Raw genomic sequence first — 54,808 nt, 5'->3', positions numbered from 1 at the left:
AGGACCGCTCAAGGATGGCGGCTTGCTTGTCCAAGGCAGGGGGAATACCTGGGGTCAACTGATCTTCAAGGATCTCGTCAAGTTCAAATAGCGGCGCCTCACGACGAAGTCACAGCGGCCACGCACATCGCTAAACGCTTGCTGGTGATTTGACCGAGATTCCGTTGGCGCTTCTGAGCGAGTGCATGATGGCCGCTCGCGACCCGTCGGCCGCGAGCGCCCGTACTGCGGACGTGATGCGGACGGATGTCCGTTCGGAATTGGAAAGCGGCCGTTGCCAACACGGTGACCCGAATGACGGCTCGGGGTCGCGTGTTGTCGATCGAGACCGAGGGAGGTCGAGTCGCCGATGCGGTTTGCATGAGGCAGTGAGCGGCCACTATCCGACATTCGATACATCGAGGTAAATTGTCCCCAATCACGACGAAGGGAGCCGGGTGCATGGACAACAGGCTAATACCGCTTGAACCGCTGTCGCAGGTCGCATTCATTCACGACTATTTCCAGCTTGTTTTCCAAGAAGAGCGGTTCACGGTCTACAACCGGGCAGCGGTCGCGGATGGAGAGAATCTGATTTGGCAGGGAACAACAGGGTTTTGCGACAAGCTCGTCGAATTGATCGGTCAGTGCGTGGTCACTGTCACACGGACAGATGCTTACGTACTTTGCCTTTGTTTTTCAGGCGGCGCGGCGTTTCACATAGAGGCAGACCACGAGCCCTCGTGGCCAGACGCATTTGACTTTATTGGTCGAAATCACTATTGGCACCATGAGCTCAATGGCTGACTCGTCGTGTTGAACGTCCGCTCTGGGAAAATGGGAGGGCAGATTGTTTGGGGAAGTGGATTGAACGCGCCGAATTCAAGGATGTGGATGATGCATCCTAGGAACGAAAAAATAGACACCCAACGCGACAATGATCGCGAGCGCAAGAATCACGAGAAGTAAATTCCTCCATCCTTTGCGGGTTGTCGGAATATCGGTAGAACCGTCGACCGATCCGGTGGCCAGGCCGAGAATTGCCAGAATAACAAGAACCAACACGCCAATAACCATCGTCGCTTTCGCAACCAGAACAAAGAACAATTCGCCAGTCGGTAGGGCGACCCGGACCGGTGCGGCCCCACCGTCGGACGACGAAATTCTGGGTTCTTATTTGAAAACATGGCGACCTAGTGAGCAGACTGGATGAGTCTAGTTTGCAATGAAATTGAACGGTTGAGTGAGAACGATAGCTTAAAGGCGCAGGTCCGTGCGTCATTAAGCTGGTGACGCTTTCATTGCTTCATTTGCATGGCGGGCGGCAACGCACCCAACCGCAAACGCTCGACACCCTCCGCGAGCGCAAGCGTCGAATGCTGCCCGTCGCGCATACGAATACTGATCGTCCGATCGCGTTCATCGCGCGAACCGACTGCGACGAAAATCGGCACCTGCTTTTCCCTTGCGTCGACGATCTTCTTCTCCAATCGCTCCGGTCTGCCGTCGAGCAGTGCTCTTATGCCGGCGTCATCAAGCGCTTGCATCACTTCCTGCGCATAAGCCGCGTTCGCATCGCTGATCGTCGCGACCACGACCTGTTCCGGCGCAAGCCACACCGGCAACCACCCTTCGTGATGTTCGAGCAGCATCGCGATGAAACGCTCCATACTGCCAAGCACCGCATGATGAATCATCACCGGCCGCTCGCGTTCGTTGCGCTCGTTGACGAACTCCGCGTCAAGCCGATCGGGCAGCACGAAATCGAGCTGAATCGTGCCGCACTGCCAGCTACGTTCACGGCTGTCCCTCAAATGAAACTCCAGTTTCGGCCCATAAAAAGCGCCCTCTCCTTCGAGTAAGTCGAATTCAAGGCCCGCTGCACGCGCAGCATTGGCCAGCGCCTCTTCCGCCCGATCCCACGTTTGAACGTTGCCCGCGCGCATCGCAGGCCGCGTGGCGAGCGCCACTTTGAAGTCAGGGAAACCGAGGTCCGCATAGACAGCACGCAGCAGCGAACAGAAGCGGCCCACTTCCGCTTCGATATGCGCCTCCGTGCAGAACACATGCGCATCGTCCTGCACGAACGCACGCGTACGCTTCAGCCCTTCAAGCGATCCCGAAGGTTCGTCACGATGACACGCGCCGAACTCGCTATACCGAACCGGCAGCTCGCGATACGACCGCACACGCTGATTAAACACCTGCACGTGACACGGACAACTCATCGGCTTCAAACACAGCGCGCGCCCTTCTTCCGCGTCGGCCAACGAATACATCGCCGCGCCGAACTTCTCCCAGTGACCGCTCTTCTCCCACAACGAGCGCGCCAGCAGTTGCGGCGTACGGATCTCGCGAAAGCCCGCGCGCCGCATGCGGGCACGAATGTAGTCTTCCAGCACGCGGTACAACTCCCAGCCGCGTGGGTGCCAGAAAACCATGCCGGCGCCTTCCTCCTGCTGATGGAAGAGGTCGAGTTTGTTACCCAGTACACGATGGTCGATGTCGTTCACGATGACACTCCGTTTGATTTGATCTTGCAGATACTGAGGATCGATGCCGCAAACGGAGGTCCAGAAACGCCAAAGGCCCCGTCCGTTTCCGGCGGGGCCTTTGGTGGTCTGCCACAGCTTCTTGCTTCTAGCGCGCGCAACCTCCAGACGACCCGCCTGTGAAGGTGGTCGTCGTGGTGGTGACGGCAGCGAAGGGAATCGAGTGGAAGTCCATGGATCGACAGTAAACGATTTTGTGGCGACGCGTCAATCGCAATCTGGATAAGCGATACGATGGATGTTTGATCCGAAGCCGCCGCATCTTCGCTAAACTTCGACACACCACCCAATCGACCGAGCACCTCACCTTGACCATCCACATCCGCCCCGCCCACGCTGCCGACGCCGCCTTGATTCTCCGCTTCATCACCGAACTCGCGGTGTACGAAAAGGCGGAGCACGAAGTTGTCGCCACCGTTAAAGACATCGAAACGAGCCTGTTCTCTACCACGTCAACCGCGAAGGCTTTGATCTGCGAAATGAATGGCCAGCCGATCGGCTTTTGCGTTTACTTCTTCTCCTATTCGACGTGGCTCGGCAAACAGGGGCTTTATCTGGAAGACCTGTACATATCGCCGACATCGCGTGGCAGTGGCGCGGGCAAACAGATGCTTCGCCATCTCGCACAAATTGCGTGCGAAACGGGCTGTGGGCGCTTCGAATGGAGCGTGCTGGACTGGAACGAGCCTGCAATCGGCTTCTATGAATCGATCGGCGCGAGCGCGCAAAGCGAATGGGTTCGCTACCGGCTGGCGGGCGAGGCACTCACTGCGTTTGCCGACGGCAATACGTGAGACACGCTTGCCCCCGAACAGGAACGTAGCCGCTAACCGATTAATCCCCCGCGCCGCTCGCCACCGGCTCGACTTCAAACGCATCGCCTGTGGCGAAGAACGTCCCGCCCGCCACGTAATGGCACGTACGCAGATCCGGATCATCGCCAAAGTGCCAGCGGTTGTTCGAATACACGCGGCTGTCCGCATAGGCGGCGACCACTTCGCCAATGATCAGATCGTGCCGCTGGCTATCGTCCGGAATCACCTTGCATTCCATCCACGTGATGCAGCCCGCCAGCATCGGCACATCGATTTTTTGTGCGGGAAAAGTCTCGAGGTCGAAGGCGGAGAATTTGTCGAGTTCAGCGCCTGCGTTCGTTCCCACCGCCAGCGTCTGCGCAGCAAATCCACGGCTCGGCAGTTGCAGCCCGAACACGCCGCTCGCTTCAATCAGTTGCCGCGTGAGCGTGCGGCTGTCCACCACGACGACCACCTTTGGCGGCGTGAAATCGAGTGGCATCGCCCACGATGCGGCCATCACGTTCGAGCGGCCGCCGTGCGCGCTGGTAATGATCGTGACAGGGCCATGATTCAGCAGCTGCGTGGCCCGCGACAATGCGACGGGTTCCCGGGTGACTTTCATACGTGCTCTTCCGCGTCAAATGGATCTGGCAGATTGTAGCGGGGACACGCAGAACGGGTGCAACGTGTCGCATGGCGCTTGCCGAAGTCATCACTCCCCCAACCCGCGGTCGAGCGCCGCCGCAACGAACTGCACATTCGGTTCGACGATCAGGTCGGCATGGCCACCGGACACCTCCGCCACCACCAGCCCGGCTCGCGCGACACGCCGCCAAAGCAGCATCGGATCGCCATACGCACTCTGCGAGACTGCCGCACGCACATAGACAATCGGTCCCGCATCGTAAGGCTTAGGCCGATAGGTCGTCATCGCAACCCGCATCGTTTCGCGCATATGCTGCATCGCCGGTGGCAGCACTGCGGTGTAGCCCTCGGGCCGCAGCGCCATACGGCCAACACGCATCCGAATTTGATCCGCCACACCGGCGAACCTGTCCTTCACATAACCGGGAAGTCGCGCCGCAGGCAGCTCACGCACCGTTTGCCAATGTGCGCGGACAGAGCCGGCGCGGCGCCGCAACCGCGCCGTCCAGGGCCGGCAATGTTCGTCCACGTAGGTATCGAGCAGGAAGAGCAATTCGATCCGTTCGCCGGCACGGCGCAGTTGTTGCGCGATTTCAAACGCAACCAGACCGCCGAACGAATAGCCGGCTACCGCGTACGGCCCTTTCGGCTGGACGGTACGCATCTGCTCGATGTAGCTGGCCGCCATGTCTTCGACGCGCAACAGTGCCGGCTGCTCGCCGTCGAGACCTCGTGCCAGCAATCCGTAAACCGGGCGAGGACTCTTCAGCGAGCCAATCAACGCCAGGCATTCCATCACCGAGCCGCTTGCGCTATGGATGAGGAATAGCGGCATACCGGTCCCGGCGCGCACTCGCACGAGCGTAGGTGAAGACGGCGGCAGCGCGTCGTCGCAAATCAGCGCGGCGAGTCGCGTGATCGTCGGCGCGATCATCAGCATCGCGAGTGGAATCGTGCGTCCGGTCGACTGGCGTACGTCAGCGAGCAAGCGTGTCGCGAGTAGCGAATGGCCGCCGAGGTCGAAGAAGTTGTCGTCGCGACCGATCGGTGCGACGCCGAACAGCTTCTCCCAATACGCCTGCAAATACCGTTCGAGTTGTTCGCGGCTCTCGCCAACCGGCGGCAACTCGCGTGTAGCCAGATTCAGCGCTGGATGACGCCGGATTGCATCGAGGCACTCGGGATTGCGCAATGCCGCCGCGTTGCCGATCGGCAGTCCGTTGACCGCGCTGCGCGCCGCGGCTTCGGAAAGCTTGCCGTTATGCGTGACCGGCAAAGCATCGACCGCAATGATCCGGTCTGGCACATGCGCAGGCGACGCACGACGCGCGAGGTCACGACGTACCCGGGCAGCAAGTGCGCCGCTCAACGCCGCGCCATCATTCAGCACCAGCAGCAGCACGACACGCGACTCGACATTCTCCGGGTCCGCGTGGCCGGCGGACGCATCCCGCACCTTCTGCTCGGCGACCAACGCCTCGCGGATCTCGGGGATGTCGTTCAGCACGCGGTAAATTTCACCTGGACCGACATTGACGCCGCGCACGTTCAGCACGCCGTCGGAACGACCATGCATTCGTACGGCACCCTCCGGCGACAACGAAATGAGATCGCCATGCGTCCAGACACCTGGATTGCTGGCGAAATAGGCGGCATGAAAGGCATCGCCCTGCGCGTCGCCGAAGAAGCCGAGCGGACGCGAAGGAAACGGATTCACACAGACGAGTTGGCCAACGCCGCCGGTCCGCGATCCCTGGTCCCACGCCTCTACATCCAGCGCAAGGCTCCTGCACTGCGCTTCGCCCGCGTAGACCGGCAGGTTCGGATTGCCAAGCACAAAGCAGCCGATAATGTCGGTGCCGCCCGAGATCGATTGCAGCGGTAGCGGCTTCACGTGATCGCGCACCCACTCGAACTGCGCGTCGTACAGCACCGCACCGGTGGACAGTATCGCGCGCAGTGCACCGAGGTCGAACTGAGCCTTCGGTTCCACGCCTGCATCCTCGGACATCTTCAGATAAGCGGGACTCGTGCCGAACACGGTGACGCGCTCTTCGGCAATAAGACGCCATAGCGTATCGACCGTCGAGATCGGACCATCGTACGTCACGATCTCGACGCCGGAAGCAAGCGCCGACAACTGCCAGTTCCACATCATCCACGCACAACTGGTGTGGAAGTACATTCGATCGCCTGGTCGCAGGTCGCTGTGCAGCCGATGCTCCTTCAAATGCTCGATCAGAGTGCCGCCGGTGCCATGCACGATGCACTTCGGCTTGCCGGTGGTGCCCGACGAAAACATGATGAAAAGCGGATGGTTGAAAGCGAAGCGCCGCCACACAAAACGGTCCGCGTCGCCGGCATCGAGCAACTCGCCGAGCGAATAGATCGACTGCGTGACTGTGCTCGGCAAAGTCCCGTCGTCGAGACACACGACACCTTGCAGAGACGGTAACGCGGCAGCGAGATCGGCGACGTTGCTCGCCACCGACCTGCCGGTGTCGAATGTCCGCGCCGCCGTGTGCGCGAACAGCAGTCGCGGTGCGAGCGGTTCGAAGCGATCGCGGATCGAATCGACGCCCATCTCGGGCGCAGCGGTCGACATCGTTGCACCGAGGGCGGTAACGGCCAATGCAGTCACGACCGCATCCGCGTCGTTGCGCATCACGCCCACCACGCGGTCCCCTTCGCCCAGTCCCAACTCAGACAGCGCGTGTGCGAGACGCGCCACCCGCTCACGCAGTTCGGCGCGGGTCAGACGCACGCGACGCCCGTCGGCATGGCAGGCAGTCAGCGCGGGCGCGTCGGGAGATGCCACCGACAGCCCAAGCAGATTGTCCGCATAGTTCAGTTGCATCTGCGGGAAGAAATTCGCGTGTTCGCAATCGTCGCCGATACAGACTGGCTCAGCGTTGCCTGACCAGTTGAGTCCCAATGACCATTGCACGAAGCATTGCCAGAATGTTCGAAACTCTCGCACGGAAAAATCGTGCAGCGCTTCGTAGTCAGGCAGGGGCTGGCCGGTACAGATCCGCAGGAAGGCGGTGAACGCGGTCAACTGCGACGCGCCGATCCGTTCGGGCGTGCTTGTGTAAACGGGTGTGCGTCCCGTGAGGTCGCTGTGTGCACGCGACACCACTGAGGGGGCGAAGCGATCCATCGAAACTCCACGTATCGCATACGACATGATTCAGGGGCGGCAGCACCTCGATGGCGATACTTTTGCCGACCGCCAGGAGGCAACCGTGGCTCTTACGTCCGGGCGTTGAAATGTCTGCGGCAGGCGACCGTACCAACGTAGCCTAGCTGGTGGGTTTAACACTCTCCGTACGGCATCGAACATTCTTTTGACAGACCGGTAAACTCCGTCGCGCTCTTTCGCGCCGTTCAGTCGGCCCTCACGGCACCACCAAGTCTCGCAATCGGGCCTCGTTGAAGCAGAAGCGACACACATCGACGTGACCAGCGCCACAACAGGCTCACGCTCACGACCTGACATGAAAGTCTGCAATACACGGGCAGATTCCTGAAAGCAAAACGCGCAGATCTATCTGCGCGTTTCAACGTCATTCCCTCAACAGACCAAGGACGTCTAGGCACCACTCAATCAACGACACAAGGCTGCAATCAATCCAGTCAATTTACGCGCCGCCGAAGAACACGGGCTTCATTCCATCATTCGGGTCCGGGCGAACAGAGCCTTGAATTTTATGTCCCAAGTGGGAGACGGCGGTGCCGAACGAACGCAGTTCATGATGGCCCCCCGACGCTGAAGTACCGTCAGCAACACCGCCAAAATCGGTCGCAGCGCCACTTCCTTGATTCACGCTAGTTTGTGCGGCCTGAACATTGGTCGGAGCGACCGCTTCGTTGGATTGAGCAAAAGATGAGGCAGCCGGAATTGCAAGAGCAGCTGCGACGATGAGCGATTGAACGAGTTTCATGATGCTTACCTCTCGACTTCGTTTGTCCGCAAACGCCCGTTTGCGTTTCAGTGCTTGCAGTCTAGGCTGGGGCGTGCTCGCAATTAAGTACTTGCCGAACAAAACAATGTTGTAAAAGTAAGTACAAACCCTTATAACCAAACGTCACGCACGCAGCAGCTTGCGTTCGCCCCGCCATCTACACCACGATGACCCCAGCTCGCGTCCCAATCGAACATGCGCTGATTGAAAATCATCTAGCGGGCCAGGTCGAGCGTTACGAACGGTGGTGAAACCTGCTACGGCAATGGCACGCTGGGGCGAGTAGTAGACAACCGTTCCCCAAAAGCCGGCGTGTGAATAACATACGGAGCCGCCGACTTTGCCGACGGAAACCCCGAACCTGTATGCATCAGCGCCCTCATGCGGCCCCTCCAGAAGCATCTCGGGCGTCTACGGACTATCGTCTAGCGGGTGTCCTCGTATGCGTCAAATCGTTCTGCATCAACTCAATTACGCGGCTCCTGGCACAAGCTTGCGACACGCCCTTGCAGTTGGAAACCCATTGCCTCGTATAGCGCCCCGGCATGGTAACTTTCATCTGCAACCATGACGAGCCGGTCCGATTGTCCGGCCGTCAGTTTGATAACCTCGCTCACCAAGGTCTTACAAATATTTCGGTTTCGATGCTGTTCCGCGGTAAGAACCGATTGGAAACGCCCAATGCCGCCGAAGAAGAATAAGCCCAGACTTCCCACCTGTTCATCATTGATAAACGCTCCCCACCAGTTTCCAAGACCGCGGGCAATTAGGGTCCTGTAGGCGGTCTGTAGATGTGCCAAGTATCGCTGTGAGGTAATGTTCGACGGATTTGGCATGTCGGCGAACTGCATTCGAGACCAATCGTCCCAATCCCTCTGCGTGCCAAACTTGCGGACTTCGACCAATGAGTTTGTCGCAACTGGTCGTATGTCATTTGGATGCGCAGCCAGCACACGACAAACCGTTGCGTCGTAACCTTGCTCAACGAATGCGTCGAGGTTCACAACACTGTCCGCTCTTTCCGGCCAGGCAAACGTGCGGTGTGCGATCAGCGGTGGGATCCCGACAAATTCGGCAAAGTCAGACTCCAGCCGTTTTAGATCGATTTCTGAAGGTCGTTGCTCCAGGACGAGCATATTGCCAAAAAAATATTCTGGTGCGTCCGGTGTCCGGACGACGACGTAGTCATCCTGCGACTCGACCATACCGGTTTCTGCGTGCAGCAATAGGTCAGTGGCTAGACCCAGGTTATCGGAAAAATTGAGCATTTCAGTATCGTTATCTACAAGGTGCAACGGTTTGAGCCTGCAGGGACGATTGTCAATGGTCCAGACGCCGATCGAATGCCGGCATCCGGCACGACAGGCAGCCATTTCCAGGCGAGAATGCAAAACCACCGCAACCCGTTGGAGAGACCGTGCGCATCGTCTGCTTGCACACCGCTGACAGCAACATCGCCTTGTTCGATGCAGCCACCCGCGCCGCCGGATTCGAGGCACTCGAGTTGACGCACGTGGTCCGCGCCGACTTGCTCGCAGCCGCTGAGCAAGCCGGTGGCTTGACCGACGCAATCGCGTCGCAAACCCGAGAGGTGCTCCTTACGCTGAAGGACAACGCCGACGCCGTTTTGCTCAACTGCTCGACGCTCGGCCCATCAGTGAATGAAGCCCTAGCCGCGCAAGCCGCACCGGTACCCATTTTACGGGCCGATGCCGCGTTGGCTCAACGCGCGGTGGAAGATGGCGGCAAGGTTGTCGTGCTATGCACCGTATCCACCACACTCGACCCGACCACCCGCGTGTTCGCTCAAGCCGCCACGCATACCGGCGCGGATGTCGATGTCCAGTTGGTAAGTGGCGCATGGGACCATTTCAGAGCAGACGACACGGCAGGCTACCTGTCCATGATCGCCATCGCTGCCGATGCGGCCTACGAAAACGGCGCGGACGTCGTGGCATTTGCGCAAACATCGATGGCTGGCGCGGCCTTGTTGGTCACAGGTGGGGCGAAACCTCTAACCACACCGGCCATCGCCCTCGCCGCCGCAGTCCACGCCGCCACACTCGCAGCCTGAAGCGCGATGTTCGCCGAGTACCTCGTCAAATGGGACTTGCTACCGGACGGCGAGCCGATTCGCACGCATAGCAGCCGTCTGCTGCCGGTGCGCCAGCATGGCGTCGCCGCGATGCTGAAGGTTGCTCAGGAACCCGAAGAGAAATTCGGCGTGCAACTGATGGTGTGGTGGGACGGCGACGGCGCGGCCCGCGTGCTCGCGCATGATGCCGACGCCCTGCTGTTGGAGCGCGCCCAAAGCAATCACACGCTAGCGGACCAGGCCCGCACGGGCGACGATGAAGCAGACGACCACGCCATCGACATCCTCTGCGCCGCCGCGGCACGACTCCACGCACCGCGAAACAAACCGTTGCCCGAACTGATCGGCTTGCCACGCTGGTTCCAGAGTCTCTGGCCCGCCGCGCAGCAATATGGCGGCTGGCTCTCCGACAGCGCCGCGACAGCACAAGCCCTACTCGCCGCGCCGCAAGACCCGGTCGTGCTGCACGGCGATATTCATCACGGCAACGTCCTCGATTTCGGCGCGCGTGGCTGGCTGGCGATCGACCCGAAAGGTCTCTACGGCGAACGCGGCTTTGACTACGCGAACATCTTCTGCAATCCGGACGAGGCGTCCGCGCTGGCACCCGGACGGTTCGAGCGACGCGTCGAGCGCGTGGCGCACGTCGCCGGGCTCGACCGACACCGTCTGCTGCAATGGATCCTCGCGTGGTCGGGTTTGTCCGCGGCGTGGATTCTCGAAACGGGAGAGACGCCGGACATCGATATAGACATCGGCAGAATGGCGGCCGAAGCGCTGAAGCGGAAGTGACGGCAGGGAAATGACTGCCGGGAAGTGGCTACTGGGAGCTGCAGAGGAGACGATCGTAGCCGGACGCAACCGCTAAACCGCAGTTGAATACAGCCGCCTTGCATGCGCGTCTCGATCCCTATCCCTGTCGGCGAATGCACAGGCCATCAGGCGGCAGCGGGTGAGCCGCCGCCCAGGCAATCCGTCAGTCAATGGGGAGCTTTGCCGTTGGGCAGGGCGTCCAGCGGTTTGTGCTGTTCTTCGCCGAGTCCCGGGAAGAACGCGTTCCATGCGGCGCGCACGCCCTGAGCCGCGGTGGCCTCCGCGCCAATCGATTCTGCCTCGCCGTCCGCAGCTTTCGACGGGTCGGCGGAAAGGCCGCGCCAGTGCGTGAACACCAGCAGCGGTTTCTCGGTCCATACGCCGTCGCCATATTTCGCAAATGCCGTGTCGCCGCTCGTCAACTGCACCTCGTACCAGCCTTCATGGACAGGCGTATGGGCAGCAAGCTCAAACCAAGCGGTCGGTTCGATTTCCTTCATGTCGTCTCCGGTCGGATAAATCGTCAAAGATAACCACAAGCAAGGCATTCTTCATGCCCGAGCCCGGTAGCGGCCCGGCAGGCGCGCGCCGCATGTCACGCGATGCTGCAGGGCGGTGTGCTGGGCATGACCTGCGGGCGATTCGTCGACGTCGCGCACTTCGAATTCGCCGCGCATAAACGACACGATAGCGCGACATGGGCCGCGCGGACAAACGTAAAAAGTTACACGGCGCGTCGGGTTGCATAACCGCTCGCCGGCACGCTTGTCGAACCGCTTGCTGCCCCGTTTTCCGACTCGCCACTCGACTCGCCCGTCATCTTCCGCACCAACTCGGCCAATACGCGGACAGCGGGCGCCAGTTGTTCGGCTGACGTGCTGCCGTAGCCGATCACCAGCCCGTTCGTCTCCTCGCGCTGCTGCAATGCAAAACCCGACAACGCACGCGGATTGAGCCGCCTGACAAGCGCGCGTTCGGCGAGGGTCCGATCGGAAATATGCGGCGGCAAGCGAAGCGTCAGATGCATGCCGCAATTGCCGCCCAGAATCTGCGACGGCGCGAAATGCGCGGTGAGCGCATCGCGTAGCGCCTGCTGGCGCTCCCGATACAACCGCCGCATGCGGCCCAGATGCCGCCCGAATTCGCCGCTATCGATGAAATGCGCCAGCGCCAGTTGCTCCAGACGGTGCCCGCCGCGCAGCATCTCCTGCAACGCGACGGCCGTGTGCGCGGCGATCACGCGCGGCAACACCACGAAGCCGATGCGTAGCGCCGGAAACATCGTTTTGCTGAATGAGCCGACGTACAGAACCGGCGCGTCCTCGACCAGCCCTTGCATGCTGGCAATCGGCTCGCCGGTATGGCGGAATTCGCCGTCGTAGTCGTCTTCGATCAGCCACGCGCCACAGCGGCGCGCATGCGCGATCAGTTCCAGCCGGCGCGCCACGGACAACACCGCACCAGTCGGATACTGATGCGCGGGCGATGTGTAGATCAGCTTGGGAGGATGCGCGCGCCACGCGTCGGGCGGCACTGCGATGCCTTCGGGATCGACCGGCATCGGCAGCATGCTCAGATCGCCGAGGTTGAAAGCGGCTTTGGCACCGCGATAGCCCGGATCTTCCACCCACGCGATGTCGCCCGGATTGGTGAACAGCCGCACGCACAGGTTCAGCGCTTCCTGCGCGCCTTCAGTGATGACCACCTGCGAACCCTCGCAGCGCACAGCGCGCGCCATCCGCAAATGCGCGGCAATCGCGTCGCGCAGCGCCGGCTCGCCAGCCGGGTCGCCGTAGCCGAGCGCGAGCGGCAACGCGCGCTCCATCGAACGTTCGAGCGCGCGCCGCCAGGCGGCCAGGGGAAAACGGTCCAGCGCGGGCGTGCCCGGTGTCAGCGGCAAGGTGTTGTCGGCATGGGTGCGGGTCGCCGCGAATTGCTCGACCCGCGCCGCGTAGGCGACTTCCGGAGCGGCCGGCGGCGTCCGCGTTTCACCGCGTGCCGAAGGGCTGGAGAGCGGACTCACGCGCGTGCCCTTTTTATCGGCCACCACATAGCCGACCGCGGCCAGATGCTCGTACGCGATCACCACCGTGTTGCGCGACACGCCCATCTCCGCCGCCAGCAAGCGCGACGACGGCAGCAGCGACCCAGCCGGCAAACGCCCCGTGAGGATCGCCTGTTGCAAGCGTTCGATCAGTTGCTTTTGCAGCGGCACGGACTTTTCGCCGTTGCCGGCGGTGCTCGCGGCGGCCGGGTTGGCGAGCGGGCCAATGATTTCGATCATCCTGGCTGGACCTATCAAATGCTGTTCTGCTGGATCTTTTTAACATACCACGTTTGCCGTATCGTTCTCCATAAGCAACGATCATCCAACTATCGACAGGAGAGCAGACATGGAACCCAGACGTAACGCGTTCGAGCAACCGATTGGCGTCCCCGTGCCGGATTGGAAAGGCGCCCAGGCGCCCGGCCGCGAGCCGCTTGTGGGCCAATATTGCCGGATTGAACCGGTGGACGTCGAGCGCCATGCGGCAGACCTGTACGAGGCCTACAGTTCGGCGCCCGACGGCCGCGACTGGACCTATCTGGCGGTTGGACCATTCGAAAGCCTTGCCGCGTATCGCGAGCATCTGACGCGCATGGCGGCATCGCCTGATCCGCTGCACTACGCGGTGATCGATCTGGCTACAGGCAAGGCGGTCGGCACGCTCGCGCTGATGCGCATCGACCGCGCGAACGGCGTGATCGAAGTTGGGCACGTCACCTATTCGCCGCGCCTGAAACGCACACGCATCGCCACCGAAGCGATGTTCCTGCTGATGAACCATGTGTTCGACGACCTTGGCTATCGCCGCTTCGAATGGAAGTGCGATTCGCTCAATGAACCGTCGCGCACAGCGGCGTTGCGCTATGGCTTTACGTTCGAAGGGATCTTCCGGCAGGCAATCGTGTATCGCGAACGCAATCGCGATACCGCGTGGTTCTCGATCATCGACAGCGAATGGCCTGCGCTGCGTCCGAGCTATGCACGCTGGCTCGACGCCGGCAATTTCGATGCGCAGGGTAAGCAGGTTGAACGGCTGGTGGACCTGATCGCGCGGCAGCGGGCAGCGGCGGGCGAAAGCGGTGAATGAGGCAGCCCGTTGCGGGCTGGTTGCGAGCCGGCCAGAAGGCCGGCTCGTCGATCCCGAGACTTCAGAGATTCAATAGACTTCAGGCGAGTGCCGCGCGACGGCTCAGGCAACGCCTGCCGTTCGCCGCAGCACGATGGTCGGGTTGCCTTTGTACGTCGTGCGAAGCTGCTCACGGTAACCGCACTTGCGCGCGACGTTCAGCGAAGGCTGGTTTTCCGGCGCGATGATGCAGGCCGTCTCGCCGCCAGGCCAATTTGCATCGGCCCAACCGAGCGCAGCGCGCACGGCTTCGGTCGCGTAGCCGCGGTTGTGGACGGCGGGGTCCAGCGCCCAACCGATTTCCGGTGTGTCCAGCAAGGAAGGCTCGATCTCACGGTGGTAGTCGGCAAAACCGACTTCGCCCAGGAACCGGCCGCTGTTCTTTTCCCGCACCACCCAATAGCCGTATCCCAGCATCGCCCAATGCCCGGCGTAGCGCAGCAGGCGCGCCCAGACTTCTTCGCGCGTAAACGGCTTGCCGCCAATGTAGCGGATCACTTCGGGATCAGACCACATCGCATAGCTCTCGAGGAAATCGTCGCGCGCGTGCGGACGCATGATCAGGCGGTCGGTGGTGAGAAGCGTGGGGCGGTTGGACATAGGCGGGCGGGTGGTTGGCGTAGATGCTATGAGGTTGAGAAGCGTTGAAGAGTGCCTGGGATGATCGCAGATTTTTTGCGCGCCAGGTTCGCCGCCAAAAAGCAGGACGCCATGCGCTATCCAGCCGATCCGGCCGACCCTGCAACCGCCACGGACCGTCTGGCGAATTCATGAAACCGCCCCTCACGCCATCTCGAGAAACCGCGCCAGACACGGATTGCGATTGGCCGGCGACCACGCCAGCACCTGCTCGATCAGCGGCGCATCCACCAGCGGCCGGAACACCACGCCCGCGAGTTGCGCTTTGCGCATCGAGGCCGGCACCAGCGCCACCCCTACACCTTCATCGACGAGACTGAGCACGGTCTGCTGCAACTGCACTTCGAAGCGGATATCCGGCTCGAAGCCGCCTGAGCGGCAATGCTCGAGAATGGTCGTGCGCAAGCTCGGCGCGACTTCCTCGGACGCCAGCACGAATGGCTCGCCCGCCAGTTGCGCGATCTTCAGACGCCGCGCTCGCGCTCGCGGATGGCTGCGCGACAAGGCCACACACAAAGGCTCGCGGAGGATCGTCCGGGTCACGATGCCCTTGTCGGGCACGTTTGGAAACATGATCGCGGCGTCGATCTGGCCGGTCAGCACCTGCGCGGCCAGATCGTTCGATACGACCTCGCGCAGGTTCAATGCGACCTCGGGAAACGCGGCGCCGAACGCGCGCGCATAGCCGGGTACGACGTTGTACGCGGCGCACATCGTGAAGCCGATGGCGAGCTTGCCAGCGTCGCCATGCGCCGCCGCCTGGGCATTGCTAACGGCTTGTTCCACGGACGCCAGAATCGCCTTCGCATCGGCGTAAAAGCGCTCGCCCGCCGCGGTCAGCGTGACACTGCGCGGACTGCGTTCGAGCAGCGTCACACCCAGGTTCGCCTCCAGTGCCGCCAATTGCCGGCTTAACGGCGGCTGCGACAGATTCAGGCGCGCCGCCGCGCGGCCGAAATGGCGCGTCTCGGCGAGTGTCACGAAGTAGCGTAGCGGCTTGATATCGATCACAACGTCCTCACGCTGAATGACGATGCAGAAAAGGTATTGTTGATGGCAGAAAACAGTATTGGATTGTATCAACGCAAGCCACTACGCTGGCGCATCGCTCCCTGCACCCACGCTTTCTTTCTAATCGATGTTAGCTACTCTCGAGATTCTGCTTCCCGTGTTCGGCCTGATTTTCGCGGGCTTTGCATGCCGCCGACGCGGCGTGCTCGGACCGAGCAGCGCGTCCGAACTGAACCGCTTCGTCGTCTGGCTGGCGCTGCCGGCGCTGCTGTTCGACACGATGGCGCATGCCACATGGCAACAGCTTTATCAGCCGGCCTTCGTCGCAGCGTTTTCGATCGGATGCCTCGGCGCGTTTCTGCCGATTCTCGCCATGCGTATGATCGGCGGCCGGCATCTGGCCGACGCAAGCGTCGATGCGATTGCAGCGTCGTATCCGAACACCGGCTACATCGGCTTCCCACTCGGCATGATCGCGTTCGGCTCAGCCAGCCTGACACCGACCACGATCGCCACGATCCTCGTCGCGTGCGTGCTTTTTGCGCTTGCCATCGTGCTGATCGAAGTCGGCCTGCAGACCGAACGCACGCCGCACAAGCTAGGGTTGAAGGTGTTGGGATCGCTGGCGCGTAATCCGTTGATCGTGTCGCCGATTGCGGGTGTGCTGTTGGCGAGCACCCACGTCGCCTTGTCGCAAAGCGCGGAGACGTTTCTGAAGCTGCTGAGCGGCGCCGCCAGTCCTTGTGCGTTGGTCAGCCTTGGCCTGTTCCTCGCGGAAAAGCGCCCGTCAGAGGCGGGTGCGGGCGGCATCTCGCTGCTGCTGACCGGTGTCAAGCTGCTGGGGCAGCCGGCGCTGACCTGGTGGCTCGCGGCGCGCGTGTTCGGGCTCTCAGCCACACTGGTCGAGATGGCCGTCGTGCTGGCCGCGCTGCCCACCGGCACCGGCCCATTCATGCTGGCCGAGTTCTATCGACGCGAAGCGCACATCACGTCGCGCACGATTTTGCTGTCGACGGTGGGGTCGGTGGTGACCTTGTCGTTGCTGCTGCTGGTGATGGGGCATCGCACGTAAGCGGAACCAGAGAATATCCGCCGCTCCACGCCTCGCGCTATGCTTCACACACGGACCACCAAGGTCCGCGCCCCCCATCCGCAAAGAGCAAACAGCGAACCGAACCGCCGTGCCCAAAGCCCGCCCACCTGAACTTCACGACGACGCCGACGCCCGCTCCCTCGCGCGGTGCTATCCGCGTGGGCTGCGCATCGACCCGCATTCGCACACGTGGGCACAGGTGCTCTATGCGGTGTCGGGCGTGATGTGGGTGGAAGTCGGCCGCGAAGCGCTGGTAGTGCCGCCGCAGCGCGCGGTCTGGTTGCCGGCCGGCACGGTGCACTCCATCCACATGATGAGCGAGGTGGAGATGCGCAATCTCTACCTCCACGAGCGCAACGTCGGCCATCTGAGCCGGCGCAGCGACGTGTTCGAGATCAACGGCCTGCTGCGCGAACTCATCACGTCGATTGCGGAGCACGAGAGTTCGCTCGCGCGCGACGAAACCTATCTTGAAGCGGCGTACCGTCTCGCAATGCTGGAGCTGGGGCACGCGCCGCGCTCGTCACTGCGCATCGCGCTGCCCGATGCTTCCGACCGGCGGCTCGACGCGTTGTGCCGCGCGGTGATCGACAACCCTTCGATCGCGATCAGCTTCGAACAGCATGCGGCCTCGGTCGGCGCCAGCGTGCGCACGCTGGCGCGTCTCTTCACGCGTGAGTTGGGAGTGGGGTTTGCCGAATGGCGGCGTCAGGTGCAGTTGGCAGTGGCCGTGTCAGGTCTCGCCGAAGGACGCCCGGTCAGCAGCATTGCGCGCTCGCTGGGCTTCCAGCCGAGCAGCTTCAGCGACATGTTCCGCCGCGAGTTAGGCGCGCCGCCAACTGGCTTCGATCCGAGCGGTACGCTCAGCGAGGCGGCTTCTGAAGCTTCGCCGGAGCAGGCGCGAGACAAACTGTCCACTGACGGGTAAGTTATACGCGCTGACGGTAGCAAGATTCGCCCTTGCAGCTAAGCCAGCGCTCGCTGGCGGCTTAACGAATCGTGCTAACAGCCGCGCCCTCCGCCGTCGGCCAAGCCGTTTGCGCTGCCGGCCTAACGACGCCCAGCGAGGCCAGTAAGCCGCCGCACAGCACGTCTTGTCCGAAATTCGAAAGTCCTTGTCTCAACGCCTCCGTACCGGCCACTTAGACTACGCTCATCGGCTGCACGACGCAGCGCAAGACCCAACAGGAGTGACACGCAATGAAAGCGATTCAGTTCAAGACTTTTGGCAACCCCGAGGTGCTCGACTACGTCGATCTGCCGACGCCCCAAGCCGACGCGGACAGTGCCGTCGTGCAGGTCAAGGCGGCCTCGGTGAATCCAAGCGACGTCAAGAACGTGTCCGGCCATTTCGACCACACCGTCCTGCCGCGCACGCCTGGCCGCGACTTCAGCGGCGTCGTGACCGCCGGCCCCGCCGAATGGCTCGGCGCAGAAGTCTGGGGTACCGGCGGCGATATCGGCTTCACACGCGACGGCACGCACGCCGAGTTCATCAAGATTCCGCTCGCCGCGCTGTCGCGCAAGCCCACCACGCTCAGCCACACTGAGGCCGCCGCGATCGGCGTGAACTTCGTGGTCGCGTGGCTCGGCACGGTCGAGTATGCAGACCTGCAAGCGGGCGAGACGATTGCCGTGATTGGTGCGGGCGGCGGCGTCGGCGGCGCAGTGGTGCAGATCGCGAAAGCGCGGGGCGCGCGCGTGATCGCGGTCGACCGCCATCTGCTCTGCGCCGAAACGCCCGCGGGCCGGCTGGTCGACGACTACATTCCGTTCGACGAAAACGTGGCCGTACGCCTGAAGGCGCTGACCGGCGGCGCCGGCGCGGACGTGGTGTACGACACGGTCGGCGGCGTCGCCTTCGAGACCGCACTGAGTCTCGTGAAGCGCCGCGGCCGGGTGCTGGAAATCAGCGCCACGGGCAAACGCCGCGTGGAATTCGACCTGATCGATTTCTATCACAACGAAACGCAACTGCTCGGCGTGGACAGCGCCAAGCTGGTCGTCGCCGAATCGGCGCCGTTGATGACGGCACTGGTGGAAGGTTTCGAAAGCGGCAAGCTTCAAGGGCCGGCCATCGCGCAGGCATTCCCGCTCGAACGGGCACGCGAGGCCTACGAGGCGGTGGCCGCCGGCACGCGCGGCCGCGTCGTCATCACGATGTAATTGCCGAAACGACCGGCGGGCGCGGCTGCCCGCATTTCAGATGGGTATGAACAACATGAAAGCGTATTTGATCTCGCTCGTGGCCGGCGTCGTGGTCGGTTTGATCTACAGCGTAATGCAGGTGAAATCGCCCGCGCCGCCGACCATCGCCCTGGCCGGGTTGCTCGGCATGCTGGCCGGCGAGCATATGATCCCGTTCGTGCGGACGTGGCTGGCCGTCGGTATTCACTGACGTCCTCTGATTAACGTCTGTCGTCGACATCGCTTCGCGCCGATAGCTTTTCCATCACCGGGCGCCGCACGCTAAGATGGAGCCCGCCGGGCCGGAGAGCCGCGCTTGCAGCATCGCCCGCGCATGTGCCATCGCCATGCGCGCTGCCCGGAGATCACAAGAAAAGCTTCACTCGGAGAATCAGATGTCTGAAGAATATGAAGTGCATGGTCCGCACGACCATGCGGTTGAACACGCCGGCCACCATGACGCGGATCCCTTTGCGAGCCGAATGGCCGTGATGACGGCGATCCTCGCGACGATCGGCGCACTGTGCGCCTACCAGAGCGGCAACAGCGAAAACCTGGCGCTGTACTACAAGAACGAAGCCGCCATTAAAAAGACCGAAGCGTCGAATCAATGGAACTACTACCAGGCCAAGGGCGAGAAAGAGAATCTCGCTGAACTCGGTGCGGCGCTGTCGCTCGGCAATACCGATGCGCACGCGAAGTTCGTCGCCGACGTCGACAAGTACAAGCAGCAGAAAGAGCCGATCCGAGCGAAGGCTGAAGCGATCGAAAAGGAAGTCGTGGACAACGACGCCAAGAGCGAAGCGCTGCTGCATGGCCATCATCGCTGGGCGCAGGCCACGACCTTGATTCAGGTGGCCATCGCTCTGTGCGCGATCACGTTGCTGACCCGCAAGAAATGGCTGCGCAATCTGTCGTTTGGGATTGCGGCTGCGGGTGTGATCACTGCCGTTGTGGCGTTCTTTTCGGCGTAATTACGCGAACGGCGTGGTGATCCCCGGCCCGAACTTCGTCGCGGTTGCGCACACTGCAGCCCCGCAGTATCGGCGCTGCAAGGCGTGGATCGATCGCGTGTGCGGCGGCCTGATCGTCGCGTTGGGTGCGGCGTCAGTTGATCCGGTAAGTTACTTACGTACGGTTCAATGCGCGCGGCCGCGCGCAGCACGCTCGAGCAACAGTTCACGCTCGCGCGCATTGCGCGTCATGCCGGCAGCGCGTTCGAATTCGGCGCACGCCTCTTCCACACGGCCGAGTTTCTCCAGCAGATCGCCGCGCACGCTCGGCAACCAGTGATAGTTCGCGAGCGCTGCATCGGCGGCGAGCGCGTCGACGATTTCCAGACCGGCAGCCGGTCCGAACGCCATGCCGACTGCCACCGCACGATTCAACTCCACCACCGGCGAAGGCGTCACCTGCGCGAGCGCGTCGTACAACGCGACGATCTGCGCCCAATCAGTCTCCTCGGCACGGCGTGCACGCGCATGACACGCGGCCAGCGCCGCCTGCAATGCATACGGCCCACTCGCACCGCCCAACGCGTGCGAGGTGCCGAGCGCGGCCAACCCGCGGCGGATCAGCAGCGGGTCCCAGCGGCTGCGGTCCTGGTCGAGCAACAGCACCGGCCGGCCCTCGGCATCGGTGCGCGCACGCGTACGCGACGCCTGGATTTCCATCAACGCGACGAGGCCATGCACCTCGCTTTCGTCCGGCACGAGCCCACTCAGCACCCGCCCAAGCCGCAGCGCTTCCTCGCACAACGCCGGACGCATCCAGTCGTCGCCGGTTGTGGCCGAATAGCCTTCGTTGAAAATCAGATAGATCACCTGAAGCACCGACGCGAGCCGCGGCGCACGCGCATCCGCCTGCGGCACCTCGAACGGCACTTTGGCCGCTGACAGCGTGCGCTTGGCCCGCACGATGCGCTGCGCGATTGTCGGCTCAGGCACGAGAAACGCGCGCGCGATTTCGTCCGTAGTGAGGCCGCCGAGCAGGCGCAGCGTCAGCGCGACACGTGCGTCGGTGGACAACACCGGGTGGCATGCCGTGAACACCAGGCGCAACAAGTCGTCGCCGATATCGTCGGCGCGTGCGGCATCGAGGGTATCGACGAAATCCGGCACGAGGTGCGCCTCCATTGCGTCGAGATCGTGGCCCAACTCCTCACGCTTGCGGGCATGCAGCGCCTCCTGGCGCAAGCGGTCGAGGGCGCGGTTCTTCGCGGTCGCCATCAGCCACGCTCCCGGGTTGTCGGGCACGCCAGCGTCGGGCCAATGTTCGAGCGCCGCCACCAGCGCATCCTGCGCCAGCTCTTCGGCGAGCCCCACGTCACGCACGATCCGCGCGACGTGGGCGATGACCTTGGCGGATTCGATCCGCCAGACTGCCTCGATGGCACGATGGGTGGCCGGTTTTGTCACGGGATCAGCCCGCTGCCTTGGCGTTCGGATCCATGTAGATCAGCTCCCAGATATGTCCGTCGATATCTTCGAAGCCGTGCCCGTACATGAAGCCGTAGTCCTGCGGCGCGCGCGGCACCGTGCCGCCGGCAGCGAGCGCCTTCGCGACCAGCGCATCCACCTCGCCCCGGCTCTCGCACGAGAGACCCAACAAGGCCTCGGTGCTTTCCTTCGGATTGCAAAGCGACTTGCGCGTGAAGGACTTGAACAGGTCCTTGACCAGCAGCATCGCGTAGAGGTTCTCGCCGATAATCAGACACGCGGCCTGCTCGTTGGTGAATTGCGCCTCGAAGCTGAAACCGATCGTGCTGAAAAATGCCTTCGACCGTTCGAGGTCGTCGACGGCGAGGTTGACGTAGATCTGCTTATGCATGATGGAATCCAGTGATCGGGTTGTGGGCTCGCCGGGGTGTCACAGTGCATCGCACTGCGCCACGCATACAGCGATCCCGCGTATTCAGCTTGCCTCGGCCAGCGTTTTCAGATTGCCCAGGCCGTCTTCGAAATCCTTGCCGACCATGCGGTCCATGCTGACGAACACCTGCATCAGCTTCGACAGAAACGGCGCAGGCCCATGCATCGCCCAGGTGACCTGAGTCGCGCCGGCCTCCGGCTTCAACGTGAAATCAGCGATGTTATGCGCTTCGAACGGCTTGATGAAATCGAGGTTCATCGTCACGTTCGCCGGCGCCGCCGTGTCGACGATCTCCATCTGCCCCACCCCAACCTTTTCGCCTTGCCACGCATAGCGCGCACCCTTGCCGCTCGGCGTGCCGCTATAAGTGCCCTGCGCCGCGGGATCTTTGCGCAGGAACGGATTCCAGCGATTGAACTGATGCAGATCGTCGATCAACCCGTAGACCCGCTCGGGCGGCGCCTCGATGCGCACGCTGCGTTCGATGCGAAAGTTGTCGGGGCGCGTCGCCGCGTAGATGAGCAGCGGACCCACCGCCGCAACGACGGTGATCAGAATAACTTTGAGCATGATGAATCCTCTCGATGTGGCCGGATCGGCGCCGCGTTCGTGCGGTCGGATCGGCGTCGCGATTAATGTTTGGCTGCGTCCAGCTTGCGGAAGCGGTCCACTTCCGGGCTCGGCTCGAAGTCCTCGAGTTCATACAGTTGCCGCACTTCGATTTCGCCTTCGGCCTGCTCGCCGAACGGCGCCGGGAAGCGCCGCGCCCATTCCATGGCTTCTTCGCGGGAGCGAACCTGAATCAGCGTGTAGCCGGCGATCAATTCCTTGGTTTCCGCGAACGGGCCGTCAATCACCGTGCGCTTGCCTCCGCTGTAGTGGATGCGCCAGCCTTTCGAACTCGGTTTCAGGCCTGTTGCGTCGAGGAGCACACCGGCCTTGGCCAGTTCTTCATGGTAGGCGCCCATCGCCACCATCAGGGCTTCGTCCGGCTGGCCGCCCGCTTCGCTGACAGCAGTCGCCTTGACTATGATCATGAATCGCATCGCAATCGCTCCTTGGGTGGTGTGTGGTTGGTGGAGAGCCGTTATTTGATTGCTGGCTCCTTACTCACACGACGAGCGATGCGCGGCCGGATCGACATGTTTGTCGCCAGCCTAGGGAAAACCCCCAGAAAATAGTTGCGAACGGGCAAACCCGCTTACAGGAAACAAGGCCCGAGCTTGCGGACTTCGACGGTGCACCACGAGGCCGCCGGGCAGGCCTGCGCGATCGCCACCGCTTCTTCACGGGTTTCACAATCGAGCAGGTAGAAGCCGCCGATCATTTCCTTGGCTTCGGCGAACGGGCCGTCGAGCAGTTTCGCTTGACCATCGCGCACCTGCACGCGCACGGCGTCATTCGTGGAGGTCAGCGCTTCGGCTGCGACCAGCTTGCCGCGCTCTTTGAGGCCGGTGGCGAAACGCACCATCTGGTCATAAACCTCGCGCCCCGCCTGCTCACCACGTTCGACGCGTTGATTCGGGGGTTCGACGATAAGCAGCATGTAAGACATGGCGTCTCCGATTGATCGCGCCGTGGGCGTGAACGCCAGCGAGGCGTATGACGGCAAGAGCGCGCTTACAGTTGGGTTGCGAAAGGCAGTCTAGCAAGCGCGGATGACTCCAGCAAACCCGTTTCACTGCCCGGGCACCGATGGACCGCAAGCCCTACGGACACTCGTAATACTGATGCGGCACGTGGATTGCTGCTTCGGTTGTATCGATACACATCCGAGGTGACATCATGCGAAATCAATCTATCCTGGGCGTCATTGCAATGGCATTGGCGCTACTGACATTGACGGCCGGCTGCACCCTTGGCGGTGCGGCAGCAGGCGGCGTCATCGGCAACGAGGCGACCAATCACAGCGCGGTCGGCACGGTCGGCGGCGCAGTAGCCGGCGGGATTATCGGGCACGAGTTGGGCAAGTAATTTGAGCCTGAACTGCCTGAAACAATTCGATCAGAGAATATGACGGGTTCGCAAACGCGACCACCCTTCATATTCTCCTATTCAGCCGCTCTCTCACGTGACACGACAACGCCACTTTGAAGTATTCTCCCAACGCGCTTAAGCGCGTCGTGAACGCATTACGCGTGGATTAAAGGCAGCAAATAATCTGCTTTTAATCCGATAAACCGGCGCGACAAATGCAATTAAACTTATCGGCATAATCTGCCGACATAACAAACGAATCATATAAACAGGGTATCGGGGAAATTCATGCATCGATCGTTAGTGCGTAGCGGCGTCGCGGCCGCAGTGGCCTTTGCGTTGTTCCAACTCGGCGGTTGCGGCGGCGGCGGTTCCAGCTCAACATCGTCGAGCACGCCGACGGTCACGGCTACCTCGGTGAACGGCACGGTCGCCACCGGCAGCGCCGTAGTGGGCGCAACCGTCACGCTGACCGATGCGACCGGCGCTCAGGCCACGGCAACCACCAACACCCAGGGCGCGTACACGATCTCGGTGAAAGGCATGACCGCGCCGTTCCTGATCGTCGCCACCGACGCCACCGGCATCTCTACCCCGCTCGTCTCCGTGCTCGCCAAACTGCCCAATGGCACGGCGCCGGCAGTCGCCAACGTCACCACGCTGACCACGGCGATTGCCGCCATGCTGACCGCTTCGGGCAACCCGCTCGACCTCGCGTCCACCACGGCGCTGGCCAAGGTGACGCTGCCGTCCGTGCAGATCGCCACCATCACGCTCGACGCGATACTGACGAAAATCCTCGCGCAGAACGGCATCCAGACGGCGGGCTTCGATCCCATCGGCGTGGCCTTTACGCCGAACCACACCGGCGCCGATGCGGTGATCGACACGGTGTCGGTCGTGTCGGCGGCCAACGGCGGCCTGTTGCTGCTATCGAACGCGACGCCGGGCACGACGGTCGCGCTGAACAACCAGACTGCCCAATCGGTCACGCTGGCAGCGCCGCCCGCGGCGGCCAACTATCTGGAGCCGCTGGCGTCTCTGCTGACGGCCTGCGCGGCGACCGGTACGCTCAACACGTCGTGCTCGCCGGCCATCGACTCCGCCTACCTCGAAAGCGGTTCGACCGATCTGGCCGTAGCCCACGGTCTGACGGAAGCGACCTTCAATGGTGCGGTGTTCGGTTCGCCGAAGACACTCGCCTTCTTCACACGCAACGGCAAGCAGCTTGCGCTCGTGCAGTTGCCGGTCACGCTGGCGAGCGGCACGGCAGCCGGTGTGCTCTACACCATTGCGCAACAGCTCTCCACGCCCGTCACGCTCGCCAACGGCACGCAACTCGGCTGGGATCTGATCGGCAATCAGTCGCAATTCGCTGTGTCGATCATGTCGCAAATCCAGCGTCGCACCTTCCTCGATTCGAAGCTGAATGATGTGAACCGGTACGAGTCGGGTCTTAAGATTGCGATTCCGACCACTTCGAATCCGACGGTGTATTCGGCTTCCGTCACGGGACCTGGCCTCGCTGCGCCGGTCTGGCTGATGCAGCGCAATGCGCTCGGCATCAGCTCGCTGGGTCTGTCGGATTTGCCGTTGAGCGCGGCGCCGGTTCCGCCGGCGACGACCAGCAGTAATACGGAGTTGTATCGCTGGTCATGGCAATCGCTGTCGTCGACCGCGAACTTCACGCCGGCGGCTTCGAGCGGCTACTACTCGGCGCAATCGATCGACGCGAGCACCGTGCCCCTCTACTCGACCTACACCGTGACGTTCTACGACCAGAACGGCGTGCAGCTCGGCCAGTCGTCGATCATCAATCCGGGCAGCCCGTTGAACGCGGCGGCGGGCAGCGCGGTTGCGTGGCCGACGCTACTGCCGGACTTCGCGACCCAGTTCCTCACGCCAGCCGGGTCGCTGGCCGGCGCGCAGTACGCGATGAGCGTGACGTGGTCGAGCCTCGTGAACGGACAGAATCTCGCGTATCCGGTGACGTCAGTGCAGATTCAGGCCTCCCCTGGAACGGGCTCCGGCTCGACGACTGCAATCGATGGCTTCTCGATCAGCGCGCCGAACAACACATCGGTCGGCCAGTTTCAAACCACCGTCTTTGCGGGAGTCAATGCCGGGGGCGTACAGACTTGCACGAACTGCCCGTTCCCGGCGTTGACGTCCGGTGGTTCGCGGCTCGTGCAATTGGGTGGCGGGCAGAATGGGATCACGTACTACGACTTGACGAAGTACAACGACTAGAGGAGGACAAACAAGAAACGCCGCCCCGTCGCAGCGGCTTTCATGCCGAAGGCAACAGCGACCGGGCCTGCTCGAGAAGTGCGTGGGACGCAGCAAACTCGTTGCGTCCCGCCATCGTCAGTGCGGCGTGGCCGGTGCTCGCGAACAGTTCGTCGTTGGACGTTGCGACTGCGTTCGAACCGGAACCCGGCTGGTCGTATCGGCGAAAGAACGCGAGCATCTGGAACGCGTCGAATCGCCAGTCCTCTGGACCGGCCTTGGCTAGAAGCTCAGCGGCGGCGGCTAGTTGCCGCGTGACTGCGAGGAATTCAGAGCGTTCCATGACACCTGTCTCCTTGTGAGTCGCCGTCACCGGGCGTTCTGAGAGTTTAGCGCAGGAGCTCAATCGGCCATCGGCCCAGCCGTAGTCCTGCAAACTCGCAGGCCCAAGCAACAAGCCCGCGAGTTTGCATCAACGACGCATCACGACGCTTTTTCCAGCTTCACGATGGTCATCGTGCCGTCGACGTCTTCAATGCGGACCTTCACCTTGTCGCCTTCGTGAATCTGCTTGATCATCGCGGCATCCTTCGCCTTGAAGGCCATGGTCATGGCCGGCATCCCGACGTTTTGCAGCGCGCCGTGTTTCAGCGTGACCATGCCGGAGGCCGGGTCCACTTTTCTCACCTCCGCATCCGTGAGCGCCGCATTCGGCGAGTCCTTTGAAGCCGCCGGCTTCATGGACATGTTCATCCCCGCCATATCGTCGCCCGCAAACGCGGGGGCCGCAGCAATGGCGCCGAAAGCAGCAAACGCAACAATCCATTTCTTCATTGAAGTTCTCCAGTTTGAGTAGTTGGCACGGCTGTGCCGGAAGGTACTGCGTGAGAAAGCCGCGCGTCGGGCAGACGCTTCGCGCGGCGGCGTTGCAGCAGGAACCACGCTGCGGGAATGACCAACATCGAAAGAATGGGCGCCGTGATCATCCCGCCCACCATCGGCGCGGCGATGCGCTGCATGACTTCCGAGCCGGCGCCGTGCCCGACCATGATGGGTATGAGACCGGCAAGCACGACACCAACCGTCATCGCCTTGGGACGCACACGCTGCACTGCCCCCTCTCGAATCGCATCGAGAAGCAGCGTTTCGGTCAGCGGCTCGCCTGCGTCGAGTCTGCGATTCAACGCGCCCTTCAGGTAAAGCAGCATCACGACACCGAACTCCGCGGCCACGCCCGCGAGCGCAATAAATCCCACGGCGGTCGCAACAGACACGGCATGCCCCAGCATCCAGATAAACCAGAAACCGCCGACCAGCGCGAAGGGCACCGTCGACATCAGCAGAAGCGCGTCACCCACGGAGTTGAACGTCAGAAAAAGCAGCACGAAAATGACCACCAGCGTCACGGGAATAACGGTGCGCAACTTCGCCGCCGCTCGCTCCAGATATTCGAACTGACCGGACCACGCAATCGAATAGCCCGCGGGCAGTGTCACTTTCTCTGCGACCGCGCGCTGCATGGCCTGCACGGCCGAATGCAGATCCGTGTCGCGGATATCGACGTACACGTAACCGGCGAGCCGCGCGTTCTCACTGCGAATCATCGGCGGGCCATCGGCAATCGTGATGTGCGCCACGTCAGCCAGCTGGATTTGCGCGCCACGCTCGGTTACGACTGGCAGCTCGCGCAGCTTCTCGAGCGAATCGCGGATCTCGCGTGGATAGCGGACGTTGATCGGAAAGCGCTCCCGGCCGGCAATGACCTCGCCGACGTTTTCACCGCCGACCGCGGTGGACACGATCGACTGGATATCGGCAACCGCGAGGCCGTAACGTGCCGCTGCCAGCCGGTCAATATCGACGTCGATGTATCTGCCGCCGTTCAGGCGCTCGGCAAGTGCGGACGTCACACCGGGCACGGTCTTGACCGCTGCTTCGACCTGCGTTGCCACCTTGTCGATTTGCCCGAGGTCGGGGCCCGAAATCTTGACGCCGACCGGCGTCTTGATGCCTGTCGACAGCATGTCCAACCGATTGCGGATAGGCGGAACCCACACGTTCGAGAGCCCCGGCACTTTGACGGTGCGGTCCAATTCGTCGACCAGCTTCTCCGGCGTCATGCCCGGCCGCCACTGGCTGCGTGGTTTGAACTGAATCGTGGTCTCGAACATCTCGAGCGGCGCGGGGTCGGTCGCCGAGTCCGCTCGGCCGGACTTGCCGAACACGGTCTGCACCTCCGGCACGGTCTTGATGAGCCGGTCGGTCTGCTGCAGCAGTTCACTCGCTTTCTCCGTCGAGATGCCCGGCAGCGCCGTCGGCATATACAGCAGATCGCCTTCGTCGAGCGGCGGCATGAATTCGCCGCCGAGCCGCGAAAGCGGAATCGCGGACGCTGCGAGCGCAACCAGCGCCACACCGATCGCGACCCACGGTCGACGCAACGTCGCCTCCAGCAACGGGCGATAGAGCCGTATCAGTACGCGATTAATAGGGTTCGCGTTCTCGTGCGGAATACGGCCGCGGATCAGCAAACCCATCAACACCGGCACCAACGTCACCGACAGGCCCGCCGCCGCTGCGATCGTGTAGGTCTTCGTGAACGCCAGCGGGGAAAACAGCTTGCCTTCCTGGCCTTCGAGCGAGAACACCGGAATGAACGACAGCGTGATGACCAGCAGCGAGAAGAACAGCGCCGGCCCGACCTCCGCGGCCGACGTGGCGATGAGTTCCCAACGTTCAGCCGAACTGATCGCGTTGCCGGGATGCGCGTGGTCGTACGCTTCGAGATGTTTGTGCGCATTCTCGATCATCACGATGGCCGCGTCGATCATCGCGCCGATGGCAATTGCAATGCCGCCCAACGACATCAGATTCGCGTTCACGCCTTGATACCGCATCACGATGAAGGCGGCCAGCACGCCCAGGGGCAACGACAGGATCGCGACGAACGCACTGCGCAGATGGAACAAAAAGACCGCGCAAACGAGCCCAACGATGATGAATTCCTCGACGAGCTTGTCCTTCAGGTTATCCACCGCGCGTTCGATCAACTGTGAGCGGTCGTACGTCGTCACGACTTCCACGCCCGCGGGCAGCGAACGCTTCAGCTCGGCGAGCTTTGCCTTCACCGCATCGATGGTGGTCAACGCGTTCTTGCCGGAACGCATCACGATGACGCCGCCCGCAACTTCGCCCTGCCCGTTCAGCTCTGCGATGCCGCGCCGCATCTCGGGTCCGATCTGAATACGCGCGACGTCGCCCAGCAGCACGGGCGTACCGGCTTCGTTCGTACGCAGGACGACGTTGCGAAAGTCATCCATAGTGCGCAGGTAACCGGACGAGCGCACCATGTATTCGGACTCCGCCATCTCGACGACTGACCCGCCCGATTCCTGATTCGCCTTGCCTAACGCGTCGGCGACCATCGCCTGCGTGATGCCGTAAGCGCGCAGTTTGTCCGGGTCGAGGACGACCTGATATTGACGCACCATGCCGCCAATGCTCGCGACCTCGGACACATCCGGTACCGACTTCAGTTCGAACTTCAGGAACCAGTCGTTCAGGGCGCGAAGCTGTCCCAGGTCGTGCTGTCCGCTTCGGTCGACGAGTACATATTCGTAGACCCAACCGACACCGGTTGCATCAGGCCCAAGCGATACCGTCGCGCCTGAAGGCAACCTGCTCTGCACCTGGTTCAGATACTCGAGTACACGGGAACGCGCCCAATACTGGTCGGTTTTGTCGTCGAACAGGACGTAGACGAACGCATCGCCGAATGACGAATACGCGCGAATGGTTTTCGCCCCCGGTACGCCCAGCAGGGTCGTGGTGAGGGGATAGGTGACCTGGTCCTCGACGACCTGTGGCGCCTTGCCCGGGTACGACACCTTGATGATGACCTGCGTGTCGGACAAGTCAGGCAGCGCGTCGAGCGGCGTTTGCATCACCGAGTAGACGCCCCATGCCGTGACGAGCACGGTGGCAAGCAAGACCAGAAAGCGGTTGTAAATCGACCATCTGATAAGACGCGCGATCATTTGGCGCCTCCTACCGGTTCGACTGTCGTCAACTGGTAGCCGCCGTCCGTCTGCCGGAATGCGAAGTGCACTACGTCACCGGGTTTTGCGTCCGGAAAGGCCGTGGGCGACGGTTTACCGAATGCCATCGTCATCTTGCCCCAGCCCAAAGCCGGGACCGGCTGGTGGGAGAAGGTGATGTCTTCAGCGGTCACCTTTTCGACCCTGCCGGTGGTCTCGTACGTTTGGGATGCACCTGTCGCGACGGGTGCGGATGCGGGCGCGGGCCCGCTCGGGTCTGCGTTTGCGCTCCCCGCGAGGCGAGGCAGAACCGATTTGAGGCTGGCTTCCGAATCGATCAGAAACTGGCCGGACGCCACGACCTGATCGCCATCGGTCAAACCGCTCAACACTTCGGTTTCGTCGCCAGCATCTTTGCCGACGGTGACATTCACCGGCTGCAAACGGCCATCACCGTTCCTGACGATAACCACGGTGCGCTTGCCGGTCGTGATGACCGCTTCCGATGGAACGAGCAGGCGCGAGGCCGGTTTCTGCGCACCGATCCGCACGCGCATCAGCATGCCCGGCGTCAGCTTGAACGCGGCGTTGTCGATCTCGAGACGAGCCTGCAGCGTGCGGCTGCTCGTGCTGATGCCCGGCAGGATTTCGCGGATCTGCCCTTTGAAGTGCTGAGTGGGATCGCCCGCGAATGCCGCGTCGACCGTCATGCCGGGCTGCACGGTCAGCGCAAGGGATTCCGGTATTTCGACGATGAGCCACAACGTCGAGAGACCGGCGATCTTGGCGAGCGTTTGCCCGGGCGTCACCATCGCGCCATCGCGGACGTTCAGCTCGCTGACAACACCCGTTTCCGGCGAGGTCAGCACGACATGTGTCTGCGCCTTGCCGCTCCGGTCGAGATTCGCAACGACGCCGTCCGGTATCGACATCGCCCGCATGCGCGCGCGAGCCGCGTCAAGCATGCCGCTGTCCATATCACTGCGTTTGAGCGCGAGGTACTCTTCCTGCGGCGCCAGCCAGTCCGGCACGAAGAGCGACGCGATCGGCGCGCCTTTCGCTATCCGTTGCATCGGTGCGTCCGCGTACAAGCGGTCTATGTAGCCCGTAACGCGCGACTGCACCACGTCGGCGCGCGATTCGTCGAATTGCGTGGTCCCGACGGCATCGAATCCTTCGGTCACGTCCTGCCGTCGCGCGGTCGCGTAGCGGATGCCGAGGTTCTGCTGCAGGCCCGGATCGATTTTGACGCCGCTCGTGCCTGCTTCATCGGCGAAGACGGGTTCGAGCTGCATGTCCATGAAAGGCGACTTGCCCGGTTTGTCGAAATGCTGATTCGGAACCATCGGGTCGTGCCAGTACAGCACCTTGCGACCCGTTTTCGCGTCGATTTTGTCGCCTGCCGCAGATGTCGCGGCGGGCATCGTGGCGGCAGAAGCCGAACCCGCCTGCGTGGAATGACGCGTGCCGGCCAGGTAGCCTGCGCCTAACAAAGCGGCGGCGGCGAACGCAATGAGAACCGCGCGTGCCAGTTGTTTCTTTTGCATGGTGTGCTCCTTCACTGGCTGATGGACATCGACGCGGGCACGACCTGGTATTCGAGCTGGGCCCAGGTCTGGGACACCTCGCGCCGAAGGTCGAGCACCTGTAGCTGAGCGTCGAGCAATGCACGTCGGGCAGCAAACGCTTCCGCAAGCGACCCGCTACCCGCCTGATAGGCCGCGGCCGCGAGCTGGACGCGCCGGTCCGCAGCGGGCAGCAGGGAGTCGGTGAGATGGGTGATGCGCTCGCGGCCGCTGGCAAGCGTCGCCGACTGCGTGCGGATATCCGCTTCGACTTGCCGCTGCGTGTCTTCGTACATCAGCCGCGCTTTGGTGCCGAGTTCCGCCTTCTCGTCGGCGTCGCGGTTCTGGCGATTCTTGCGATTGATCGGCAGCGGAATGCTGACGCCGACCGAAACCATGTTCGAGTACTGCCCGCCGCGCTGCTGATAAGAGACTTCCCACGTCCAGTTGGGACTGCGGTTGCTGTTGGCGACAGCCGTATCGGCATCGGCGACGGCGATGTCCCGCGAAGCGGCCACAAGCACCGGCTGAACGTCGCGAAGCTCGTCGGGTGGCAGAGACGACACATACGATTGCGGCGCGGGCGGATCGCCGCTCACATCGAGAACAGGCGTAGCAGTCCAGCGGGACAGGCCGATCAGCGCGGTTTGAAATGTCTGTTGTGCTTTGAGTAGCTGATCCTGCGTCTGCGCAAGCATCGTCTGCGCTTGCACGACGTCGGCTGCGCTTGCCTTGGCTCCCCGGTAAGACGCTTTCGTCGCGTCCAGTTCGTGATCCATATGACGCACCAGCTCCTGCTGCAACGCGAGCGCCTGCTTTGCATAGACGGCGTTCAACCAGGCAGTCGCCGTTTGTTGTCGTGTGTTCACGAGCTGCAGCAGATAGCCGGCGCGCTCGCGGTCCACCACATCGTTCGCCCGGGCGGAGAGCAGGCGGCGTTTATCACCGGATACCCATTCCTGCTCGATGCCGATGCGGCGCATGGTCATGAAGTCCTGACCGATGGTGAAACGTTGCGATCCGTTCACCGGCAGGTTGTCGATACCCGCTTTGAGCATCGGATCGGGCAGTTGCCCGGCCCGAACGGCGGCATCTGAGCTGGCGCGTACGGAGGCCTGTGCGGCTCCCATGGCGGAAGAGCGGTCGGTGGCGGCCTGAAGCGCCGCATCGAGCGTGTAGCTTGCTTGCTGAGCGTGTGCCGCGCCGCTCGTGAGAATCAGCGCGGCGAAAAGCGAACGCGCGCGCAGTGGTGCACGCCGGGTTGACGGCGTGCGAAAAATGAATGGCATGTTCTAACCCCAACGGCGAACTCCCAAAGGGAGTCCACGTCCTGAACGCAGGACGACCTCACCGCAAATGCGGCGAACCTGTCAGCAAGGGATTAGATGGCGCGAGGAGGTCGCCACGGTCCGGTCGGCTCACGGACCGGCAGCGACTGCGCGTAGTGGAAAACAACGGTGCTCAACAACCCGGCAGGCCGGGTTATTCCAGTCGGAGAGACCGGGTGATACAGACTGCCGATTTGGCATTGAGCCATTACCTTGCAGAAAAAGCCCTTGGCTTTTTCGGGCTGCGACGAATGCATCGACTCGCAGCCGGACATGTCAGCCGACATCGCATCGCTCTCGTCGGCACTCATGCTCATCTGCATCGGACATTCTCCCGTCAAGCCGCTGGCCGCCAGCCCACTAATGGGCAGCGCAGCGCATAGCAACAAGAGGAGCAAAGTCCGCAGAAATTTCATGCCGGAGATTATAGCCGGAGTAAATTAACCGGGTGCGTCGGATTGGCTAACAACAGCAGGATCAGCGCTGATGCGAAAAAACGCCCCATGCGGGGCGTTCTTCGTTTGAGCGTTAGCTTGCGGCAGAGCGCGACGTTGCTTAAACGGTCGCTTCGACAATCGCTTGCGTATGGGCCGATCTCATCAACCCCTCGATCATCTTCGTCTCCGCGTTCGCAATCTCGCTCAACGATGCGACCGACAGTTGCCCATCCAGAATCGCCAGCGCGGTGCAAAGACGGGCGTATTCGCTGTCTTCGAGCAGCCAGGCGCCGTCTTGATGCTCACGCGCGTCGAGTTGCACCATCGCCGCATGCGCGCTTTCGATATCGGCAATAACGTCTTCACCGAGGCCAAGACGCGCCAACTCTTGCGACACCAGCAGATGCCGGCTCAAGGTCAGGTGCAAATCCCGCGTGCCTCGACCGCGCCGGAATGCATCGAGGGCGGTGTAGCACTGCAGGAGCATCGCCGCGGTGACTGGCTCGTGGGCAGTGCGGCTATAGGTCAGCGCGCGCAACAGCGGGGACATGGCCGGCTGGGTGTGCTTGCGGACTCGCGATTTACTGGACATATCGATTCAACCTCCTTCGCTAACTCTCGGCTTTGCCACCGAATGGTGTGCTCTCCGGTGGCAAACGCCGCCGATGCGCCGGCGGCTTGACAGGCCCTTAATGTGAGTCTGTGTAGCCATCATGGCAAGCAACTATTAAGACAGACTTAAACAACTCAAAGTCTCGAATGTGCGCAGCGTCTCGCCACGCGCGAGCAGATTTTCCGCTACGGCTGGCCGGAAACGTAACGCTGCCATATAGGTTCGGATCGGGTAAATACAAGTCACATTGGCCGCGCCGACGAAAAAAAGCCCTGTTCCCGCGAGGGAACAGGGCCGGACAGGATGGAGGAGTCGTACAGGCGCGTGGATGCTTGCCGACTTTTATAACCACCACAGACTACCAAAGCTGTTGCTACCTGAACTGCTACTGCGCTACTGCATTATTGCTTTGCTGCGGTATTGCGGTACTGCTTTACGGCGGTATTGCTTTACGGCGGTATTGCTTTACGGCGGTATTGCGGTATTGCGTTACAGCTCGGTTCCTCGCCATCAACATCGCCTCGCTGCAACCCCCTGCTGAGCCGTGCGCATGGCTGCTGCGATTGCGCACTATTTGCATTGCTTCGACTTCCTACTGCTTTACTGCCCTGCCACGTTGGTCAAACGCGGCAAACTGCCATCAACGGTACGGTTCAAAACAACGCGGGGGAAGACCGCGTCGATGGGCTCGGTGACTTGTCGCTCCATGGAAAACAGTTTACGTGAACGCACGAGAATGCAATTGCGCGAAACGAGGGGAATTGGCAGGCCAGTTTGCCGAATCGCCGCGGTGTCGCGGTTTCTTCAGACTTGAGCCGTGAGATTGGGCGACCGAAACATAGGCGCGTGGCCTGTACGAGCGCCTGGGCTTCGAAATCGTCGCCGAAGAGGAAATAGAGTTTCTGATGCGGCGCGCACCGCACGCGTCAGCCTAAATTCGAGCAGAATGACCGTCTGACAAAGACGGTACGAAACCCGCTATGACCTTTCGCGACACCTCGGCCATCGAAAGCTGGCACGCCCATGTTTACTTCGATTCAGGTAGCCGCGACGCCGCGTGGACCTTTCGCGAGCAAATCGAAGCACACTGGAACGGCAAACTGCAAATGGGGCGCTTTCACGAACGCCCGGTCGGGCCGCACCCGATGTGGTCGTATCAGCTCGCATTCGCGCAGGAGCAGTTCGCCGAGCTCGTCGGCTGGCTCACGCTGAATCACGGCGCGCTCGATATTTTTCTGCACCCGAATACCGGCGATGCCTTACGGGACCACCGCGACGCGGCGCTGTGGATCGGCCGTTCGCATGAGCTCGTGCTGAGCGCTTTGAACTAGGTGCCAAGGCACGCGTAGCTGCGAACAGCCGCTAGCCCGGTCACATATTCGAGTACGAGTTGCACCAGCCACGCGCGGCGACCTGCTTGTCGCCGAACAGCGTGCAACCACCGTAGGCGTCGGTAGCCTTACCCTGGAATAGCGAGCAGTTGGCGCAGGTTTGTCCGGCGGCGTAGCCAGGGAATTTCGCCTTGTCGACTTTTGACGCGTCCTCTTTATAGCCGACGGCCTGCGCCTTCGGATCGGCTTCGCTCAGTGCGTTCGCGGTGTCGGCGAACGCGACGCGGGACAGCATGAGCGATGAGCTCACGCCCACACTCAGCATCAGAAAATGGCGGCGTGAGGTTTTCATCATGGTCCGATGGGAAGATGGGAAGTGGGGATGCCCGTGGATCGGGTTCAATCGAGAAATCGCGTGAACCGTTCAACCGGTTCGCGATCCGTGCGCAACGTATTGACCAGCGCGCTTTCGTCGGCGAAACCTAGCGACATGCCGCATACCAGTTGCTCTTCGGCCGGCAGGCCGAGATGCTCGGCAATCAGCCGATGAAACTGCGTAAAGGCCGCCTGCGGACAGGTATCGAGGCCGCGCCCGCGCGCCGCCGTCATGATCGCTTGCAGGAACATGCCGTAGTCGAGCCAGCTACCGCGCTCCATCACCCGCTCGATCGTGAAGAACAGGCCGACCGGCGCGCCGAAGAACCGGTAGTTCTGTGCATGCTGTTCATGCATGCGCGCCTTGTCGCCCTTTTCGATGCCCAGCAGGCCGTAAAGATCCCAGCCGATCTTGCGGCGGCGGTCGATGTACGGCGACACCCATTGGTGCGGATAGTAGCGATACGCTTCCTGATACAGCGCATCGCGCTGAGGGTCGTCATAGGCGGCGACCAGAGCCTGCGACAGGCGCGCGAGCGACTCGCCCGTCACCACATACACTTTCCACGGCTGAGTATTGGTGCCCGAAGGGGCGCGGCTGGCCGCTTCGAGAATCGCCTCGATATCGGCGCGCGCAACCGGCGTGGGCAGAAAGGCGCGGATCGACCGCCGCGATATCAACGCGGCGTCGACCTGGTTGGGGGACGTGGTCATCGGCAGAAATCCGGCAGGGCCAACGGTTTTGGCGGTCTGCGCCGATTCTAGCGCGAGCGCCCACTTTTCCGCTGGCGGCCGGGCAGGGTTCCGGGCGAGTGCCGGCGGCCGAACACGAAATCGCGACACCGTTTATCCTTTCTACAACACCGCCTACCGCAACTGTCCCGTCCATCTTTGGAGTTGACCATGCAATACCGCAAATTCGGCCGCACCGGCCTGACCGTTTCGCACCTGTGTCTCGGCACGATGACCTTTGGCCTGCAGACTGAAGAAGACGTTTCGCGGCGGATTCTCGACACAGCGGCGGACGCCGGCGTGAACTTCATCGATACCGCCGACGTTTATCCGCTCGGCGCCGACGAAAGTATTGCCGGACGCACGGAAGAGGTCGTCGGACGGTGGCTGAAGGGCAAACGCGACCGCTTCATTCTGGCCACGAAGGCGGTCGGCAAGATGGGGCCGTCAGCGTGGGATCAAGGCGCGTCGCGCAAACATCTGCTGGATGCGATCGACGCATCGCTGCGGCGGCTCGGCACGGACTACGTGGACCTTTACCAGCTCCATTCCGACGACGCGAACACTCCGCTCGATGAGACGCTCGAAGCACTGGACGTGATCGTGCGCTCCGGGAAGGCGCGGTACATCGGCGTGTCGAATTTCCTGGCGTATCGGCTGGCACGGGCGCTGGGTCGCGCCGACGTGCTGGGCGTGGCGCGGTTTGTATCGGTGCAGCCCCGCTATAACCTGTTGTTCCGGCAGATCGAGCGGGAGTTGTTGCCTTTGGCGGATGAAGAGCAATTAGCCGTGATGCCGTATAACCCGCTGGCGGGTGGTTTGCTGACCGGTAAGCATCGGGTGGATGCTGCGCCCACGTCCGGGCGATTCACCGAAACCGTCGGGAAGGCGGGGGCCATGTATCAGGAGCGGTACTGGCATCAGCGCGAGTTCGAAACGATCGAGAAACTGAAGGCGATCGCCACGCCGACGGGCGAGTCTTTGACTCGGGTTTCTCTTGCGTGGGTGCTGGCCAATCCGCTGATTACGTCGGCGATTATCGGCGCTAGTCGCGCTGAGCAGTTGAGCGATACGCTGGCGGCTTCGGAGCTTGTGCTCGACGCACAGGTTAAGGCACAGCTTGATGAGGTGAGTCTGGAGTATCGATGGGGTGATGCGGCCCGATAGTGGGGTGCCTTTGACGGCGGCTTCGGTTGCCTGGCCGCCGCCATCGAAGGTATAGAAACCACCACCCGATCACCGTCCGTATCGAAGCACCGTACTCGCCGCAGCAAGCACATGATCCTTCATGGCCGCCTGCAACGCGTCGCGCGTCAATCCCGCCGGCAATGCGTCGGGCGGTAAATCAAGCGCATAGACCTGCGCAACATAGTGATGCGGTACGTCCCCGACTGGCGGGCACGGTCCGTAATAGCCAGGGCCACCCGTCCGGTTCGTTCCGGCCACGCTACCGGCCGGCGTCGCACCCGCGCCGAGCCCGGTCGCCGACGGTGCGACTCCATACAACACCCAATGCACAATGCCCAGACCCTTCGCGCCGTCCGGATCGAAAATAGTAATGGCGTAACTCTTCGTGCCGGCAGGCGTGTTCCGCCATTGCAAGGCCGGCGACACATTCCCGCCACCGCAATTATTCGCGCTCGCCGCGTGGCTCGAATCCAGCGTGCCGCCGTCGGCCACACCCGGCGACGACAGCGCGAATGCATCGGCCGCGCGGGCACTCACTGCAGCAAAAGTCAGCACCGCACACGTGCTGACCAATAACAGGCGTCGTGCAACGCCAGCGGTATCGCTTCGAATCATCGTTGGCTGCCCTAGGTATAAGTTAGCTAAGCTGAAAAAGTCGTGCCGCAACAAACGCGCGTCACGGCCACCGGTGACAAACGTATCGATCGGGCGCTTTATTCCGCCGACGCGCAACGAATCCATCAGCACACAACGCATCACTTGAACCGGCCCGTCCGCTCATTCGCCTCCGGCAACTGCCGCGTCTCACGCAATGACTTTGGATGCCACAAGCGCGCGCCCCCTTCGATTCCCGCATCGTTCGATACGGTCGCGACATTTGCGGGCAATTTGAACGTCAGCCGCGCCGCGTTGCCACCGCCAATCCACAGCTTGTCATAGTTCACCAGCGAATTGAGAATGCCGATTATCTTCTGGACCCGGCGATTCCAGCGCTTGTTTCCTGCCTTCTCGCGCGCTGCGTCGCCGATGTACTCGTCGTACGCCACCCCCTTCTTGCTGACCGGATGATGCGCAAGCTCGAGGTGAGGCATCAACTCGCCGTCGCGGAACAGCGCCGTGCCCGCGCCCGTGCCAAGCGTCAGGACGAGCTCGATCCCATGACCTTCGATCGCGGCAAAGCCCTGCATCTCCGCGTCGTTGATCATGCGCACCGGCAGACCACCGAGGCGTTGCGCCAGCGAATCCGCAAGCGGAATATCGTGCCAGCCTTCAACGCCAAAATGCGGCGCCGTCAAAATGCGGTTGTTGCGCACCACACCCGGAAAGCCAATCGACATCAGCGTAGGCGGCTCCTTTTCGACGAGCGGCTCGACCAGCCTCACCAACGCATCCACCAGTTGATCCGGCGTGCACGGATGCGGCGTAGGCACGCGCAAACGGTCGGTTTTCATCTGACCGTCCGCATCGATGATCGCGGCTTTCAAGCCCGTGCCACCGACATCGATCGCCAGAATCCGCTCGATACTGCTTTTTGCTTTCGTCTTACGTGTGGCCACGGTGTCCCCCGATTGTGTTGGTGCGCCTCATGGAATTACTTCTTTTCGACTGCATCCTGCTTTAAAGGTCGCCATGCATGGCCGTCGCGTGCGAGCAGCGCGTCTGCTTCAGCAGGTCCCTCGCTGCCAGCAGCATAACCGTGCACCGGCATCGCGCCGCCAGTCTTCGGGTGCAGCACGTCGTCCACCGCGCACCAGCTCGTCTCGATGCTGTCGGCGCGCTGGAACAGCGTCTCGTCACCCAGCATGCAGTCGTACAGCAAAGTCTCGTAGCCAACGTTCGCCCGTTCGGCGAAGAAGTCCGCGTAGTCGAAAGAAGACTGCACCGCGCCGATCTGCATCACCGGCCCCGGCGTCTTCACATTGAAATCGAAGCTCGTGCCGTGCGCGGGATCGATGCGCAAGGTCAGCACGTTCGGCGTCAGCGCGTCGACCGGTGTATCGCGGAACAGACGGAACGGCACCGGCTTCAGTTGTACCGAGATCTCCGTGCGGCGCGCGGCGAGCCGCTTACCGGTGCGCAGATAGAACGGTACGCCCGCCCAGCGCCAGTTCTCGACGTACACACGGGCGGCGGCGTAGGTTTCGGTCGTACTGTCCGGCGCGACGTCCGGTTCCTCGCGATAGCCGATGCCCGCCGGACCCTTTTCGTATTGACCGAAGACGACGTCGTCGGCAGTCAGCGGCTGGATTGCGTCGGAGATTTCAGCCTTCTTGTCGCGCACGGCTTCGGCATCGAACGAATTGGGCGGCTCCATGGCGACCATGCCGAGCAACTGGAACAGGTGGTTCGGCAGCATGTCGCGGAACGCGCCGGTCTGCTCGTAAAATTTGCCGCGTCCCTCCACGCCGATCGTTTCGGCCGCGGTGATCTGCACGCTGTCGATATATTCGCGCCGCCAGATCGGTTCGAACAGCGCATTCGCAAAGCGCACCGCGAGAATGCTCTGCACGGTGTCCTTCCCGAGAAAGTGATCGATGCGATACACCTGCGACTCGTCCGCGTACGACAGAATGTGCGCGTTCAGATCACGCGCCGAAGCGAGATCGGTGCCGAATGGTTTCTCAATCACGATGCGGCGGAAGCTGCCCTCACCTTCTTTCAGCAAGCCCGCTTTGCCGAGATGCTCGACGATCGGTTTAAAAAAGCGCGCAGTGACCGCCAGGTAAAAAATCACATTGCCACCCGGCGACTGATCGAGCTTTTGCTTGAGCATCGCGAACGTGTCGTCGGTTTCGAACTCACCGGCCATGTATTCGAGCCGCTGCGCGACCCAGTCCCACGCTTTGTCGTCGAGCTTGCCGGCATGGAAGGTGCTGGCTTTGTCGGCGGCGAACTGTTGCAGCGACTTATGCAAGTCTTCGCGCCATACGCTCGTCTCGCGTTCGCCGTGATTCACGCCGATGATCTTCATGCCGTCATCGAGCAGGCCGTCCACCGCGAGGTTGTACAGCGCGGGCATCAGCAACCGTTTGGTCAGATCACCGCCCGCACCGAAGATCACCAGCGTGCAAGGCGGCGCAGGTCGTTTGCCGGCCGGCGACGATGGTGCCTCATGCGGACCCGCGCCGACTTTGCAACTGGGTTCGCGACTAGCGGAAGTTGGGGTGTTCGGAGTAGTCGACATGGGATTCGCTTAAGGAAGGAAGCCAATGGAACGGACGTGGCGGCACATGAAAGACCTCGCTACTTGGTCACCGCCGTTACCAGCGCAGGCGCAGGTTCGGGCGCGGACTCGGGTGTGTATGCCGGAGCAGGCGCCGAAGTCGACGTCGGCATCGGTGCCCGGTCCGGCTCGCCAGCCAGCGGCACATTGCCGGATGCGCCCATCGCCCTCGGTTGCAGAAGCAGCGCCACCAGGCCGCTCCAGCCGGTTTGATGCGAAGCACCCACGCCACGCCCGTTGTCACCATGGAAATACTCATGGAACAGCACGAGGTCACGCGAACGCGGGTCGGCCTGCAAAAGTGGATACGCGCCCATCACCGGACGTTCGCCATTTCTGTCCTTCAGGAACAATGTGGTCGCCCGGCGCGCCAGTTCGTCACCAATTTCGCTGAGCGAAAACTTCTGCCCTGAGCCGGTCGGATATTCGACACGGAAGCTATCGCCGTAGTAACGATGAAATTCGTACAGCGATTCAATCAGCAGATAGTTCACCGGCATCCATACCGGTCCGCGCCAGTTCGAATTGCCGCCGAACACCCGTGTGTCGGATTCGGCCGGCAGATACTTGACGGTGACGCTGGTGCCGTTGTGGTTGAACTCGAACGGATGGTCGCGATGGAATCGCGACAGCGCCCGCACGCCGTGATCGGAGAGGAATTCGCTTTCGTCGAGCGCTCGACGCAGCAGCGCTTTCATCCGATGCCCGCGAAGCAGCGAGAGCAGTAACGCATTACCCTTGCCGGGCTCGTTCCAGCGCGAGACCAGCTTCGCCAGATCGGGGCGATGCTCGAGGAACCAGACGAGCCGCTCGCGCAGACCCGGCAAGTGACCATGCAAACGCTCTTCAAGCACGTGCACCGCGAAAAGCGGAATCAGGCCTACGATCGAGCGCAGGCGCATAGGAATATTGCTGCCGTCGGGCAGGCGCAGTTTGTCGTAGAAGAATTCGTCTTCGCTGTCCCATAGACCGGTATCGCAACCGTCGTCGCAACTCACGGCCTCGGCGATATACAGGAAGTGCTCGAAAAACTTCACACCGATATCGACGAACACGTGGTTCGCATACGCGAGTTCGAGCGCGATCCGCATCAGGTCGAGCGCGTATGCGGCCATCCAGGCGGTGCCGTCGGCCTGATCGATGTGACCGCCAGTTGGCAGCGGCGACGAGCGGTCGAACATACCCACGTTGTCCAGTCCGAGAAAGCCGCCCTGAAAAACGTTACGGCCGTCCGCATCCTTGCGGTTCACCCACCACGTGAAATTCAGCAGAAGCTTGTGAAATACGAGTTCCAGAAAATCCCGATCCGCCTTGCCGGTCAGCGCGCGGTCGATTTCATAGACGCGCCACGCGGCCCAGGCATGCACGGGCGGATTCGCGTCGCCGAGCGCCCATTCGTAGGCGGGTATCTGGCCATTCGGATGCTGATAGCGGTCCTTCACCAGCAGCAACAATTGCCGCTTGGCAAACGCAGGATCGATCAGCGCGAACGCGGCCGCATGAAACGCCAGGTCCCATGACGCGTACCACGGGTATTCCCACTTGTCGGGCATCGACACGATGTCCGCGTTGCACAGATGCCGCCAGTCCGCATTGCGGCCGCGTTTGCGGGACCCAGGCGGCGTGGGTTGCAGCGGATCGCCTTCGAGCCAGCGCTGCACGTCGTACTGGTAGTACTGCTTGGACCACAGCATGCCGGCGAGCGCCTGGCGCTGCACGAGGCGTGCATCGGGATCGTCGATTTCGTGTTGCAGCGCGCCATAGAATTCATCGGCCTCGGCGATGCGGTGAGCGAACACCGCATCCGCATCGAGTTGCGTGTCGTCGGGCGCCGACTGCGGACGCCAGCGCATGTACACCACGGCGCGGCCATGCGGGCCGAGTTCAATCGAAGCATGCGCACCCGCCTTGGTGCCGGCATCGCGACGGACCGCCTGCTCGTCGCCGTGGACGAGGTAGTCGTTGAAGCCGTCCTTGAACGGCCCCGCGCCCTCCATGTTGAACAGACGCTTGACGTTGGTGTCGTTCTCGCAGAACAGCCACGCCATCTGCGGCGCGTCTTTCGACCACGCTGTCACGACGATCGGCTCATGGCCATGCTGCTTGCCGACCACATGGACTTCACCGTTGTGATCCTTGCCCGCGACAAGCGACGGCTTGTCCTTGTTTTCCTTCCACGACCACGAATTGCGCGCCCAGATCTGCGGCAGCACGTCGAGCGAAGCCGCCTCGTCCGCGCGATTCTCGATCGTCACACGCATCAGGATGTCGTCGGGCGCATGCTTCGCGTACTCAACCTGCACGTCGAAGTAACAGCAATCGTCGAACACGCCGGTGTCGAGAATTTCGTATTCCGGCATGTCGCCGCCACGCCGCGCGTTTTCCTGCACGAGGTCGTCGTACGGAAAGGCGGCGTGCGGGTACTTGTAGAGCATCCGCATGTATGAATGCGTGGGCGTGCCGTCGACGTAGAAGTACAGCTCTTTTACGTCCTCGCCGTGATTGCCCTGGGCGTTGGTGAGGCCGAACAGACGTTCCTTCAGGATCGGGTCTTTGCGGTTCCACAGCGCGAGCGACACGCACCAGCTCAGTTTGTCGTCGCCGAAACCGGCGATGCCGTCTTCGCCCCAACGGTAAGCGCGGCTGCGTGCGTGGTCGTGGGGGAAAGAGTCCCAGGCGGTGCCATCCGCGCTGTAATCCTCGCGCACCGTGCCCCACTGACGCTCGCTGAGATACGGCCCCCAGCGTTGCCAATGGGCACAGTCGGCGGAGTGCAGGCGGGAACCTTCGATCGTATCGAGCAGATTGGCAGCGCGCAGCGGTGGCATGACTACGTCCTTGCGTCGGGCCTGGCGGTGGGACTCACATCGTAGCGCGGTTTAAGGGGCGATGGACTCCAATCGGGCAAGCAGGTTTTCGATGCGCAGCAACTCCCCCAGCGACCACGCCTGAAACGGCGTGCCGGCGGGCGTGTGCGGCGCATCGCCGTCGGCAATTTCGGAGAGATGGTCGAGGCCGGCGTGATCGAGATGCGCGTACAGCGGGTCGAGAAAGCGCGCTTTGGCTTGTGTACGGGCATCCGGCTCGGCGCCGTGAACCCGCAGCCATGCTTCGACGAATGGGCCTAGCAGCCATGGCCAGACCGTCCCTTGATGATAGGCACCATCGCGCTCCAGCGGCGTGCCGCCGTAGTGCCCGCGGTAGGCAGGATCGGACGGGGCGAGCGTTCTGAGGCCAAGCGGCGTGAGCAAGTGCGCTTCGACCTGATCGACCACCGCGCGCGCCGCCGCGTCTTCGAGTAACGGAAACGGCAGGCCGCCTACGGCGAAGATCTGATTTGGGCGGATCGAGCGGTCAACCGCACCTTTCACGAAATCCACGTCGACGTTATCGACGAGCGCTTGCGTCGCCGGATCGGTAAAACGTTCATGAAACGCTTGCAACGCTCGCTCCGCAGGTGGCTGCCACTGCGGATTCCACGTTGCTGCAATGCGCAATGCGTTGATCCAGAGTGCCTGCACTTCCACGGGTTTGCCGATGCGTGGAGTGACCACCCAATCGCCGACCTTTGCGTCCATCCACGTGAGTTGTACACCGGGGACGCCGGCGCTCAGGAGGCCGTCGTCGGCGGAGGCTTTGATGTTGAAGCGCGTGCCGTTCGTGTAGCCCAAGAGGATGGTTTCGACTGCCTGCTGCAGGCGTGCTCGGGTGTCGGCTTTTGCGTGGCTCGTCGCCAGATAGTCGTGGACGGCGATGACGAACCATAACGATGCATCGACGGAGTTGTATTCAGGGGTGTCACCGTAGTCGGGAAAGCGATTCGGCAGCATGCCCTCGGACAAGGTGCCCGACCATTCGAGCAGGATCGCTTCGGCTTCGTCGAGGCGCCCCGTTGCGATCAGCAAGCCGCGCATGGCGATGAACGTGTCGCGGCCCCAATCGGTGAACCATGGAAAGCCGGCGAGGATCGTGCGACCTTCGTTGCGGGCAACGAGGTAGGCATCGGCGGAACGTTGCAGACGTGGGCCAAGTGCGCTGCGGCGCTGCTGTTCGATGTTTGCGAGTTCCGTTGCCTGGGCGGCTAGGTTCACGCCTGCCGGCTTCGTTACACGGTTGCCGATGCCGGCCGACTCCGCTGCATAGTCGGCGACTGCCTTCGTACCTGCCGGCTCCGACGCGGATACTGAGGACGGCTCCGACACGGATGCTGAGCATGCGATCGACGCGCTGAGGATCATCACCGCTTCGCCATCGGCAAGATTGAAGCTGAACACGCCGGGCGTTGCCAAGTCTTCGCTGAAATCGAGGCCACGCTCGCGCTCGCGAACGTAGCAGAAGTTTCGGTACCAATCAGGTGCGTGCGCGTAGACGCCATTGGTCGCCGCATTAACGACCGGCAGGTCGCCATAAGGCTGCCAACTCGTGCACGCCTGATCGCTGCTCGTCTGCACGTTGAAATTGAACGCGGAGTTTTCGTGGTGCAGTGCATGGTAATCGCGCCCGGAGAGCAAGGGCCGGACTTTCAGGGTGAACGCACCCGCGCCAGAAGCCGCCTCAGAACCTTCCAGCCGCCACCGCAAAACCGTTTCGCGCGTCGCTTTGCTCACGAACGCTTCCGCTATCAGCGTTTTCTGCGGATCGAGTTGCAAACGCCATGTCGGCCACGGGTCGGTGTCGAACGCGAGAAGACTCGCTGTCAGGTCGGGATAGATCACGTCCGGCACATACCGCTGCATGCTCAACGGATAACGCTGGCCGTCCGCTTCGAGCCACGCTTCCACCCCGTTCACGAGTACCACGCGCCCGCCAGGCGCGCGCGTAGCCGTGAGCAGCAACGCGTGATAGCGGCGCGTGCGCAGTATGCCGACGGTTCCCGAAGCGAAGCCGCCGAAGCCGTCTGCTTCGAGCCATTCGTCTTCGAGACGCGTGATGTCGAAAGGTCTTTCGATGCGTGTCATGGCGCTGCCAAGGTATACAAAGCCGCAAATCGTTCGGTGTGCCAAGGCTTCAGCCGTATGGCGCTAACGTGACCATTCTCCTGCTTACTGCTTTCCATTTCCTTTCTACCAGCCGACATTGCGACGCAAGTCTATCCACTCGCAAACGTTTCACAATTATTTCTCGAAAGGAATGGAGACTGCATCCGCCGCCACACATTGGATGCAGACATGAGAACAGACACCCGCCTGGCCAGCGCCGTTTTCGTTGCACTCGCAACTTTCGCGTTGAGCGGTTGCGGCGCCGATGACTCCGGCTCGGCCTCGACGTCTTCATCGCCAACCGCCGCTAATAATGCTGTCGCGCAAAACGCCACGACAGTTCCCGTGGCGGGGATGCTCAACGCATCAGCGCCACTCGCAGCCGGCCCTGCCGCCGCGTCCGACCCGATCACACAAAACATGCAAGCCAGCCTCGCTGCCGACAGCCAGCAAGTCACGCCCGTGATGCATTACGCACCGGGCGACAACGCCAACAGCAACTGACCTGACTCCTCCGGCGCGCGCGAGGCGCGCTATTCTTTCCCCACCCGCAGAAGGTGATATTCGATGACATCAAATAGCCGTCGCCGTTTCCTGCAGACCGTGGCTTCATCCGCCGGCGCCGCCGCCGCGCTGACCGCGCTGCCCGAGTCCATTCGCAATGCGCTTGCCGTGCCCGCGTTTTCGCGCACCGGCACCATCCGCGATGTCGAGCACATCGTCGTGTTCATGCAGGAGAACCGTTCGTTCGACCACTACTTCGGCCACCTGCGCGGCGTACGTGGTTACAACGACCGCTTCCCGATTCCGCTGCCGGGCGGCAAGCCGGTGTGGTATCAACCGTCGAAGGAAGACCCGACCCAGCCGGTGCTGCCGTTCCATCTGAACACGGCGACGACCAGCGCGCAATGCGTCGGCGATCTTGACCATACCTGGTATAAGACGCATGCCGCCATCGACGGCGGCCGCTACGACCAGTGGCCCGCGAACAAGACCGACATGACGATGGGCTATCACCTGCGCAGCGACATTCCGTTCCACTACGCGCTGGCCGATGCATTCACGATCTGCGACGCCTACTTCTGCTCGCTGCCGGGACCGACGCACCCGAACCGTTCGTATCTGATGACCGGCATGGTCGATCCGACCGGCACGCTGGGCGGTCCGCTGCTCGACAACAACGATTTCGTCGACGGCGACGGTCCGCCGAATTATCAATTGCTCTCGTGGACCACGTACCCGGAACGCCTGCAAGCCGCGGGGATTTCGTGGCAGGTGTATCAGCAGGGTTTGACCGGCGCCGATCCGTTGAATGGCAACTACGGCACCAACGTCCTGCAGAACTTCGCGAACTTCATCAACGCGCAGCCGGGTTCGCCGTTGTATGAGCGTGCGCAAACCGTGCGCACCATCGACGACCTGAAGGCCGACGTGCTGGCCAACAAGCTGCCGCAAGTGTCGTGGCTGTGCCCGCCGGCTGTGTACTCCGAGCACCCGAGCTATACGCCCGCATACGGCGCGGAATACACGTCGCAGATTCTCGATGCATTGACGTCGAATCCCGAAGTGTGGAGCAAGACCGTGCTATTCATCATGTACGACGAGAACGACGGCTTCTTCGACCACCTCGTGCCGCCACAACCGGCGACGACGCCGGCGCAAGGCCAGTCGACGGTCAGCACCGACGGTGAAATTCACAACGTGGTGAATCCGGCGCGTGGCGGCAGCTACACCGCGGACGGCCTGCCGTACGGCCTCGGCCCGCGCGTGCCGATGACGATCGTATCGCCGTGGAGCAAGGGTGGTTTTGTGTGCTCGCAGGTGTTCGATCATACGTCGGTGATTCGCTTCATCGAAACGCGCTTTGGTGTGTATGAGCCGAATATCACGCAATGGCGCCGCGCAGTGTGCGGTGACCTGACCACGGCGTTCGACTTCCGCACGCCGGATTCGAAGGTGCCGCCGCTGCCGGACACGAGCAACTACAAGAGCATCGCCGACAATCAGTGCGCGACGCAGCCGAAGCCGACTGTGCCCACGACGCTCGGCGCAATTGACCCGCAGGAAAGCGGTATCCGTTTCGCCCGTGCGCTGCCGTATGAGTTGCACGTGAACGGTCACGCGGATGTAAAGAAGAACACGTTCGAGATCGTGCTTGCCAATAGCGGCGATCAAGGCGCGCATTTCTACGTGTACTCGACGAATCGCACGGATGGTCCGTGGCGTTATACCGTCGAGGCCGGCAAGTCGCTCAATGAAAGCTTTGACCTGACGACGACGAACGGTGTGTATGCATTCGAGGTGTTTGGGCCGAATGGTTTCGTGCGTAAGTTTGCGGGGAATACGCAACCGGCGACGGCGCAAACGGCGCAGGCAGCCTCGGGCGGCCATGGCAACGGCAAGCCCGCGCAGCCGGAAATCAAGGTGCAATACGATGTTGCGAACGGCAACGTGTTTCTGAAGTTCAGCAACAAGGGAGGCGGTGTTGCGCGCTTGACGGTGACCGACAACGCGTATGGGGCGCGGACGCGTCCGGTGCTGGTGCCGGCGGAGGCGCATATCGAAGAGGCTTGGGTGCTGGCGTCGAGCCATCATTGGTATGACTTGACGGTGACGAGTAACGATGACGCCAGCTTCTCGCGTCGCGTGGCTGGGCACGTTGAGAATGGCCGGCCGAGTATTAGTGATCCGGCGGCTGTGGCGCCGGTGTTGGTGGTGAATTAAGGGCGGGTGAAGCTGGATGGGCTTCGGTTGAGCGGCTGCTTTGTTGGGTCGCTTGATCGAAGTTCAGAAGTTTGCTGTCGTTGCGCTGAGGGCATGTTGCGGCTGTCTTAGGCCGATTGGCCAAAGTTATATAGTTAGCTTAACAAAGTGAATTTTAAGAGAAGGGTGCACTTATAATTTGGCGGTCGTCAAAACAATGACGACCGGGTGTGAGAGCCCGACTGTTCCGATCGCATAACCTGTTATGCAGGTCCGTGCGTTTGCCTCAACGCGCCTTCAACGGGCGGGTGATGGCGAGGGGGCCGCAAGGCTCGCCGGCTTGTCGGGACACCGGTCTCTCAACCTCGCTACGTGCCCGCCCACCCGTTTGCAGCGAGTGTCGGGCGATTTCGAGAATCAACCGGAAATCGCGCCATGAGCAAACCCGCTGAAGCTCCGTTTATGAACCCTCGTCTTTCGGTGAAGCCCGCTGAATATAAGCGACTTGCCGGCGAGGTATTGGAAGCAACCCGCACGTATGTGGAACGGCTTTCATCGCTGGCTATGCTAGCCAGGACGCTGCGCAAAGGTATCGCGATGAACCATTGCGACCGTCGCGACCGTCGCGACCAGATGTTGCTTGCGGAGTTGTTGGAGCGTACGGCACATCAGTACGAAACCGAGGCGAACATTGAGCGGGGGAAAATGACGGTCGTGATGGCCGATGCGGAGGAAGCAGAATCGAACGCTGCACGGCGCAGGAAAGGGCTGGGTGAATCAGTGGCGCCGCACTCGAGAACGCGCAGGAAGGTCGGCGCTGGCATAACAGCATTGGCATGACATACGGCCGCGCTCTGCACGAATTGGCGGATAGCGGTACAGTGAATCTCCGCCCCTACTTACCGATGGAGACGCCATGGACCGCGAAGCATTCACTGAAAGCCTGACGAAAGAAGGATTCCCTGAGGCCGTCGTTGTGACGCGCGAGGCGAACACCACGATGGATGTGCATGAACATTCATTCGAAGCGAAAGCGTTGATTCTGGAAGGCGAGTTGCAGATACGCGTGGGCGACACCGAGCAAGCATATAAAGTCGGCGACGTCTTCCACTTACCGGCGAACAAACCGCATGCAGAGCGCTACGGTCCGAATGGTGTGACGTATCTGGTGGGAAGGAAGTAAGAAAACCTGCAGACGGCAGGCGCACCCAGCAGGCTGGCGTGGTCTGAAAACACCAGTGCGCCTGGCCGTCAGCAAAACGAATGACTCACGCCCCCAACAAGATCCCGGTCCTGAACGCCTTCTTCCCCGTAACCCGCCCCAACGGCGCCCCCGCCGTCACAAACCGAATCGCGCGCCGCATATAAAACACCCCTTCGGTGTTGCTACATAGCGTAGTCGTCTCGTCAGTCAACGGATCGACGATATCAAACAGCGCCTGCCCGACACGAATCGTGTCGCCGATCTTCGCGCGATGAATCAGAATTCCGCTAACAGGCGCATAGAACTGCTCGCTGCCAGCGAGCGGCGTAGCGGGCGCGAGCAACTCGGGCAAAGGCTTCACATCGAGCTTGATAGCCTTGCGCCAGACCAGATAGTCAATCAACGCGTCTGCGTCCTCCTGCGCGACTTCATAAGACACGTCCCGCTGCCCACGGCACTCCACAGTGACAGCAATCGCCCCATTGGGTACCGGTTTATCAGCAGGCATAGCTTGCTGCAGTTGCCACCACAACAAGCTATGCGTCTCATCAAACGACTCACCGCCCGAGTTAGTCGCGAGCAACGAAGCCTGCGCCCCCAGATACCGTGACAAAGGCTCAAACTCAGGCCACGCCGCCTCACTGGTATAGAGGTGCATCGCCGCTTCCAAAGAGCAATGCAAATCGATCACCACGTCCGCATCGAAAGAAAGCTTCAGCAGCGCCAGTTGCAGCGACTCGAACTCAGTCAACGGCTTCTGCTCGGCGAGTTCAGCAGCGATCAACTCGCGAACAATCCGCCGATTCTCCGCAGCATCCGAACCCAAGGCATCCTTAGCCCGCTCCACCAGCTTCGAAAACTGCATGAAGTGTCGATTGAAGTTCTTGCCGCTGCCCAGATCGAAGCGCCCAAGAAACTGCCCGAGAACATACTGCCCAAGCCCAACCGGATTCGCCACCGGCACCAGCACAATCTCGGCATTCAACGCACCTTGCTTCTCCAGTTCGAGCAATCGACGCTTTAGCAAAACCGTCGTCAACATCGCCGGCGTTTCATCGGCATGCAGCGACGACTGGATATAGATCTTCTGTCCGCTATCCGCGGGACCAAAGTGAAACGACACCAGTTCGCGGTGTGTGCCGATAGCCGGCGATAGAAGCGGAATCGATTGCTTGTTCATGAGAGCGGGAAGCCTGGAGAAGGATATGAAGTAAGAGAATCAATTGCCGTACGGATCGAAGTCAAAATACTTCTTCGCAATCTGCGCGTACGTACCGTCCTTGCGCATCGAAGCAATCGCCTCGTTAATGGACACCTGCACCGCAGTCTCATCCTTGCGCAAGCCGATGCCCACGCCGCGATCACCCATCGAAAGCGGCTCGCCGACAAACGCAAACCCCTTCCCCGCCGGCGTGCGCAAAAAGCCGTAGTCGGCTTCAACAGATCCGAGCAGCGCGCCATCGAGGCGACCGTTCTGCAAGTCGGCGAACACCTCATCCTGACTCTTGTACGCAACCACGTGCACGCCAAGCGGCGCCCAATTCTTTAGCGCGTACCCTTCGAACTGCGTCCCCGACTGCACGCCGATCTGCTTGCCGGCCAACGCATTCAACCCGCGCGCGAGCGCCGAACCTTGCCGCGCGATCAGCCGCGATTTGAACCGGAACAGCTTCGACGAAAACAGAATCTGTTGCTCGCGTTTCTCCGTGATCGCCATCGACGAAAGGATCGCGTCGATCTTGCGCGCCTGCAGCGCGGGAATCATCCCCGAGAACTCGAGTTCGACCCATTGGCAACGCGCATGGATGCGCCGGCAGATTTCGTTGCCGAGATCGACGTCGAAACCTTTAAAGCTGCCGTCGGGCGCCTTGGAGTCCATTGGCGGATAGGTCGGATCGATACCGAGGCGCAGCATGGCGGGGTCGGCGGCAAACGCACAACTGCTGAAAGCCAGCGCGGCGCTCAAGATCATCAGCGGAATTTTCATGGGAGGCGGGTGTGGGTTGGGCGGATTACTACAGGGCCATCCTATGCCGCCGTTGCGCCTCAAAGAAGCCCCGAAAGTAATATCATGATCACTTTTACCGATCACAGAGACTTCTCATGGCGCTGACGATCTCCCAGCTACGCGCGTTCACCGCCGTTGCCGAGCACGGCAGCATCCGCGCGGCGTCGCGGGCGCTCGGCATCGCCCAGAGCGGCATCACGCAGCAGTTGCAGAATCTCGAATCGATGCTGGGCGCGACTTTATTCACCCGCACGAACCGCGGCATCGCGCTGACCGCGCTCGGCCAGCGGCTCTTGCAGCGCGCCGGCGCGATTCTCGGCGAATGCGAGCGGGCCGAGCAGGAAGTGCAGCAACTGCGTGGCGACTACGCGGGCGAGGTCACGTTCGGCATGACCACGGAGCCGCTGATTGACGCCTTCGCGCCGGTGCTGATGGAATTCCGCGCGCGCTTCGAGCGGGTCGCCGTACATTTGCGCACCGGCACCTCACGGATGATGATTTCGTGGATTCGCGAAGGCACGCTCGATTTCGCTGTCGCGCTAGTGTCGAAGTACACCGATACGGCCGATCTGTCCGTCACGCAGCTCTATCCGTCCGATCCCGTGGTCGTCTGCCGTCGCGGTCATCCGAAAGCGGGCGCCACCTCGATTGCCGATCTCGTCGGTTGCACGTGGGTGGCAACGCGCTCGCCGAATCTCACCGACGATCCGCAGGTCAATCGCCTGAACCATCTGTTCGAGAGCCGCGGCCTGCCGCCGCCGAAAATCATCGCGACGGTGGAAGGTCTGTACGAGACGCTGCATCTGGTGGGAGCGACGGACTGCCTGTCGCTGGAGTCGTCGATCGTCGTGAAGCGTGGGCCGTTTGCGAGCACCCTCACGTCGATCAATGTGCCCGAACGCGCAGTCGAGCAGAACGTGTGCCTGCTGCAACGCGCGGCGATTCCCGTCACACCCGCCGCACAGGAACTCGCGACGATGATTGCGTCGTACATGCGTACAGTGCGGGCGCGATGAGCGCTGGGGCATAAGGAGCCCGACGAGGGCCGCTTTAGCGTCGAACGTGCATTCGCAATGCACAACGCTTGCGGTGGCCTGGCGTACGGCCGACGGTTCGCAGCGACCACGCTCGACAGAATCAATTTGGCGTTTCGAGCGCGATCAACTCCTCGATGGTCTGCCTGCGCCGAATCAACCGCGGCGTGCCGTTTTCCAGCAACACCTCAGGCGCCAACGGCCTGCTGTTGTAGTTCGATGACATCGACGCACCGTACGCCCCCGCGTCATGAAACACGATGAAGTCCCCCACTTCCGCCGTCTGCATGGAGCGGCTCGTGACGACACCGCCCGCCTCCTGCGTAAACACATCGCCGGCCTCGCACAACGGCCCGGCCACCGCGAAAGAGCCAGCCGGCGCTTCGCTCGGCACGCCATTACCCTTCACCACCGTCATCTCATGATGGCTGCCGTAGAACGACGGCCTCACCAGATCATTGAATCCCGCATCCACCAAGGCGAACTGCCGGTTCGGCCGCCGGTTCAGCGCGTGCACCTCGGCAACCAGCACACCCGCTTCTGCAACCAGAAAGCGCCCCGGCTCGATTTCGAGTCTCACGCGATGCCCAAGATGCGTTTCGATCTGCCGCCGCGCCGCGTCCCAAAGACGGAAATAATGCTCGACGTCGATCCGCGGCTCACCTTCCCTGTACGGCACCGATAAACCGCCACCGGCCGAAATCGCTTCGATATCGTGGCCCAAGCCTTGCACCGCTTCGACCATTGCATCGCACACGCGCGATAGATGCGTGTAGTCGACGCCGGAGCCGATATGCATGTGCAGCCCGACCAGCTTCAGACCGTAACGTCGCACCATGGCAATCGCCAGCGGCACGTCGTCAAGCCAGATGCCGTGCTTGCTGTGCTCGCCGCCCGTGTTGGTTTTGTTGCTGTGTCCGTGGCCGAAACCGGGATTGATCCGCAACCACACACGGTGACCTTCAGGCGCGTGTCGTCCAATACGGTCGAGCATATCGAGCGAACCGGCGTTGACCGTGATGCGATGCTCGATCACGGTGGCCAGCGTCGCGTGATCGACAAGATCTGCCGTAAACACCACGCCCTCAGGATCGCCGTCCGGCTGGAAACCCGCCCCGAGACTACGCGCGATTTCGCCTGAAGACACCGCATCGACCATCGCCCCTTCGTCGCGCATCAGCCTCAGGATATGCACGTTCGAACACGCCTTCTGTGCATAGCGAATCACGTCGAAGCTGCGCAATTCGGCGATACGCTGGCGGATCACGTCCGCGTCATAGACCCAAATGGGCGTGCCGTACTGATGCGCGAGTTCGACGAGTTGCGGTGGATTGAATGTGGTCACGGTTGGCGGCCCTCTATATCGAAGCATTAGTGAGCACCATGATGCTGAGAACCGGTCATTCAGTAAAATACCTATTTTTCGCTAATGCATTCATTCCTGATATAGAAATCATGGCGCTCACTCATCGACATATCGAAGTCTTCCGCGCGTTGATGACGGCAGGCAGCGTCACCAAGGCAGCCGAGATGCTGTTCACTTCACAACCCACGGTAAGCCGCGAACTTGCGCGCATGGAACAGAGCATCGGTTTTGCCTTGTTCGAACGCGTGCATGGACGGCTGCGTCCAACCATGTCCGCGTTGACGTTGTTCGATGAAGTCAAGCGCGCCTACATCGGCCTAGAACGAGTGGCGTCCACAGCGGCAAGTCTGCGCGAATTTCAGGGCGGTCAGCTTTCCATCATCGCGTTACCCGCGTTTTCGCACTCGATCCTGCCAGGCGCGGCGAAACGTTTTCACGACGCACAGCCCGGCGTCAGCCTCTCGATCGCGACGCAGGAATCGCCGTTTCTCGAAGAATGGCTGACCGCGCAGCGTTATGACCTCGGCCTGACCGAACACGGCGCGCCGCCTGCTGGAACACGCTTGACACCTTTGCTCGAAGTGGACGAAGTTTGCGTGCTGCCCGATGGGCATCCATTGCTCGCAAAGCGCGTGATCGATTTGAAGGACTTCGCGAAT

Annotated in this window: 52 protein-coding genes and 1 pseudogene (1 of these 53 only partly in view); 21 read left to right on the top strand and 32 right to left on the bottom strand. The window is 61.8% G+C overall.

Translation table 11 applies throughout. The annotated features are described in order from the left end of the window. Nucleotides 1-91, top strand: a pseudogene (locus P3T25_RS33375) (NADP oxidoreductase coenzyme); the annotation flags it as partial. 350 nt (nt 92-441) lie between these two features. Further along, nucleotides 442-786, top strand: a complete 345-nt coding sequence (locus P3T25_RS33370; protein ID WP_429361267.1) for a hypothetical protein — start codon at nt 442-444, stop codon at nt 784-786. A 75-nt stretch (nt 787-861) separates the two neighbouring features. Here the strand turns inward: P3T25_RS33370 and P3T25_RS33365 are convergent, their stop codons facing one another. Next, nucleotides 862-1,086: a hypothetical protein gene (locus P3T25_RS33365; protein WP_429361265.1), complete on the bottom strand. Its 225-nt coding sequence runs from the start codon at nt 1,084-1,086 to the stop codon at nt 862-864. Between the two features lie 191 nt (nt 1,087-1,277). Further along, nucleotides 1,278-2,492 (bottom strand): threonine--tRNA ligase, encoded by a 1,215-nt coding sequence (gene thrS, locus P3T25_RS33360; RefSeq protein WP_429361263.1) that lies wholly within the window; start codon nt 2,490-2,492, stop codon nt 1,278-1,280. Nucleotides 2,493-2,839: 347 nt separating this feature from the next. Here thrS and P3T25_RS33355 point away from each other — a divergent pair, with 347 nt between their 5' ends. Then, complete coding sequence (locus P3T25_RS33355) at nt 2,840-3,325, top strand: N-acetyltransferase family protein (RefSeq protein WP_429361261.1); 486 nt, start codon at nt 2,840-2,842, stop codon at nt 3,323-3,325. Nucleotides 3,326-3,365: 40 nt separating this feature from the next. On the opposite strand, the gene P3T25_RS33350 is transcribed toward P3T25_RS33355, so the two are convergent. The 4 genes from P3T25_RS33350 to P3T25_RS33335 form a co-directional block, all read right to left on the bottom strand. Continuing rightward, entirely contained in the window at nt 3,366-3,950 is a 585-nt protein-coding gene (locus tag P3T25_RS33350; RefSeq protein ID WP_266240365.1) for a flavin reductase family protein, read from the bottom strand. Between the two features lie 90 nt (nt 3,951-4,040). Continuing rightward, nucleotides 4,041-7,133 (bottom strand): acetoacetate--CoA ligase, encoded by a 3,093-nt coding sequence (locus P3T25_RS33345; protein WP_429361259.1) that lies wholly within the window; start codon nt 7,131-7,133, stop codon nt 4,041-4,043. A 481-nt stretch (nt 7,134-7,614) separates the two neighbouring features. Further along, nucleotides 7,615-7,917 (bottom strand): hypothetical protein, encoded by a 303-nt coding sequence (locus P3T25_RS33340; RefSeq protein WP_266240366.1) that lies wholly within the window; start codon nt 7,915-7,917, stop codon nt 7,615-7,617. A 488-nt stretch (nt 7,918-8,405) separates the two neighbouring features. Beyond that, nucleotides 8,406-9,206: a GNAT family N-acetyltransferase gene (locus P3T25_RS33335; RefSeq protein ID WP_154565177.1), complete on the bottom strand. Its 801-nt coding sequence runs from the start codon at nt 9,204-9,206 to the stop codon at nt 8,406-8,408. A gap of 149 nt (nt 9,207-9,355) precedes the next feature. Between P3T25_RS33335 and P3T25_RS33330 the strand changes: the two genes are divergently transcribed. Together P3T25_RS33330 and P3T25_RS33325 are read left to right on the top strand one after the other, a co-directional pair. Beyond that, nucleotides 9,356-10,012: an aspartate/glutamate racemase family protein gene (locus tag P3T25_RS33330; protein ID WP_429361257.1), complete on the top strand. Its 657-nt coding sequence runs from the start codon at nt 9,356-9,358 to the stop codon at nt 10,010-10,012. Between the two features lie 6 nt (nt 10,013-10,018). Next, nucleotides 10,019-10,825: an aminoglycoside phosphotransferase family protein gene (locus tag P3T25_RS33325; protein WP_171928961.1), complete on the top strand. Its 807-nt coding sequence runs from the start codon at nt 10,019-10,021 to the stop codon at nt 10,823-10,825. 188 nt (nt 10,826-11,013) lie between these two features. On the opposite strand, the gene P3T25_RS33320 is transcribed toward P3T25_RS33325, so the two are convergent. Further along, nucleotides 11,014-11,346 carry a hypothetical protein gene (locus P3T25_RS33320; RefSeq protein ID WP_154565181.1) on the bottom strand — a complete coding sequence of 111 codons (333 nt, stop codon included), beginning with the start codon at nt 11,344-11,346 and terminating at the stop codon, nt 11,014-11,016. 224 nt (nt 11,347-11,570) lie between these two features. Continuing rightward, nucleotides 11,571-13,130 (bottom strand): PLP-dependent aminotransferase family protein, encoded by a 1,560-nt coding sequence (locus P3T25_RS33315; RefSeq protein ID WP_429361254.1) that lies wholly within the window; start codon nt 13,128-13,130, stop codon nt 11,571-11,573. A gap of 109 nt (nt 13,131-13,239) precedes the next feature. Between P3T25_RS33315 and P3T25_RS33310 the strand changes: the two genes are divergently transcribed. Continuing rightward, nucleotides 13,240-13,980 carry a GNAT family N-acetyltransferase gene (locus P3T25_RS33310; RefSeq protein ID WP_429361252.1) on the top strand — a complete coding sequence of 247 codons (741 nt, stop codon included), beginning with the start codon at nt 13,240-13,242 and terminating at the stop codon, nt 13,978-13,980. 102 nt (nt 13,981-14,082) lie between these two features. On the opposite strand, the gene P3T25_RS33305 is transcribed toward P3T25_RS33310, so the two are convergent. Then, a complete protein-coding gene (locus P3T25_RS33305) occupies nt 14,083-14,619 on the bottom strand; it encodes a GNAT family N-acetyltransferase (RefSeq protein ID WP_154565187.1) in 537 nt (178 codons plus the stop codon). A 183-nt stretch (nt 14,620-14,802) separates the two neighbouring features. Then, nucleotides 14,803-15,669, bottom strand: a complete 867-nt coding sequence (locus tag P3T25_RS33300) for a LysR family transcriptional regulator (RefSeq protein ID WP_168435893.1) — start codon at nt 15,667-15,669, stop codon at nt 14,803-14,805. A gap of 127 nt (nt 15,670-15,796) precedes the next feature. On the opposite strand from P3T25_RS33300, the gene P3T25_RS33295 reads away from it, so the two are divergent. The 5 genes from P3T25_RS33295 (at nt 15,797) to P3T25_RS33275 (ending at nt 19,923) form a co-directional block, all read left to right on the top strand. After that, the gene (locus P3T25_RS33295) at nt 15,797-16,741 is read left to right on the top strand and encodes an AEC family transporter (protein ID WP_429361249.1); all 945 of its coding nucleotides are present in this window, start codon (nt 15,797-15,799) and stop codon (nt 16,739-16,741) included. A gap of 109 nt (nt 16,742-16,850) precedes the next feature. Next, a complete protein-coding gene (locus P3T25_RS33290) occupies nt 16,851-17,690 on the top strand; it encodes an AraC family transcriptional regulator (protein WP_429361246.1) in 840 nt (279 codons plus the stop codon). Between the two features lie 272 nt (nt 17,691-17,962). Next, nucleotides 17,963-18,928, top strand: coding sequence for a quinone oxidoreductase family protein (locus P3T25_RS33285; protein WP_429361244.1), 966 nt, complete (start codon nt 17,963-17,965; stop codon nt 18,926-18,928). 46 nt (nt 18,929-18,974) lie between these two features. Continuing rightward, nucleotides 18,975-19,160 carry a DUF1427 family protein gene (locus P3T25_RS33280; RefSeq protein WP_233469077.1) on the top strand — a complete coding sequence of 62 codons (186 nt, stop codon included), beginning with the start codon at nt 18,975-18,977 and terminating at the stop codon, nt 19,158-19,160. Between the two features lie 184 nt (nt 19,161-19,344). Beyond that, nucleotides 19,345-19,923, top strand: a complete 579-nt coding sequence (locus tag P3T25_RS33275) for a DUF4337 domain-containing protein (RefSeq protein ID WP_429361242.1) — start codon at nt 19,345-19,347, stop codon at nt 19,921-19,923. 165 nt (nt 19,924-20,088) lie between these two features. Here P3T25_RS33275 and P3T25_RS33270 read toward each other — a convergent pair whose 3' ends face one another. The 5 genes from P3T25_RS33270 to P3T25_RS33250 form a co-directional block, all read right to left on the bottom strand. Beyond that, nucleotides 20,089-21,366, bottom strand: coding sequence for an RNA polymerase sigma factor (locus P3T25_RS33270; protein WP_429361240.1), 1,278 nt, complete (start codon nt 21,364-21,366; stop codon nt 20,089-20,091). A 4-nt stretch (nt 21,367-21,370) separates the two neighbouring features. Further along, entirely contained in the window at nt 21,371-21,778 is a 408-nt protein-coding gene (locus P3T25_RS33265; RefSeq protein ID WP_266256454.1) for a VOC family protein, read from the bottom strand. An 84-nt stretch (nt 21,779-21,862) separates the two neighbouring features. Further along, nucleotides 21,863-22,390: an SRPBCC family protein gene (locus tag P3T25_RS33260; protein WP_429361237.1), complete on the bottom strand. Its 528-nt coding sequence runs from the start codon at nt 22,388-22,390 to the stop codon at nt 21,863-21,865. A 62-nt stretch (nt 22,391-22,452) separates the two neighbouring features. Beyond that, nucleotides 22,453-22,866, bottom strand: coding sequence for a YciI family protein (locus tag P3T25_RS33255; RefSeq protein ID WP_429361235.1), 414 nt, complete (start codon nt 22,864-22,866; stop codon nt 22,453-22,455). A 155-nt stretch (nt 22,867-23,021) separates the two neighbouring features. Continuing rightward, the gene (locus tag P3T25_RS33250) at nt 23,022-23,375 is read right to left on the bottom strand and encodes a YciI family protein (protein ID WP_154565200.1); all 354 of its coding nucleotides are present in this window, start codon (nt 23,373-23,375) and stop codon (nt 23,022-23,024) included. A gap of 263 nt (nt 23,376-23,638) precedes the next feature. Between P3T25_RS33250 and P3T25_RS33245 the strand changes: the two genes are divergently transcribed. Continuing rightward, on the top strand, nt 23,639-23,794 hold the full coding sequence (locus tag P3T25_RS33245) for a glycine zipper 2TM domain-containing protein (RefSeq protein ID WP_257021160.1): 156 nt from the start codon (nt 23,639-23,641) through the stop codon (nt 23,792-23,794). A 291-nt stretch (nt 23,795-24,085) separates the two neighbouring features. Then, on the top strand, nt 24,086-26,047 hold the full coding sequence (locus tag P3T25_RS33240) for a hypothetical protein (protein ID WP_429361233.1): 1,962 nt from the start codon (nt 24,086-24,088) through the stop codon (nt 26,045-26,047). 40 nt (nt 26,048-26,087) lie between these two features. Here P3T25_RS33240 and P3T25_RS33235 read toward each other — a convergent pair whose 3' ends face one another. The 7 genes from P3T25_RS33235 to P3T25_RS33205 all read right to left on the bottom strand — a co-directional run bounded on the left by P3T25_RS33235 (nt 26,088) and on the right by P3T25_RS33205 (nt 33,985). Then, nucleotides 26,088-26,369: a hypothetical protein gene (locus P3T25_RS33235; RefSeq protein WP_429361231.1), complete on the bottom strand. Its 282-nt coding sequence runs from the start codon at nt 26,367-26,369 to the stop codon at nt 26,088-26,090. 140 nt (nt 26,370-26,509) lie between these two features. Next, nucleotides 26,510-26,860, bottom strand: coding sequence for a copper-binding protein (locus P3T25_RS33230; protein ID WP_266256450.1), 351 nt, complete (start codon nt 26,858-26,860; stop codon nt 26,510-26,512). Further along, entirely contained in the window at nt 26,857-30,063 is a 3,207-nt protein-coding gene (locus P3T25_RS33225) for an efflux RND transporter permease subunit (protein ID WP_429361228.1), read from the bottom strand. Before P3T25_RS33225 ends, P3T25_RS33230 begins: the two co-directional genes overlap by 4 nt. Further along, nucleotides 30,060-31,610 (bottom strand): efflux RND transporter periplasmic adaptor subunit, encoded by a 1,551-nt coding sequence (locus P3T25_RS33220; RefSeq protein ID WP_429361226.1) that lies wholly within the window; start codon nt 31,608-31,610, stop codon nt 30,060-30,062. Before P3T25_RS33220 ends, P3T25_RS33225 begins: the two co-directional genes overlap by 4 nt. Before the next feature lie 11 nt (nt 31,611-31,621). Next, nucleotides 31,622-32,917: a TolC family protein gene (locus P3T25_RS33215; RefSeq protein ID WP_429361224.1), complete on the bottom strand. Its 1,296-nt coding sequence runs from the start codon at nt 32,915-32,917 to the stop codon at nt 31,622-31,624. Nucleotides 32,918-33,009: 92 nt separating this feature from the next. Continuing rightward, entirely contained in the window at nt 33,010-33,372 is a 363-nt protein-coding gene (locus P3T25_RS33210; RefSeq protein WP_429361222.1) for a hypothetical protein, read from the bottom strand. 139 nt (nt 33,373-33,511) lie between these two features. After that, nucleotides 33,512-33,985 (bottom strand): hypothetical protein, encoded by a 474-nt coding sequence (locus P3T25_RS33205; protein ID WP_154565208.1) that lies wholly within the window; start codon nt 33,983-33,985, stop codon nt 33,512-33,514. A gap of 1,001 nt (nt 33,986-34,986) precedes the next feature. On the opposite strand from P3T25_RS33205, the gene P3T25_RS33200 reads away from it, so the two are divergent. Further along, the gene (locus tag P3T25_RS33200; protein ID WP_097395052.1) at nt 34,987-35,337 is read left to right on the top strand and encodes a DOPA 4,5-dioxygenase family protein; all 351 of its coding nucleotides are present in this window, start codon (nt 34,987-34,989) and stop codon (nt 35,335-35,337) included. 40 nt (nt 35,338-35,377) lie between these two features. Here the strand turns inward: P3T25_RS33200 and P3T25_RS33195 are convergent, their stop codons facing one another. Next, nucleotides 35,378-35,689 (bottom strand): high-potential iron-sulfur protein, encoded by a 312-nt coding sequence (locus P3T25_RS33195; RefSeq protein ID WP_266256492.1) that lies wholly within the window; start codon nt 35,687-35,689, stop codon nt 35,378-35,380. A gap of 47 nt (nt 35,690-35,736) precedes the next feature. Further along, entirely contained in the window at nt 35,737-36,426 is a 690-nt protein-coding gene (locus tag P3T25_RS33190) for a nitroreductase (RefSeq protein ID WP_429361219.1), read from the bottom strand. A 189-nt stretch (nt 36,427-36,615) separates the two neighbouring features. On the opposite strand from P3T25_RS33190, the gene P3T25_RS33185 reads away from it, so the two are divergent. Further along, nucleotides 36,616-37,611 carry an aldo/keto reductase gene (locus P3T25_RS33185; protein WP_154565212.1) on the top strand — a complete coding sequence of 332 codons (996 nt, stop codon included), beginning with the start codon at nt 36,616-36,618 and terminating at the stop codon, nt 37,609-37,611. Between the two features lie 69 nt (nt 37,612-37,680). Here the strand turns inward: P3T25_RS33185 and P3T25_RS33180 are convergent, their stop codons facing one another. From P3T25_RS33180 to P3T25_RS33160, 5 genes are all read right to left on the bottom strand, one after another. Next, nucleotides 37,681-38,247, bottom strand: coding sequence for a YbhB/YbcL family Raf kinase inhibitor-like protein (locus tag P3T25_RS33180; protein WP_171927754.1), 567 nt, complete (start codon nt 38,245-38,247; stop codon nt 37,681-37,683). A gap of 140 nt (nt 38,248-38,387) precedes the next feature. Beyond that, nucleotides 38,388-39,188 carry an ROK family protein gene (locus P3T25_RS33175; RefSeq protein WP_429361216.1) on the bottom strand — a complete coding sequence of 267 codons (801 nt, stop codon included), beginning with the start codon at nt 39,186-39,188 and terminating at the stop codon, nt 38,388-38,390. 35 nt (nt 39,189-39,223) lie between these two features. Further along, a complete protein-coding gene (gene zwf, locus P3T25_RS33170; RefSeq protein WP_429361214.1) occupies nt 39,224-40,816 on the bottom strand; it encodes a glucose-6-phosphate dehydrogenase in 1,593 nt (530 codons plus the stop codon). Nucleotides 40,817-40,875: 59 nt separating this feature from the next. Then, on the bottom strand, nt 40,876-43,683 hold the full coding sequence (locus tag P3T25_RS33165; protein ID WP_429361212.1) for an MGH1-like glycoside hydrolase domain-containing protein: 2,808 nt from the start codon (nt 43,681-43,683) through the stop codon (nt 40,876-40,878). A gap of 51 nt (nt 43,684-43,734) precedes the next feature. Beyond that, nucleotides 43,735-45,813 carry an amylo-alpha-1,6-glucosidase gene (locus tag P3T25_RS33160; RefSeq protein WP_429361210.1) on the bottom strand — a complete coding sequence of 693 codons (2,079 nt, stop codon included), beginning with the start codon at nt 45,811-45,813 and terminating at the stop codon, nt 43,735-43,737. 210 nt (nt 45,814-46,023) lie between these two features. Here P3T25_RS33160 and P3T25_RS33155 point away from each other — a divergent pair, with 210 nt between their 5' ends. The 4 genes from P3T25_RS33155 (at nt 46,024) to P3T25_RS33140 (ending at nt 49,720) form a co-directional block, all read left to right on the top strand. Beyond that, entirely contained in the window at nt 46,024-46,338 is a 315-nt protein-coding gene (locus P3T25_RS33155) for a hypothetical protein (protein WP_154565217.1), read from the top strand. 63 nt (nt 46,339-46,401) lie between these two features. Then, complete coding sequence (locus P3T25_RS33150; RefSeq protein WP_429361207.1) at nt 46,402-48,558, top strand: phosphocholine-specific phospholipase C; 2,157 nt, start codon at nt 46,402-46,404, stop codon at nt 48,556-48,558. 414 nt (nt 48,559-48,972) lie between these two features. After that, a complete protein-coding gene (locus tag P3T25_RS33145) occupies nt 48,973-49,377 on the top strand; it encodes a hypothetical protein (RefSeq protein ID WP_429361205.1) in 405 nt (134 codons plus the stop codon). A 76-nt stretch (nt 49,378-49,453) separates the two neighbouring features. After that, nucleotides 49,454-49,720 carry a cupin domain-containing protein gene (locus P3T25_RS33140; protein WP_429361203.1) on the top strand — a complete coding sequence of 89 codons (267 nt, stop codon included), beginning with the start codon at nt 49,454-49,456 and terminating at the stop codon, nt 49,718-49,720. Between the two features lie 85 nt (nt 49,721-49,805). Here the strand turns inward: P3T25_RS33140 and P3T25_RS33135 are convergent, their stop codons facing one another. Both P3T25_RS33135 and P3T25_RS33130 read right to left on the bottom strand, forming a co-directional pair. Then, nucleotides 49,806-50,921, bottom strand: a complete 1,116-nt coding sequence (locus tag P3T25_RS33135) for a succinylglutamate desuccinylase/aspartoacylase family protein (protein WP_429361201.1) — start codon at nt 50,919-50,921, stop codon at nt 49,806-49,808. A 39-nt stretch (nt 50,922-50,960) separates the two neighbouring features. Continuing rightward, nucleotides 50,961-51,728 (bottom strand): transporter substrate-binding domain-containing protein, encoded by a 768-nt coding sequence (locus P3T25_RS33130; protein WP_429361199.1) that lies wholly within the window; start codon nt 51,726-51,728, stop codon nt 50,961-50,963. A 116-nt stretch (nt 51,729-51,844) separates the two neighbouring features. Here P3T25_RS33130 and P3T25_RS33125 point away from each other — a divergent pair, with 116 nt between their 5' ends. After that, nucleotides 51,845-52,765, top strand: coding sequence for a LysR family transcriptional regulator (locus P3T25_RS33125; protein WP_429361197.1), 921 nt, complete (start codon nt 51,845-51,847; stop codon nt 52,763-52,765). A gap of 121 nt (nt 52,766-52,886) precedes the next feature. On the opposite strand, the gene lysA is transcribed toward P3T25_RS33125, so the two are convergent. Then, nucleotides 52,887-54,155 carry a diaminopimelate decarboxylase gene (gene lysA / locus P3T25_RS33120; protein WP_429361195.1) on the bottom strand — a complete coding sequence of 423 codons (1,269 nt, stop codon included), beginning with the start codon at nt 54,153-54,155 and terminating at the stop codon, nt 52,887-52,889. Between the two features lie 83 nt (nt 54,156-54,238). Here lysA and P3T25_RS33115 point away from each other — a divergent pair, with 83 nt between their 5' ends. Beyond that, nucleotides 54,239-54,808, top strand: the 5' portion of a protein-coding gene (locus tag P3T25_RS33115) for a LysR family transcriptional regulator (protein WP_429361193.1). It continues 360 nt past the right edge of the window; 570 of the gene's 930 nt are visible here — the first part of the coding sequence; it begins with the start codon at nt 54,239-54,241; the stop codon falls past the right edge of the window.

The organism is Paraburkholderia sp. GAS32 (genome assembly GCF_050434225.1).
In the GTDB taxonomy this organism is placed as follows: domain Bacteria; phylum Pseudomonadota; class Gammaproteobacteria; order Burkholderiales; family Burkholderiaceae; genus Paraburkholderia; species Paraburkholderia madseniana.
The sequence above is the reverse complement of the archived record's forward strand: the minus strand, read 5'-3'. Positions and strand labels throughout refer to the sequence as shown.

What these genes read in the sequence shown, in the direction of transcription:
- P3T25_RS33275 (WP_429361242.1), top strand. Translation starts at nt 19,345, where the DNA reads ATGTCTGAAGAATATGAAGTGCATGGTCCGCACGACCATGCGGTTGAA.
- P3T25_RS33150 (WP_429361207.1), top strand. Translation starts at nt 46,402, where the DNA reads ATGACATCAAATAGCCGTCGCCGTTTCCTGCAGACCGTGGCTTCATCC.
- P3T25_RS33140 (WP_429361203.1), top strand. Translation starts at nt 49,454, where the DNA reads ATGGACCGCGAAGCATTCACTGAAAGCCTGACGAAAGAAGGATTCCCT.
- P3T25_RS33335 (WP_154565177.1), bottom strand. Translation starts at nt 9,206, where the DNA reads ATGCTCAATTTTTCCGATAACCTGGGTCTAGCCACTGACCTATTGCTG.
- P3T25_RS33325 (WP_171928961.1), top strand. Translation starts at nt 10,019, where the DNA reads ATGTTCGCCGAGTACCTCGTCAAATGGGACTTGCTACCGGACGGCGAG.
- P3T25_RS33345 (WP_429361259.1), bottom strand. Translation starts at nt 7,133, where the DNA reads ATGGATCGCTTCGCCCCCTCAGTGGTGTCGCGTGCACACAGCGACCTC.
- P3T25_RS33135 (WP_429361201.1), bottom strand. Translation starts at nt 50,921, where the DNA reads ATGAACAAGCAATCGATTCCGCTTCTATCGCCGGCTATCGGCACACAC.
- P3T25_RS33320 (WP_154565181.1), bottom strand. Translation starts at nt 11,346, where the DNA reads ATGAAGGAAATCGAACCGACCGCTTGGTTTGAGCTTGCTGCCCATACG.
- P3T25_RS33215 (WP_429361224.1), bottom strand. Translation starts at nt 32,917, where the DNA reads ATGCCATTCATTTTTCGCACGCCGTCAACCCGGCGTGCACCACTGCGC.
- P3T25_RS33200 (WP_097395052.1), top strand. Translation starts at nt 34,987, where the DNA reads ATGACCTTTCGCGACACCTCGGCCATCGAAAGCTGGCACGCCCATGTT.
- P3T25_RS33235 (WP_429361231.1), bottom strand. Translation starts at nt 26,369, where the DNA reads ATGGAACGCTCTGAATTCCTCGCAGTCACGCGGCAACTAGCCGCCGCC.
- zwf (WP_429361214.1), bottom strand. Translation starts at nt 40,816, where the DNA reads ATGTCGACTACTCCGAACACCCCAACTTCCGCTAGTCGCGAACCCAGT.
- P3T25_RS33205 (WP_154565208.1), bottom strand. Translation starts at nt 33,985, where the DNA reads ATGTCCAGTAAATCGCGAGTCCGCAAGCACACCCAGCCGGCCATGTCC.
- P3T25_RS33250 (WP_154565200.1), bottom strand. Translation starts at nt 23,375, where the DNA reads ATGTCTTACATGCTGCTTATCGTCGAACCCCCGAATCAACGCGTCGAA.
- P3T25_RS33245 (WP_257021160.1), top strand. Translation starts at nt 23,639, where the DNA reads ATGGCATTGGCGCTACTGACATTGACGGCCGGCTGCACCCTTGGCGGT.
- P3T25_RS33180 (WP_171927754.1), bottom strand. Translation starts at nt 38,247, where the DNA reads ATGATTCGAAGCGATACCGCTGGCGTTGCACGACGCCTGTTATTGGTC.
- P3T25_RS33370 (WP_429361267.1), top strand. Translation starts at nt 442, where the DNA reads ATGGACAACAGGCTAATACCGCTTGAACCGCTGTCGCAGGTCGCATTC.
- P3T25_RS33210 (WP_429361222.1), bottom strand. Translation starts at nt 33,372, where the DNA reads ATGAAATTTCTGCGGACTTTGCTCCTCTTGTTGCTATGCGCTGCGCTG.
- P3T25_RS33225 (WP_429361228.1), bottom strand. Translation starts at nt 30,063, where the DNA reads ATGATCGCGCGTCTTATCAGATGGTCGATTTACAACCGCTTTCTGGTC.
- P3T25_RS33305 (WP_154565187.1), bottom strand. Translation starts at nt 14,619, where the DNA reads ATGTCCAACCGCCCCACGCTTCTCACCACCGACCGCCTGATCATGCGT.
- P3T25_RS33125 (WP_429361197.1), top strand. Translation starts at nt 51,845, where the DNA reads ATGGCGCTGACGATCTCCCAGCTACGCGCGTTCACCGCCGTTGCCGAG.
- P3T25_RS33220 (WP_429361226.1), bottom strand. Translation starts at nt 31,610, where the DNA reads ATGCAAAAGAAACAACTGGCACGCGCGGTTCTCATTGCGTTCGCCGCC.
- P3T25_RS33350 (WP_266240365.1), bottom strand. Translation starts at nt 3,950, where the DNA reads ATGAAAGTCACCCGGGAACCCGTCGCATTGTCGCGGGCCACGCAGCTG.
- P3T25_RS33265 (WP_266256454.1), bottom strand. Translation starts at nt 21,778, where the DNA reads ATGCATAAGCAGATCTACGTCAACCTCGCCGTCGACGACCTCGAACGG.
- P3T25_RS33195 (WP_266256492.1), bottom strand. Translation starts at nt 35,689, where the DNA reads ATGAAAACCTCACGCCGCCATTTTCTGATGCTGAGTGTGGGCGTGAGC.
- P3T25_RS33315 (WP_429361254.1), bottom strand. Translation starts at nt 13,130, where the DNA reads ATGATCGAAATCATTGGCCCGCTCGCCAACCCGGCCGCCGCGAGCACC.
- P3T25_RS33165 (WP_429361212.1), bottom strand. Translation starts at nt 43,683, where the DNA reads ATGCCACCGCTGCGCGCTGCCAATCTGCTCGATACGATCGAAGGTTCC.
- P3T25_RS33155 (WP_154565217.1), top strand. Translation starts at nt 46,024, where the DNA reads ATGAGAACAGACACCCGCCTGGCCAGCGCCGTTTTCGTTGCACTCGCA.
- P3T25_RS33185 (WP_154565212.1), top strand. Translation starts at nt 36,616, where the DNA reads ATGCAATACCGCAAATTCGGCCGCACCGGCCTGACCGTTTCGCACCTG.
- P3T25_RS33280 (WP_233469077.1), top strand. Translation starts at nt 18,975, where the DNA reads ATGAACAACATGAAAGCGTATTTGATCTCGCTCGTGGCCGGCGTCGTG.
- P3T25_RS33190 (WP_429361219.1), bottom strand. Translation starts at nt 36,426, where the DNA reads ATGACCACGTCCCCCAACCAGGTCGACGCCGCGTTGATATCGCGGCGG.
- P3T25_RS33285 (WP_429361244.1), top strand. Translation starts at nt 17,963, where the DNA reads ATGAAAGCGATTCAGTTCAAGACTTTTGGCAACCCCGAGGTGCTCGAC.
- P3T25_RS33130 (WP_429361199.1), bottom strand. Translation starts at nt 51,728, where the DNA reads ATGAAAATTCCGCTGATGATCTTGAGCGCCGCGCTGGCTTTCAGCAGT.
- P3T25_RS33160 (WP_429361210.1), bottom strand. Translation starts at nt 45,813, where the DNA reads ATGACACGCATCGAAAGACCTTTCGACATCACGCGTCTCGAAGACGAA.
- P3T25_RS33240 (WP_429361233.1), top strand. Translation starts at nt 24,086, where the DNA reads ATGCATCGATCGTTAGTGCGTAGCGGCGTCGCGGCCGCAGTGGCCTTT.
- P3T25_RS33145 (WP_429361205.1), top strand. Translation starts at nt 48,973, where the DNA reads ATGAGCAAACCCGCTGAAGCTCCGTTTATGAACCCTCGTCTTTCGGTG.
- P3T25_RS33255 (WP_429361235.1), bottom strand. Translation starts at nt 22,866, where the DNA reads ATGCGATTCATGATCATAGTCAAGGCGACTGCTGTCAGCGAAGCGGGC.
- lysA (WP_429361195.1), bottom strand. Translation starts at nt 54,155, where the DNA reads ATGCTTCGATATAGAGGGCCGCCAACCGTGACCACATTCAATCCACCG.
- P3T25_RS33230 (WP_266256450.1), bottom strand. Translation starts at nt 26,860, where the DNA reads ATGAAGAAATGGATTGTTGCGTTTGCTGCTTTCGGCGCCATTGCTGCG.
- P3T25_RS33310 (WP_429361252.1), top strand. Translation starts at nt 13,240, where the DNA reads ATGGAACCCAGACGTAACGCGTTCGAGCAACCGATTGGCGTCCCCGTG.
- P3T25_RS33260 (WP_429361237.1), bottom strand. Translation starts at nt 22,390, where the DNA reads ATGCTCAAAGTTATTCTGATCACCGTCGTTGCGGCGGTGGGTCCGCTG.
- P3T25_RS33295 (WP_429361249.1), top strand. Translation starts at nt 15,797, where the DNA reads ATGTTAGCTACTCTCGAGATTCTGCTTCCCGTGTTCGGCCTGATTTTC.
- P3T25_RS33340 (WP_266240366.1), bottom strand. Translation starts at nt 7,917, where the DNA reads ATGAAACTCGTTCAATCGCTCATCGTCGCAGCTGCTCTTGCAATTCCG.